General features: G+C 42.4%; 49 protein-coding genes and 1 pseudogene (1 of these 50 only partly in view). 34 read left to right on the forward strand and 16 right to left on the reverse strand.

Annotation, left to right across the window (positions count from 1 at the left end; translation table 11 throughout):
* Positions 1 to 407 precede the first annotated feature (407 nt).
* The 3 genes from mnmG to RM347_RS12205 are packed head-to-tail and all read left to right on the forward strand — an operon-like array spanning position 408 to position 3,921.
* Entirely contained in the window at positions 408 to 2,330 is a 1,923-nt protein-coding gene (mnmG, locus tag RM347_RS12195) for a tRNA uridine-5-carboxymethylaminomethyl(34) synthesis enzyme MnmG (protein ID WP_322716526.1), read from the forward strand.
* A 47-nt stretch (positions 2,331 to 2,377) separates the two neighbouring features.
* Entirely contained in the window at positions 2,378 to 2,509 is a 132-nt protein-coding gene (locus RM347_RS12200; protein ID WP_322716527.1) for a hypothetical protein, read from the forward strand.
* 53 nt (positions 2,510 to 2,562) lie between these two features.
* Positions 2,563 to 3,921, forward strand: coding sequence for a hypothetical protein (locus RM347_RS12205; RefSeq protein WP_322716528.1), 1,359 nt, complete (start codon positions 2,563 to 2,565; stop codon positions 3,919 to 3,921).
* Between the two features lie 73 nt (positions 3,922 to 3,994).
* Here the strand turns inward: RM347_RS12205 and RM347_RS12210 are convergent, their stop codons facing one another.
* A complete protein-coding gene (locus RM347_RS12210) occupies positions 3,995 to 4,399 on the reverse strand; it encodes a hypothetical protein (RefSeq protein WP_322716529.1) in 405 nt (134 codons plus the stop codon).
* Between the two features lie 537 nt (positions 4,400 to 4,936).
* Between RM347_RS12210 and ldpA the strand changes: the two genes are divergently transcribed.
* From ldpA to RM347_RS12230, 4 genes are all read left to right on the forward strand, one after another.
* Positions 4,937 to 6,097, forward strand: coding sequence for a circadian clock protein LdpA (gene ldpA / locus RM347_RS12215; RefSeq protein WP_322716530.1), 1,161 nt, complete (start codon positions 4,937 to 4,939; stop codon positions 6,095 to 6,097).
* 83 nt (positions 6,098 to 6,180) lie between these two features.
* Positions 6,181 to 7,914 carry a R3H domain-containing nucleic acid-binding protein gene (locus RM347_RS12220; protein WP_322716601.1) on the forward strand — a complete coding sequence of 578 codons (1,734 nt, stop codon included), beginning with the start codon at positions 6,181 to 6,183 and terminating at the stop codon, positions 7,912 to 7,914.
* A gap of 56 nt (positions 7,915 to 7,970) precedes the next feature.
* Positions 7,971 to 8,579, forward strand: coding sequence for a hypothetical protein (locus RM347_RS12225; RefSeq protein WP_322716531.1), 609 nt, complete (start codon positions 7,971 to 7,973; stop codon positions 8,577 to 8,579).
* A 299-nt stretch (positions 8,580 to 8,878) separates the two neighbouring features.
* Entirely contained in the window at positions 8,879 to 9,067 is a 189-nt protein-coding gene (locus RM347_RS12230) for a hypothetical protein (protein ID WP_322716532.1), read from the forward strand.
* 183 nt (positions 9,068 to 9,250) lie between these two features.
* On the opposite strand, the gene RM347_RS12235 is transcribed toward RM347_RS12230, so the two are convergent.
* Together RM347_RS12235 and RM347_RS12240 are read right to left on the reverse strand one after the other, a co-directional pair.
* Positions 9,251 to 10,444, reverse strand: coding sequence for a Coenzyme F420 hydrogenase/dehydrogenase, beta subunit C-terminal domain (locus RM347_RS12235; RefSeq protein ID WP_322716533.1), 1,194 nt, complete (start codon positions 10,442 to 10,444; stop codon positions 9,251 to 9,253).
* A gap of 266 nt (positions 10,445 to 10,710) precedes the next feature.
* Positions 10,711 to 11,685 (reverse strand): DNA polymerase III subunit delta', encoded by a 975-nt coding sequence (locus RM347_RS12240; RefSeq protein WP_322716534.1) that lies wholly within the window; start codon positions 11,683 to 11,685, stop codon positions 10,711 to 10,713.
* Between the two features lie 670 nt (positions 11,686 to 12,355).
* Between RM347_RS12240 and RM347_RS12245 the strand changes: the two genes are divergently transcribed.
* Complete coding sequence (locus RM347_RS12245; RefSeq protein ID WP_322716535.1) at positions 12,356 to 13,906, forward strand: phytoene desaturase family protein; 1,551 nt, start codon at positions 12,356 to 12,358, stop codon at positions 13,904 to 13,906.
* Between the two features lie 244 nt (positions 13,907 to 14,150).
* Here RM347_RS12245 and RM347_RS12250 read toward each other — a convergent pair whose 3' ends face one another.
* Complete coding sequence (locus RM347_RS12250) at positions 14,151 to 14,564, reverse strand: hypothetical protein (RefSeq protein ID WP_322716536.1); 414 nt, start codon at positions 14,562 to 14,564, stop codon at positions 14,151 to 14,153.
* Between the two features lie 456 nt (positions 14,565 to 15,020).
* On the opposite strand from RM347_RS12250, the gene RM347_RS12255 reads away from it, so the two are divergent.
* The gene (locus RM347_RS12255; protein ID WP_322716537.1) at positions 15,021 to 15,599 is read left to right on the forward strand and encodes a PadR family transcriptional regulator; all 579 of its coding nucleotides are present in this window, start codon (positions 15,021 to 15,023) and stop codon (positions 15,597 to 15,599) included.
* Between the two features lie 168 nt (positions 15,600 to 15,767).
* Positions 15,768 to 16,139 carry a hypothetical protein gene (locus RM347_RS12260; protein WP_322716538.1) on the forward strand — a complete coding sequence of 124 codons (372 nt, stop codon included), beginning with the start codon at positions 15,768 to 15,770 and terminating at the stop codon, positions 16,137 to 16,139.
* A 332-nt stretch (positions 16,140 to 16,471) separates the two neighbouring features.
* Here RM347_RS12260 and RM347_RS12265 read toward each other — a convergent pair.
* Positions 16,472 to 17,855 (reverse strand): annotated as a pseudogene (locus tag RM347_RS12265) (HAD-IC family P-type ATPase).
* 238 nt (positions 17,856 to 18,093) lie between these two features.
* On the opposite strand from RM347_RS12265, the gene RM347_RS12270 reads away from it, so the two are divergent.
* From RM347_RS12270 to RM347_RS12295, 6 genes are all read left to right on the forward strand, one after another.
* The gene (locus tag RM347_RS12270) at positions 18,094 to 18,606 is read left to right on the forward strand and encodes a hypothetical protein (protein WP_322716540.1); all 513 of its coding nucleotides are present in this window, start codon (positions 18,094 to 18,096) and stop codon (positions 18,604 to 18,606) included.
* 3 nt (positions 18,607 to 18,609) lie between these two features.
* Positions 18,610 to 19,716, forward strand: coding sequence for a precorrin-8X methylmutase (locus RM347_RS12275; protein ID WP_322716541.1), 1,107 nt, complete (start codon positions 18,610 to 18,612; stop codon positions 19,714 to 19,716).
* A gap of 385 nt (positions 19,717 to 20,101) precedes the next feature.
* Positions 20,102 to 23,725: a DUF4912 domain-containing protein gene (locus RM347_RS12280; RefSeq protein WP_322716542.1), complete on the forward strand. Its 3,624-nt coding sequence runs from the start codon at positions 20,102 to 20,104 to the stop codon at positions 23,723 to 23,725.
* 442 nt (positions 23,726 to 24,167) lie between these two features.
* Positions 24,168 to 26,222 (forward strand): FAD-dependent oxidoreductase, encoded by a 2,055-nt coding sequence (locus tag RM347_RS12285; RefSeq protein ID WP_322716543.1) that lies wholly within the window; start codon positions 24,168 to 24,170, stop codon positions 26,220 to 26,222.
* A gap of 143 nt (positions 26,223 to 26,365) precedes the next feature.
* Positions 26,366 to 26,692: an ATP-dependent Clp protease adapter ClpS gene (gene clpS / locus RM347_RS12290; RefSeq protein WP_322716544.1), complete on the forward strand. Its 327-nt coding sequence runs from the start codon at positions 26,366 to 26,368 to the stop codon at positions 26,690 to 26,692.
* A 5-nt stretch (positions 26,693 to 26,697) separates the two neighbouring features.
* Positions 26,698 to 27,027: a DUF2103 domain-containing protein gene (locus RM347_RS12295; RefSeq protein WP_322716545.1), complete on the forward strand. Its 330-nt coding sequence runs from the start codon at positions 26,698 to 26,700 to the stop codon at positions 27,025 to 27,027.
* A gap of 243 nt (positions 27,028 to 27,270) precedes the next feature.
* Here the strand turns inward: RM347_RS12295 and RM347_RS12300 are convergent, their stop codons facing one another.
* Positions 27,271 to 27,591 (reverse strand): hypothetical protein, encoded by a 321-nt coding sequence (locus RM347_RS12300; protein WP_322716546.1) that lies wholly within the window; start codon positions 27,589 to 27,591, stop codon positions 27,271 to 27,273.
* A gap of 910 nt (positions 27,592 to 28,501) precedes the next feature.
* Between RM347_RS12300 and RM347_RS12305 the strand changes: the two genes are divergently transcribed.
* Positions 28,502 to 28,897, forward strand: coding sequence for a hypothetical protein (locus tag RM347_RS12305; RefSeq protein ID WP_322716547.1), 396 nt, complete (start codon positions 28,502 to 28,504; stop codon positions 28,895 to 28,897).
* Between the two features lie 506 nt (positions 28,898 to 29,403).
* On the opposite strand, the gene RM347_RS12310 is transcribed toward RM347_RS12305, so the two are convergent.
* The 3 genes from RM347_RS12310 to RM347_RS12320 all read right to left on the reverse strand — a co-directional run bounded on the left by RM347_RS12310 (position 29,404) and on the right by RM347_RS12320 (position 31,424).
* A complete protein-coding gene (locus RM347_RS12310; protein WP_322716548.1) occupies positions 29,404 to 29,784 on the reverse strand; it encodes a hypothetical protein in 381 nt (126 codons plus the stop codon).
* Positions 29,785 to 30,149: 365 nt separating this feature from the next.
* Positions 30,150 to 30,566 carry a hypothetical protein gene (locus RM347_RS12315; RefSeq protein ID WP_322716549.1) on the reverse strand — a complete coding sequence of 139 codons (417 nt, stop codon included), beginning with the start codon at positions 30,564 to 30,566 and terminating at the stop codon, positions 30,150 to 30,152.
* A gap of 3 nt (positions 30,567 to 30,569) precedes the next feature.
* A complete protein-coding gene (locus RM347_RS12320) occupies positions 30,570 to 31,424 on the reverse strand; it encodes an FAD-binding domain-containing protein (protein WP_322716550.1) in 855 nt (284 codons plus the stop codon).
* 103 nt (positions 31,425 to 31,527) lie between these two features.
* Between RM347_RS12320 and bcp the strand changes: the two genes are divergently transcribed.
* From bcp to RM347_RS12345, 5 genes are all read left to right on the forward strand, one after another.
* Positions 31,528 to 32,007 carry a thioredoxin-dependent thiol peroxidase gene (gene bcp / locus RM347_RS12325; protein ID WP_322716603.1) on the forward strand — a complete coding sequence of 160 codons (480 nt, stop codon included), beginning with the start codon at positions 31,528 to 31,530 and terminating at the stop codon, positions 32,005 to 32,007.
* A 67-nt stretch (positions 32,008 to 32,074) separates the two neighbouring features.
* Positions 32,075 to 32,464 carry a hypothetical protein gene (locus RM347_RS12330; protein ID WP_322716551.1) on the forward strand — a complete coding sequence of 130 codons (390 nt, stop codon included), beginning with the start codon at positions 32,075 to 32,077 and terminating at the stop codon, positions 32,462 to 32,464.
* 3 nt (positions 32,465 to 32,467) lie between these two features.
* Positions 32,468 to 32,893, forward strand: coding sequence for a hypothetical protein (locus RM347_RS12335; protein WP_322716552.1), 426 nt, complete (start codon positions 32,468 to 32,470; stop codon positions 32,891 to 32,893).
* Between the two features lie 79 nt (positions 32,894 to 32,972).
* The gene (locus RM347_RS12340; protein ID WP_322716553.1) at positions 32,973 to 33,599 is read left to right on the forward strand and encodes a type I restriction endonuclease; all 627 of its coding nucleotides are present in this window, start codon (positions 32,973 to 32,975) and stop codon (positions 33,597 to 33,599) included.
* Between the two features lie 5 nt (positions 33,600 to 33,604).
* Entirely contained in the window at positions 33,605 to 34,762 is a 1,158-nt protein-coding gene (locus tag RM347_RS12345) for a cysteine desulfurase family protein (protein WP_322716554.1), read from the forward strand.
* Between the two features lie 42 nt (positions 34,763 to 34,804).
* Here RM347_RS12345 and RM347_RS12350 read toward each other — a convergent pair whose 3' ends face one another.
* Positions 34,805 to 36,592 carry a GmrSD restriction endonuclease domain-containing protein gene (locus RM347_RS12350; protein WP_322716555.1) on the reverse strand — a complete coding sequence of 596 codons (1,788 nt, stop codon included), beginning with the start codon at positions 36,590 to 36,592 and terminating at the stop codon, positions 34,805 to 34,807.
* A 108-nt stretch (positions 36,593 to 36,700) separates the two neighbouring features.
* Positions 36,701 to 37,660 (reverse strand): 1-aminocyclopropane-1-carboxylate deaminase/D-cysteine desulfhydrase, encoded by a 960-nt coding sequence (locus RM347_RS12355; protein ID WP_322716556.1) that lies wholly within the window; start codon positions 37,658 to 37,660, stop codon positions 36,701 to 36,703.
* A gap of 220 nt (positions 37,661 to 37,880) precedes the next feature.
* Here RM347_RS12355 and RM347_RS12360 point away from each other — a divergent pair, with 220 nt between their 5' ends.
* The 9 genes from RM347_RS12360 to purU all read left to right on the forward strand — a co-directional run bounded on the left by RM347_RS12360 (position 37,881) and on the right by purU (position 50,142).
* Positions 37,881 to 39,611 carry a diflavin flavoprotein gene (locus tag RM347_RS12360; RefSeq protein ID WP_322716557.1) on the forward strand — a complete coding sequence of 577 codons (1,731 nt, stop codon included), beginning with the start codon at positions 37,881 to 37,883 and terminating at the stop codon, positions 39,609 to 39,611.
* A gap of 117 nt (positions 39,612 to 39,728) precedes the next feature.
* Complete coding sequence (locus RM347_RS12365; protein ID WP_322704865.1) at positions 39,729 to 40,241, forward strand: phosphate-starvation-inducible PsiE family protein; 513 nt, start codon at positions 39,729 to 39,731, stop codon at positions 40,239 to 40,241.
* A gap of 147 nt (positions 40,242 to 40,388) precedes the next feature.
* The gene (locus RM347_RS12370; protein ID WP_322716558.1) at positions 40,389 to 42,125 is read left to right on the forward strand and encodes a diflavin flavoprotein; all 1,737 of its coding nucleotides are present in this window, start codon (positions 40,389 to 40,391) and stop codon (positions 42,123 to 42,125) included.
* Between the two features lie 648 nt (positions 42,126 to 42,773).
* A complete protein-coding gene (locus tag RM347_RS12375) occupies positions 42,774 to 44,576 on the forward strand; it encodes an iron uptake porin (RefSeq protein ID WP_416211869.1) in 1,803 nt (600 codons plus the stop codon).
* A gap of 358 nt (positions 44,577 to 44,934) precedes the next feature.
* Positions 44,935 to 45,939 (forward strand): ABC transporter ATP-binding protein, encoded by a 1,005-nt coding sequence (locus RM347_RS12380; protein WP_322716559.1) that lies wholly within the window; start codon positions 44,935 to 44,937, stop codon positions 45,937 to 45,939.
* Positions 45,940 to 46,752 (forward strand): ABC transporter permease, encoded by an 813-nt coding sequence (locus RM347_RS12385; RefSeq protein WP_322716560.1) that lies wholly within the window; start codon positions 45,940 to 45,942, stop codon positions 46,750 to 46,752. It abuts the gene before it with no gap.
* An 86-nt stretch (positions 46,753 to 46,838) separates the two neighbouring features.
* Entirely contained in the window at positions 46,839 to 48,563 is a 1,725-nt protein-coding gene (locus RM347_RS12390; RefSeq protein WP_322716561.1) for a GldG family protein, read from the forward strand.
* 77 nt (positions 48,564 to 48,640) lie between these two features.
* On the forward strand, positions 48,641 to 49,264 hold the full coding sequence (locus RM347_RS12395; RefSeq protein ID WP_322716562.1) for a DUF4340 domain-containing protein: 624 nt from the start codon (positions 48,641 to 48,643) through the stop codon (positions 49,262 to 49,264).
* 23 nt (positions 49,265 to 49,287) lie between these two features.
* Entirely contained in the window at positions 49,288 to 50,142 is an 855-nt protein-coding gene (purU, locus tag RM347_RS12400) for a formyltetrahydrofolate deformylase (protein WP_322716563.1), read from the forward strand.
* A gap of 42 nt (positions 50,143 to 50,184) precedes the next feature.
* Here the strand turns inward: purU and RM347_RS12405 are convergent, their stop codons facing one another.
* The gene (locus RM347_RS12405; RefSeq protein WP_322716564.1) at positions 50,185 to 51,240 is read right to left on the reverse strand and encodes a DMT family transporter; all 1,056 of its coding nucleotides are present in this window, start codon (positions 51,238 to 51,240) and stop codon (positions 50,185 to 50,187) included.
* A gap of 256 nt (positions 51,241 to 51,496) precedes the next feature.
* Here RM347_RS12405 and RM347_RS12410 point away from each other — a divergent pair, with 256 nt between their 5' ends.
* Positions 51,497 to 51,859, forward strand: coding sequence for a hypothetical protein (locus RM347_RS12410; protein WP_322716565.1), 363 nt, complete (start codon positions 51,497 to 51,499; stop codon positions 51,857 to 51,859).
* Positions 51,860 to 52,114: 255 nt separating this feature from the next.
* Here RM347_RS12410 and RM347_RS12415 read toward each other — a convergent pair whose 3' ends face one another.
* Genes RM347_RS12415 through RM347_RS12430 form a run of 4 tightly spaced genes read right to left on the reverse strand, consistent with a single transcriptional unit; the run spans position 52,115 to position 54,512 of the window.
* Positions 52,115 to 52,453, reverse strand: a complete 339-nt coding sequence (locus RM347_RS12415) for a hypothetical protein (RefSeq protein ID WP_322716566.1) — start codon at positions 52,451 to 52,453, stop codon at positions 52,115 to 52,117.
* On the reverse strand, positions 52,453 to 52,833 hold the full coding sequence (locus tag RM347_RS12420; protein ID WP_322716567.1) for a hypothetical protein: 381 nt from the start codon (positions 52,831 to 52,833) through the stop codon (positions 52,453 to 52,455). The genes RM347_RS12415 and RM347_RS12420 overlap by 1 nt, the downstream gene beginning before the upstream one ends.
* A 3-nt stretch (positions 52,834 to 52,836) precedes the next feature.
* Complete coding sequence (locus RM347_RS12425) at positions 52,837 to 54,051, reverse strand: NRAMP family divalent metal transporter (RefSeq protein ID WP_322716568.1); 1,215 nt, start codon at positions 54,049 to 54,051, stop codon at positions 52,837 to 52,839.
* Complete coding sequence (locus RM347_RS12430; RefSeq protein ID WP_322716569.1) at positions 54,048 to 54,512, reverse strand: hypothetical protein; 465 nt, start codon at positions 54,510 to 54,512, stop codon at positions 54,048 to 54,050. The genes RM347_RS12425 and RM347_RS12430 overlap by 4 nt, the downstream gene beginning before the upstream one ends.
* A gap of 475 nt (positions 54,513 to 54,987) precedes the next feature.
* Here RM347_RS12430 and RM347_RS12435 point away from each other — a divergent pair, with 475 nt between their 5' ends.
* Positions 54,988 to 56,517: an FAD-dependent oxidoreductase gene (locus RM347_RS12435; RefSeq protein ID WP_322716570.1), complete on the forward strand. Its 1,530-nt coding sequence runs from the start codon at positions 54,988 to 54,990 to the stop codon at positions 56,515 to 56,517.
* A gap of 634 nt (positions 56,518 to 57,151) precedes the next feature.
* Positions 57,152 to 57,671, forward strand: partial view of a phytoene/squalene synthase family protein gene (locus RM347_RS12440; RefSeq protein WP_322716571.1) — the 5' portion only. 311 nt of this gene lie beyond the right edge of the window; only the first 520 of its 831 coding nucleotides appear in the window; the start codon lies at positions 57,152 to 57,154; its stop codon lies beyond the right edge, outside the window.

Consider the following 57,671-nt stretch of genomic DNA (forward strand, 5'->3'; position numbering starts at 1 on the left):
TAAATAATTGCTTAGTTGATTCAAAATAAAATTAAGAGGCTTACTTGTTACAAATATCTCTTACTGATTAGTTAAAAAGATAAATAATAGAAATTAAAATAGATAATTAATTGGTATTTGCTTGCAATTTTATAAAAGTTATACAAAATATCTCAGCCATACCAGTAATCAATTATTTTGTTTTGATTGCTACCCATGTGAACAATAGCTTTGAGCGACAACCCGGAAGATTGCCATAAAATTTAAAAAATATAATCTTTTTTACTTAATACTCAAGTTTAAAAATAGAAAATTGTCTTTGTTGAGTACTAGTAAATTAGATAACTTTTTTATCAGAAAGATACATCCATGAAACCACTGGAACAGTTAAAATTGAAAAGAACTCTAAGCTTGCCGATCCTGTAAGTATGACCATGCACAATTCCGTTGAATTCCAAGACGCTTTTGATGTCATAGTCGTCGGTGCAGGTCACTCCGGTTGCGAAGCAGCTCTTGCCTCTGCACGCCTCGGTTGTCGTACCCTGCTATTGACGCTCAACTTGGATAAAATCGCTTGGCAACCTTGTAACCCAGCGGTGGGTGGACCGGCTAAATCCCAGTTGACTCATGAGGTAGATGCACTCGGCGGAGAAATTGGTAAAGTAGCAGACCGCACCTACCTACAAAAACGTATCCTCAACTCTTCACGAGGGCCTGCTGTTTGGGCATTACGCGCCCAGACGGACAAGCGCGAATATGCAGCGGTGATGAAAAATATTGTTGAGAACCAAGAAAACTTGACAATCCGCGAAAGTATGGCAACAGACTTGGTACTGGGCGCTAACGGTGAAGTCATCGGCGTTGAAACTTATTTTGGTGTGGGGTTCCAGTGTAAAGCAGTCATCTTGACAACTGGCACCTTCCTGGGAGGCAAAATTTGGGTTGGTAATAAATCAATGCCGGCGGGACGGGCTGGGGAGTTTGCGGCTGAGGGATTGACACAAACTCTGAATCGCCTGGGATTTGAAACTGGAAGACTTAAAACTGGAACTCCAGCACGGGTAGACAAGCGATCGGTAGATTATAGTAAAATGCTCATCCAGCCAGGTGATGACGATGTGCGCTGGTTTAGCTTTGACCCAGATGCGTGGGTAGAACGGGAACAGATGCCTTGCTACATCACCCGCACAACTACCGAAACCCATCGCCTAATTCAGGATAATTTGCACCTGTCGCCAGTTTATGGCGGTTGGGTAGAAGCGAAAGGGCCGCGTTATTGTCCCAGTATTGAAGACAAAATTGTGCGCTTTGCTGATAAAGAAAGCCACCAAATCTTTATTGAACCGGAAGGAAGAGATATACCCGAACTGTATATCCAAGGGTTTTCTACAGGGTTACCAGAAAATTTGCAGTTGCAAATGTTGCGGACTCTTCCCGGTTTGGAAAAATGTGTGATGCTGCGTCCCGCCTATGCTGTGGAATATGACTATTTACCTGCAACTCAGTGTTACCCCACATTAATGACCAAGAAGATTGCCGGACTGTTTTGTGCTGGGCAGATTAACGGTACTACAGGTTATGAAGAAGCCGCAGCTCAAGGACTTGTGGCGGGAATTAACGCATCTCGATTTGTTCGCTCTCAAGAAATGATTGTCTTTGCCCGCGAGCAAAGTTATATTGGGACGCTAGTTGATGACCTGTGTACAAAAGACCTGCGGGAACCTTACCGGATGCTTACCAGTAGGTCAGAGTACCGATTGATATTGCGTTCTGACAATGCCGACCAACGCCTAACACCCTTGGGACGGGAAATTGGTTTAATTGACGATCGCCGCTGGGATCTATTTACCCAAAAACAAGCGAATATTACTACAGAAAAACAGAGATTGCAAGCTACACGAGTCAAAGAACATGATGAAATGGGAATAGCGATCGCATCTAATACCCAACAAGCAATTAAAGGTTCAATTACCCTTAATGACTTGCTGCGGCGTCCGGGTTTCCATTACGTTGACCTCGACAGGTTCGGACTGGGCAACCTCAACCTCAACCGCGCCGAGAAAGAAGGCGCAGAAATTGACATCAAGTATTCTGGCTATCTCGCTAGGCAACAAAATCAGATTGACCAAATTGCCCGCCAAGCGCACCGCCAGTTACCTGGGGATTTGGATTATACAACAATTGATACTCTTTCTAAAGAGGCACGGGAAAAGCTGACTCACGTAAAACCACTCACTCTTGGTCAAGCTGCACGTATAGGTGGTGTGAACCCAGCCGATATTAATGCCTTATTATTATATCTAGAATTGCGTAGAAGCAAGAGCCAGTCAGAGTTTCCAGCGTTAGCTTAACACAAGCGCGAGAAAGACTGAGTATAGTAGTAGGGAAGGAGATTGGTATGATAGATGACATAAAGATTAGTAGTGGCATCATCAACAATCCCCAGATGAAAGTTGAGTTTAATACCAACACTCAATCAACTCCTCTCAATAGGGCGGGGATTGGGTGTTTGATTAATAATCCTAATTAAGAGGTAGTAGGGGCGGCGTTTCTCCGTCCTAGCAGCAACAACCGAGAACGTCTATGTTAAAAGAAGCCAGCACCCGTCTCATAATACCAGAACCATCAGAAGACTTAATCGCCAACGAGCCTTGGTCGATAGAAAACTATGCTGATGGCCTAATGGATGAACTCTTTGCCGATATCGACTGCATTCTGGATTTTAGTGGTAATCTGCCTTCTCAAACCGTTAGGCACAGTAATCAGAAAAAATCGAGCCAGTCTGTTGCTGGGGTTTCCCCTCAACCTCAACGCCAGTCGCCTCCAGAAAACGTGCTGCAAACAGTTACGATGCCGCAGATTATTTTACCAAACACACTGAACCAGCCAGTACAGTCGGTTGCTCAAAATAAACATAAGCAATTGAGTACCGTTGTGTTTGACAGTGCCACCGTTACGCCAGTTAGTAGAAAGCGTCAGAAAAGTAGCCGTACGTTGGGTAAACTGCTAATTGTAGGAACAACTTTAGGCGTGGCGATCGCTGGTATTATCTACCTGGTACAGTCTGGAGTCGTATATCTTTTAAATACCAACTTGACCCAGCCAGCTCTTCTAGTACCACAACCGCAGTCACAGTTGCCCGTAAAAACAGAAATTGAGGCAGAGTTAGTTGACTATATGCTGGGAGCACTGGCAGTTATAGATAAGCAAGAAACAACGCCCAATCAAAAATCTGTCAGCCCAGGATTCTCCAGTCAGGCAAATACTAACCAAATAGCTCTTGCTCGTGAGCGAGTAACTGGTAATCTACCACCACTTCCACTTTTAGCTAACAATACACCACCAGCTCCTAACCGTTCTGGAAGTGTTGTTGAGCGCATCTATGTTCCCGTTTATCAAGCGCCGTCGCCAATGCGCTATGCCCTGCCGGCTATTCCTGGGACTCCCACACTTTTACCACAAGTTGCCAGTGCATTACGGGGTTCTCAACCTAATGTTGTGAAAACTGCGCTGAATACAGTGCGACAAGCTGCCAAGCCTGTAACCGTCAACATGTTAGCTGCTGCTGTCCGAGCCGAACTCAAACCTGTGGCGGCGAAAACTGCACCCATTAGCGTGCGACAAACACCCAAGCCTCTGCCTGCATTACCAGTAGTTCCATTGCGTGCTGCACTCGCACCAGAGTCAGAACCAACTATTACCCAGGAACAAGTATATCCGCCAACTGCGATCGCAGAGGCTCCTAGCAATACCTTGGAGGGATTGCTAGAGTTGGGCAACAAATCTGCCGCTTTATTTAAAATCGATGGCGTGACTCGCCGCATCAATATGGGTGAAAGTATTGGCTCAAGCGGTTGGACACTAGTAGATGTCAGTAATGGCGAAGCAGTCATCCGGCGTAACGGCGAAGTGCGATCGATTTACGCAGGGCAGAAATTGTAAAAGTTTTTCTGTCAGCAACTCTTCCAATCAACAAAATATTGCAATAATAAACTCTAAGCTCGACTTTATCCAATTAAGCCGCATAAACAGCTATATCCCTCAAACGTTCAAATAAGGCGCGAGGGACTTTTACCGTATCAGTGGTTTCAGCTGACATTGAAAAAGTGCTAGCCCATAAAAATCGACGCACCAAAGCGAGTGCATCCGAAAAAGTTGGTAAAGATTTTGAGTACCAAATAGTTTGCCGAACTTGCCAAGAAAAATGCGTTTGTAAGTGATGAGCTAATATAGTTACTAAAGAAAATAACCCCAACAATGCAGGTGTTGTGCGAGCAATTGCCAAGTCTGACCAAAGACAAAGTTGGGTTTCCATACCTAAGTGTGCTCTAACTTCTTCAAAGGTAACTTCCATTTGCCAACGGCGCACAAACCACTCCAAGATTGCGAGATTTATCGTTTCTACAAGCTGCGCTTTCACTCTCGTATTTATCTTCCGTGATGCTAAACAGTTTACTGGACTGAGTGAAAGTCAAGCCCGTGATGTCAAAAAGCTTGACTTTCATTTTAATGCCAGTTTTGCTGCCCTCAATATTGCCAAGCTCGATGCTAATCGGCAGCAGTTGGGTCAAAAACCCTTTGTCTTTTCGATGGCGAGTATCAAACGACGCGCACTTAATGACCATTTGCTCGACACTTTTATTTCAAAGTTAAGACTCTCGCCAACTGTAATTAAATCCCATCCTAACTATCAAAACTTACGAGCTTACGGCGTTATTGCTGCTTAATTTTGTCCGAAGTATTGTGTTAATTAACCCTTGATTAAATAATCTTGCGCCCCACCCTTAATAGATTGGGGCATAAGTCATACAAAGGGAGAAATAATTAATGCCCCAATCCCCATTGCCCCTTATCCCTAGAGGGGGTACCGAGTTCCCCAATCCATAAAATCAGGAAATCCGGACTTTTTCTTGATCGCAGACTACTATTTTTAGTCGTATAAACGCATAATAGAATAGTGACTGATCTGTTCGCCCCTTTACAATCTCTCAAACAAGGTGACTGGTTCAAGCTGATCTGCGGAGCCAGCTTCCAGCATTTGCCGGCAGTCAGAAGTTTAACGTTAGCCTATACTTTGGCGGGCGCTGACTGCATAGATGTTGCAGCTGATCCAGCGGTGATTGCAGCGGCGCAAGCAGGGCTACAAGTCGCCAAATCTCTGGCTAAGGATGCCCAAAAGCGAGGCTTTGACTACAAAGGCAACTCACCATTTTTGATGGTCAGCCTGAACGATGGAGAAGACCCCCATTTTCGGAAAGCAGAATTTAATCCTACTGAGTGTCCTACAGACTGTCCTAGACCCTGTGAACGGATTTGTCCGGCACAAGCAATTGTGTTTAACAATATAAAAGAAGACTTCTCAGGAGTAGTATCCGAAAAGTGCTATGGCTGTGGTCGTTGCATACCAGTTTGCCCATACGATATAATTTATACATCGTCAACTGTAACAACGCCGGGAGCGATCGCGCCATTGGTAATGTCAACGGGAGTAGATGCCGTAGAAATCCATACACAAGTCGGGCGTTTGGCAGAATTTGAGCAATTATGGCAAGCAATTTTACCGTGGGTCGATCAATTAAAGTTACTAGCCATCAGTTGTCCCGATGGCGAGGGGATGACTGACTACCTGAGAGCGCTGTATGACCTGATTGCTCCACTCAAGGGTGCTTTAATTTGGCAAACCGACGGTCGTCCCATGAGTGGTGATATTGGCGATGGCACCACAATAGCCGCGGTGAAATTAGGGCAGAAAGTTTTGGCAGCTAAGTTGCCGGGATATGTGCAGTTAGCAGGCGGCACAAATAGGTATACCGTTGCTAAGTTAAAAGCAATGGGACTGCTCAAAGAGGCAGGGGAGCACTTAGCTGGGAGCAAGGGAGAAAACTTTTCTCCTCTGCCCCCAGCTAAGTGCCCCTCTGCCTCCATCGCCGGGGTCGCCTATGGTAGCTACGCCCGTGTACTGCTGTCACCAATTCTCGAACAGTTAGAGAATAAGGAGGTAAGTAACACCAATGTGAAGGCGACTGTTCGCCTAGAAGAAGATGACATATTACTTTGGCAAGCTGTAGAACTTGCCCATTCTCTCGTTTCCCAGATCAAGTCACAGCAGGAGCGTTAATTGCTCGTTCGGAAAAATACCCAGGGCGGTTTCTCCTGCACGCAAATGTCCTCGCTATCTCTAAAAACGTCACCATAGAAAGCATGACGATTACAGACGATCTCCAAAAGTTATTAGACATTTTGCCCCAAGACCTGCGACAAGTACTAGAGAGTCATCCCAAACGAGATAGTTTAGTAGAAGTGGTCTTGGATTTGGGTCGTCGCCCAGAGGCTCGCTTTCCTAATCAAGCTGAGTATCTGAGCGAAGTACCCGTTACTCAAGAACAGATAGATGATTGCATTCAACGAGTCGGAATCTTTGGCGGAGATAATCGGGCAGGAATTGAGCAAACTTTGCATCGGATTAGCGCCATCCGCAACCGCACGGGTAAGATTATTGGCTTGACCTGTCGCGTTGGTCGAGCGGTATTCGGAACCATTGGCATGATCCGCGATTTGGTAGAAACTGGTAAATCGATTCTCATGCTGGGGCGTCCAGGCGTGGGCAAAACTACTGCCTTACGGGAGATTGCCCGTGTTTTAGCGGATGATTTGCATAAGCGAGTAGTGATTATTGACACCTCCAACGAAATTGCTGGGGATGGTGATGTTGCCCATCCCGCCATTGGTCGCGCTCGGCGGATGCAAGTGGCTCATCCAAATCAACAGCATCAGGTGATGATTGAGGCAGTGGAGAACCACATGCCAGAGGTCATTGTCATTGATGAAATTGGCACGGAACTGGAAGCTTTAGCGGCTCGTACCATTGCGGAACGGGGTGTACAGTTGGTAGGTACTGCCCACGGAAATCAGATCGAAAACCTGATTAAAAACCCCACCCTGGCTGATTTAGTTGGGGGTATCCAAGCTGTGACACTGGGAGACGATGAAGCCAGACGGCGAGGCTCTCAAAAGACTGTTTTGGAGCGGAAAGCCCCGCCTACCTTCGAGATTGCTGTGGAAATGTTGGAACGCCAACGCTGGACAGTACACGAAAGTGTTGCTGACACCGTAGATAATCTGTTGCGGGGTCGTCAACCTACTCCACAAACGAGAACCGTTGATGACCACGGCAAAATTGCGGTTACAAGGCAGTTAGCTGTTGTCAACGGTCGTGGTGGACAGCTAGGAACAGTGGAGGATTCTTTCCCACCAGCGCGACAGTCTAATGGCTGGCGTTCATCTGGACAAATGGTAGCATTGCCACAATTGCCTGTAGAGCGGGTGACTGGACGCAGTGAGTTTGATCGTTTGCTGGATGAATCTTTCAATTATTCTGAGAGCATTGATTTGGATGCTGCTACAAGAGTGCCAGGGCCCAATGGTGAAGATTTGCCATTGCACGTTTACCCTTATGGCGTTAGCCGCCACCAACTGGAACAGGTGATTAGCGTGCTAACTTTGCCCGTGGTATTGACAAAAGATATAGATAGTGCAGATGCAATTTTAGCACTGCGATCGCACGTCAAAAACCACGCCAAATTACGCCAAATGGCTAAAGCCCGTCATGTACCCATCCACATGATTAAGTCCAGCACCATTCCCCAAATTACCCGTGGTTTGCGGCGGTTGCTGAACATCGACGACCCAGAAATGGCCGATGACCGAGAACTGCAACTGTTTTTGCACAATGGTAGCGATGATGAGATGGATGCCTTGGAAGAAGCGAGACTTGCTGTTGAGCAAATTGTGATTCCTAAAGGACAGCCAGTCGAGTTATTGCCGCGTTCTCCCCAAGTCCGCAAAATGCAGCATGAGTTGGTGGAACATTATCGCCTCAAGTCGCATAGTTTTGGTGAAGAACCAAATCGCCGCTTACGGATTTATCCGGCATAACCTCACCCCAACCCCTCTTCGCAGTGCGGAGAGGGGATGTCATTAGGAGACACTTGATGTCCTATAGAGAATTTTCTTTAAGAAAAGTAAAACAAGACTTTAATCTCACCTTAGTAGAAGGTGGGCGATTTTTGCCTCCTATAGAATCAATTTCACCTAGTCCCCTACTGGCTGAATTTTTAGCAGAAAGTATCCAGTTAGCAATTGCAATGGGTTCTGAAAAAGCTAGATCAGAATTGATTATCAGCCCAATATTATTTGAAGTCCGAAAAATTCTTAACAGACAAATTAGTTTCTTTTCTGGAGAAGAATTTAATGTTGAACCAGAAGTTGGACTGGCTGGATTTTGCGACTTTCTGATTAGCATTTCCCCTGAACAATTATTTATTGAAGCCCCAGCAGTGGTGATTGTGGAAGCCAAAAAGGAAAATCTTAAAGGTGGTTTGGGGCAGTGTATCGCAGAAATGATCGCCGCCCAAAGGTTTAATGCCAAATACGAAAAAGCTATTGCTACTATCTACGGTAGTGTTACTAGTGGCAACCTGTGGACTTTCCTCAAGTTGGAGGATAGCACTGTAACTATTGATTTAACTGAATATTTAATTCCGCCAGTAGAACAAATCTTAGGTATTTTGGTGTGGATGGTTCGGTCACAATCAAATTAAGGTTGGGTTTCGCTTTTGATGGCTGTTAATTTACCCATGCCAAAAAACCCGGTCACGAAGACCAGGTTTTTGTGGGGCCATATTCCCCCAAGGCTAGTTATAGAAGTTATTCATAAATTAGTGTTCTGGTAATAACTACCAAACTTAAGTTAGCAATTTCGGAAAATTGTTGCCCAATTATCAAAATTTTCTCTTACTCACCTGTGTGATGCCTGCGACTGTCTCCAGCCGAACTCCTCATACTTGACGAGCCAACAGCGAACCTTGACCCGAAAACAGAACATGAGATTTATAACATTTTGCGTACCCTAGCCAAGGGAAGAATAGCCGTTGTAGTCAGCCATCACCTCGCCTTGGCAAAACTAGTAGACCGAGTAGTAGTACTAGAACACGGTCAAATTATCGAGGTAGGCACTCATGACGAACTCATTGCATTAGGCAGACAGTATCACTTGATGTTTACTCGTCAAGCTAGTAGTTACAACTGAGAGGGGAGTGGGTAAGAAACAAGGGAGCAGGAAGAGGCAAGGGAGTAGGGAGCAGGGTGCAGGGTGCAATGGGAAAGTGAAAGGCTTGATAACAGGTTCTTTTTCCCCTTTTCTCCCTGCCCCCTGCTCCTTGTCCTCTTTCCCCCTGCCCCTCTACCTCTTCTCAATGCCCCAGATTCTCTTTTATTCTGGTAATTTATATTGCCCAACAATACGCTTGGCAAACTCTGGAACATGCGCCTCTAATTTCTCTGGATGATTTCGCTTCACATACAAATAATTTCGAGTAAAGTGAGAATCAATCGAAAACCGCGCATATTCTAAACCCTTGGGGCCGATTTTTTCGATGACCACACCCATCAGTTTTGCTGCCCACATCGGGAGGGTAACGCCTTTATCGTAAGCGGGAATACTTTGCTGTACAGCTTCCTTGCGGTTGCCTTTAGACATCACTGGTTGAGTATCTAACTGGTCTTTCACCAAATCCAGCATTTCCTTACCTGTGTCATTTCTGACTACAATCCACTGCCAGCCGAAGGGTGCGCCCATATAGCCAACGACTAAATCTGCTAGGGAGTTGACGTAATCAAAGCAACTCATACAAGACGGTGCAAAGACATCTTGAAGTTTGTTAGTCTTCAAACCAAAGAAAGGCACAGTTTCAGATGAGCCATCCTCATGTTTGAAGTGAACCCGGAAGTCTTGCATGAATTCGTAATGCACAACTGTCTCAGGCGATCGGCTGGTGGTTTCTAAGAATTTTTGCAGTCCAGCGCGGTTAACATTATCTACGCAGGGCGTACCCAAAACATACAGTTTTTCTAAACCCAGTTGTTTTTCTACGGCTCGTAATGCCTGGATTTGACAACCAACACCAATTACTAATAGCCGCTTCATCCCCGATTTTTCTATCTGTTCCAATACAGAAAGATTTGGGGAAAGTGTTGGTTTGTTTACTCGTGCCGCTAGAATTTCTTCTGGGGTTCGGGCGATGACGGGCATGGGTTGAAAGCGGTCTTCTTTAGTATTTTGCACGCAGACGACACCTTCAACTAAGCTGCGATTGAGCATTTCAATGGCAATGCTGCTAACAATACCCGTCCATTGTGCGCCTTCAATGGGCTGCTGTTTCCGCGCCGCCATCATGTCTTGGTGAACACCAAAGTAGAGTTCATCAGGGTTTTCGAGATGGCGCGATCGCGTGTGCGTTTCTTCTTCAAGTTCGCCTATTTGCTGATTAATAAAAGCACAGGCTTCCTTGACATAGTGAATATAGTATGTATCGCATAGTCCGCACTCGCTACAGAGTTCTTTAGCAGGGCGGCGGCTGGTAGATTTTAAGGCTTTGGCTTTTTTGTGAGGAGAAACTGAGGTCATATAAATTTTTTGTTTTATCCAGGAATCGCTCTTATTACAATACATTCACTGGCTATGAACTTGACGATAGAGATTGAAGAAGAAGATGGACGGTATCTGGCTGAAGTGATTGGTTTTTCTGGTGTACTCGTTTAAGGTGAATTCTACGGATACTATATTAAGCCGTCGAACTTACGTTAATTTAATTACCTGATTCCTCTAGAAAGTATTGTCGCAGATGAGAAACTATAGAAATGCGTAGGCGTAGCCCAACCTAGGCATCGCACTCAGTTCCGATTAGGAGAAATAGAATCTGATTTTTGATACACAGATAAAAGCAGACATTCCCAAACTAGGCGTGGTTGAGCGTAAGCAAGTAAGTATTTACGAGATTGTTCTAGCTGGTTGATGATACTAGGTTGATGCCACTGCTGCCAGTAGAACTGCTGAAGATAATCAACTAACCACAGTTGTGCTTCTGTATCTAAATCCTTATCAATTTTTTTGGCTAACTCCAAGGCGTTACGGTAAGATTTAGGCGCTTTTTTCAAGTCTTCGAGTAACTCACGAGGAATAGCTTGTAATTGCTCATAAGATGCGATCGCACTTCCGGCACTACCAGCTGCTATGCTCAATACTGCCTGATTTTGCAAAATTTCCTGATGACCTGTTTGTGTGAGTACAAAAGCTAAAGACTGTGCATCTAAGCGATAAAAAGGAATGCGTTGACAGCGTGAAACCAAAGTTGGCAACACAGACTCAGGTGTAGGTGCAATTAAAATTAATGTCGCCTGTCCCGGTTCTTCCAAGGTTTTAAGTAAGGCATTCGCTGCGGCTTCTGCCATTGTTTGAGCTTCTTCCAGCACTACCAAATTCCTCGGCGCTTCCAAGGGTGGACGACTTAAAAACTCGGTAATTTCCCGAATTTGCTCTAGCCGAATTACAGGTGGCGCTTTACGCTTCAGTCCTTTCTCAGCTGCTTCTGCTGCTGTTAATCGTTGTCCCTGGTATTGGTATGTTGGTTTCACCCACAACAAAGCTGGGTGATTCCCCTGACGCAAACGGTTTTGTAAAGATGCAGTGACTCCCATCTCACTAGAAAATAGCAATTCCACAAAGCACCTGGCTGCTAAACTCCTTCCGACACCATCTGGCCCCACAAATAGGTAGGCTGGAGGAACCCGGTTTTGTCTGACAGCCTGAGTGAGTAATTCTATGGCTTGCTGTTGTCCTACAAGTGGTGTAAATAGGTCATTAGTCATTAGTCATTAGTCATTGGTCACTTGTACTGAGCGGCTCGTGCCGAGCAAAGCCGAGGTAAGCCGTAAAGCCTGCGGCATAGCTACGCTTAGGGCGCAGCCTCTCCAAGAGTTGTATTGGTCATTGGGCATTGGGAATTGGTTATTAATTCTTCTTCCCCTTCTCCCCCTGCTCCCCCTGCTCCCCTGTATAGTTTTAGCTCATTCATAATTTAGTCAGTTTTTATAAAGAAAAGCAAACATTATTAAACAAGAATTTATAGTTTCGATAATCTAAATACATAAAGGATAAAGAAAAAGGTTTAGATTCTTAAATTATCGCCTGCTAATTATCTGCAAGTTTTCATAGAGATTTGCGGCTAAATTTTGCGGTTTCTTGAAATCAGTGAATAGTTAAACATCCTTCAGGGCATCTAAATATTAGCTAGTTTTTTGGCTAACAATTACCGCAGCCAAATATTAAAACACTTGGTACTAGTGGAATTATCACTCTCACCGCTCAAAATCCTTACACCTTCTACGAATGGTTCTTCTAGCTTATTTTCATTTAATGAAAACAGCAAAGCTAGGTGAAGATCCATTGAGTATTTTGGCATTTCTACAAGTAAAAAACGGCGATAAAAAACCATAACACCGAAATCAAGAGAAATCAAGATTGCCAAAGGAGGCTGATATGGAAATCTTCGATTATGTGATTCTGGGAGCCGGACTGGGTGGACTTTCGGCCGCAGCCTGTTTAACTCGACAAGGCTATCGGGTAGCAGTTTTAGAGCAACATTATTTACCTGGCGGATGTTGTCATACCTTTGATTACGGGCAATACCGTTTTTGTGCTGATGTGCATTACATATCTCAATGTGGTTCTGGGCAGACGATAGCCCAATTTCTCGACTATATTCACCAAGATGTACCTTTTAATAGCCTCGATCCTAACTGCATTGATCGAGTCATTACACCAGAGGCGGATTTCAAAATTCCTTTAGGATGGGAAAATTTGCGATCGCATTTACTCTCTACATTTCCAGAAGAAGCTAGTGCCATTAACCGTTACTGTAATGAAATTCAGCAACTCCACCAAGAAATTCGCAACCTAGTGCAGGAGGTACGCTGGTTTGATCGGGATCTGTCTGACTGGTTGAAATTACCAAAATATTTGAATCTATTTTGGAAGCGCAATTGGACTTTACAAGATTTGTATAACCATGTCGGGTTATCGCCTAAACTGCAAGCAGTGCTGGCGGGGCAAAGTGGTGACTATGCACTACCACCCCAAGAAATTGCCCTACTCACGCACACTTCCTTAGTTTGGGACTACTCACAAGGCGCTTATTATCCCAAACATCACTTCAAACACCTTGTTGATACCATTGCAAACGTAATTACCGCAGGTGGAGGTGTGGTCAAATACTCAACTCCAGTAAACCATATTCAAGTTAGCAACCACACTGTCCATAGCATTCTTGCCGGTGGTACGATCTATCGCGCCAGGAAAGCTTATATCAGCGACCTTGATCCCAAATTAACAGTAGAGTTAATGCATGATTCTGAAGCCTTGAGTCAAAAAGAGCATCAACGCCTAACAAGTTACGAATACTCAGCCAGTGCTTTCAATATCTACCTGGGTTTAGATAGCCGCTTCGATCCCGAACGCTACGGCATCGGTAACTGGAATATTTGGTATTATCCCACAGGCGATCTGAACAGAGAATATCAACAACAATTAGAAGGTAACTTCAGCCAACCGTGGATTTTCCTCTCTTGTCCGACGATGAAATCTAGCGAACCAGGATTGGGGCCAGAGGGACATCATGTTTTAGAGATTGCTACTGTGTGTTCATATAAACCATTTGAACATCTGCACAAAACTAACCCAAAAGCCTATAAAGCCAAAAAGCGGGAAGTTTATCAGCAGATTATGACAAGTGTGCGAGATTTGATTCCAGATGTGGACAATTTCGCTCGGATGAAAGTTTACGGCACACCTACCACCAGCGAATTTTATCTGGGACAACCGCAGGGTAATATTTACGGTGCAAAATTAGTACCTAAACAGGTTGGTTTAAATCGTCTGGGATATAGGACGGAGTTACCTAACCTCTTTTTAGTAGGGGCAAGTGCCGGGTATCCGAGTGTACCAGGTGTGATTGGGAATGGGATGGATGTTATAGAACTGCTGACAGGGCAATCGGTATGGCACAAAGCTGAGATCGGTAAGTCGGCGTAAAAAGGCAGGGGGCAGGGAGAAGGGGGAAAAGTAGTTTTAGTCCTGTTTGGTTTTATTGTGCCGACTTACTTACCTCAGGTTTTAGTGGCAGTTGGTTCATGAGTATTGAGTGCTGAGTATAATTCTTACCTTTTTACTCAGCACTCGCTATTGGGCACGGGCTAAACCTTAGCTATCCGCTAACAGCACTGTTTGGGTAAATAATGGTAGCTTTGATGAGCGATCGCAGGCAAATCCTTTACCCTTAAACCTTAGACGTGAGAAATCTGGATATCTCCGCATGTGCTAAAACAGCAGCAGGTTCGCGCTGGAGAGCGTTGTAATACTTTCTCTCGAAGGTATTTCCCGTTTCTAACGGTACAATCAGGGTGCGGACATCATCAATCAACTTTTGAAAATTGTCCAGCAATATTGGTTCATCTGCTTCGAGCATTTCATCAACTTGCACAACCACCTCAGAAATGCGATGTAGCCAAGCAAATTGTTCATGAGCGATGACGAGCTGAAGAAGCTCTCCGCTTGATACTCGTCCACTAACCTGTTCGTAGGCAATGCGTTCTGTTTCTAGCAACATCTTGTGAAGGTGGAGTAATTTATTTCGTAAATCACGCAGATATTGATGTTGACGTATTCTTTGTGAAAGTGTGTTAGAAGTCAATGTTACCCATCCTCTCGTTATAATAGTCTTTAATGGCTTAAATAATTTCTGCGTCGGTATTCATCACGAATGAGACTATACCGAACAACTGGTTCCTTGAGTGATACGCTAGCGATGAGTCGCATATCCAATGGTGGCGTAGACACTCGTTAGAAGGCTTGCAACTCCGATCGGAACTTTTCCTTGCTTTCTCTTCTCTATGAGAGGCTGAACCAACAAGAGCGGCACTCAAGAGACATCGCTACTTTCTCTCCGTCTTGTACAAACAGCACCATTAGCCATCTGCCCAACCTCAGTTTATGTATTTAGTTTCCTTGCTAAGAAACATTACGATCAACATATCTTTTTATATCCGTTATATCTTATATCTGATTAATCATATATTAGCATAAACTTATAAGAAGTACATAGTGTAGAACCTATCGAGAAAATATCAATTATGGGAAAACCGTCTTAATGTCGCTAGCATACGTAATTTTAGGTCTTCTTCAGCAGCAAGAAATGACAGGCTACGACCTCAAAACGAGCTGCTTTGATCAATGCATTGCCCATTTGTGGCCAGCAGACCAGGCACAAATTTATAGAACTCTCGATAAGCTAGTTGAGCAAGGCTGGATTACCTGTACGATTGAGATCCAGCGCGATCGCCCCAACCGCAAAGTCTACAGTGTGACGGAGACAGGGAAAGCCGAATTCGCCCGATGGCTTGGGATTCATCAGCCCTTACCGACTGTACGAGAACCTTTGCTCGTCCAGTTGCATTTTGCAGATCAGTTGTCGAATGAAACCATCATTCACCTACTGGAGCAACAATTGGCGGCTCGAAGCAAAAAACTTGCCGAATGTGAAACCATTGATTTGCCATTACTCGGTGATGAGTCTGCCAACCGTGAGCAGGTGATGCAAAGGCTTGTGCTGGAGTTGGTGATCCGAAGAGAGCAAACTTATGTTGATTGGTTGAAGATAGCGATCGATGTTATCAGTCACCAAAAACCATTACCCCGCTCTACTACTAATCTGTCAAGTTTAAATTGATGGGAAGCTAGTTCTATTTTAGTTGAGTAAAGCTGCTAGATTGAAACAAAAAACACCAGCTTTTTACACTGATGGTTTGATTTTTAGAAATATATTACTTTTTTCTATTGGTTGTAATTACACTTTTCCAACTGTTATGATTCAAGCTAATTCTGAGGTAAAAGCAAGATGAATCTCGGCGTTTTCATCCAAGAGTTGACTGCAACTATCAAAAGCGGAACTGAAGAAGACATATTAGAACTAATGTATTTCTCTGACAAGACATTTGAAGAGGTTAATAATGCAGGTGCAGGCAATCTATTCAAGAAAATGCTCTTACTTCCATTTATTGGCTTTAAGGATAAAGACTTTCAAGTAACAATAAGTGAAGTTGAAGCCGATCTGTCAGAGTCAGATAGAGAGAGATTTTTAAAGACGCTTGCTGACAAAGTACAGCTTGAGTGTATTGCTAATCTAACCTATCAAGACGAATATAAAAATATTTCAGCTTCTGCTCCTATTGGTAAAATTGGTGATACATATAAACTAGTGTTCTTTTAAGGCATCTACGAATAATATAGTAATCCGATTTTATTCCTGAATCACTTTTAGAGAAAGGGAACTATTAACTGGAAATAGGGAATAGGTAATTATTGCCGCTCTCTAGGGGAGCATCCCAAATGTGCAAAAATATGAATTGTCATTGCGAGCGTAACATAGTGAAGCGAAGCAATCGCAACATCTGTGCTTTGCGATTGCTTCATTCCGCTTTGCTCCATTCGCAATGACAACTTATCATCTTGGTAAATTTGCTTGCATTGGGATGCTCCCCTCTCTAGCAAAAACCTCATTTCAACTAATATTAGCTTGACAAAGTACTACTTTTGTAATTTTTATTTAAGCAATCTTAGTCCACTGAGGGTAACTAACACTGTAGAACCTTCATGGCCAATGACGCCGATGGGTAGGTTAATATTTCCCAGAAAGTTGCCCACCAAAAGCAACATAATGAAACCCAACGCTACGACTATATTTTGTTTCACTATGGCTTGCGATCGCCTACCTAAATGCATCGCTACAGCAATTTTTTCTAACCTGTCTGCCATCAGTACTATATCTGCGGTTTCCAATGCCACATCGCTACCAGATACTCCCATCGCTATACCTACAGATGCTTGCGCTAAAGCTGGTGCATCATTGATTCCATCGCCTACCATTGCCACAGTTTGATATTGTTGCTGTAGAAGACGGATAACATGTTGTTAGAGTACCAGTTTTATCAAATGCGATCGCTCGGACTTTGCCAATCTTCTCCAACTGCGCTCCATTCTTAAACAAAATCCCCTGTCTTGCACCATTAGCGATTCCCGAAAGCAGGGTGGGCATAATTGCAGCCATCAGCGCACAAGGAGAAGCTACCACCAGGAAAGTAAGGGCGCGATAAATCGTCGTTTCCCAATCCCAACCCCAGAGAAATGGCGGTAAAATTGCCAGTAATATTCCGGCTACTACAATGACTTTGGCATATCCCTTTTCAAAGCGATCGATAAACTCTTGCGAAGGAGGTGCTTCTGTCTGCGCCTGTTCTACCAAACGAATCACCCGCTGAATTAAACTGCTTTGGGCTGCTTTGTGTACTTTAATCTGCAATGCACCATAGCCGTTGAGTGTACCAGCAAATACTTCTTCACCGACTGTTTTCTCTACAGGTAAAGACTCGCCTGTAATCGCAGCTTGATTGAGGGTGCTGTAACCAGATAAAATTATTCCATCAGTAGGAATTAGCTCTCCGGGTTTGACAACAATCTCATCACCCACTTTTAGCTGACTGATCGGAATTTCCTCTTCCCTTCCCTGATGCAAAACTCTTGCTGTATCTGGTGTCAAACTCATCAAACTGCGGATACTCCGCTCAGTTCGCTGCATTGCATAGCCTTCTAATGCACCACTGATGGCAAAGATGAGAATCAAAATTGCCCCATCAATAATTAGATGATATTCTCCTCGCCATAAGCCGAGACTAGCAGCACCAATCGCTGCCACAATCATCAGCAAATCTACATCTAGTTCCTTTTCTTTGAAGAGAGTAGTCAATCCTTCCCGCGCACTTTCGTAACCACCAATTACATAAGCAGCGGGTAGCAGCAGGAACGCCAATCCCAAAGCGCCAAGATGTAAGGCGAACCATCCGAGAAATAGTAGTAAGCCACACAAAAGGGCTGCTACGGTATCTGCGTGTTCTCTGGTGAATTGGCCCAAACGTTGGGGGTAGAGCATGAGAGGTGAATGAACAGGGACTCTCTCACGCTAAACCTTGACATTAATGTTAATGTCAAGGCTTATAATGATTTTGAAACGCAGAGGGGCGCTGAGTGAAGCGCAAAGGTACGCAAAGTTTAATCTTTATCTGTGTTCTTGAAGCGTTTTTCAAAAGTGAGATGTGGGTAAATGGGACGATTTAACTGTTAGCTTTAAAATTGCACTAAGAGGAAAAAATCTATGCTAAAGCGAATTTATGGATAAGCAACAAGAAGTTTTTGCTAGGCATTTTCTGAAAAAGCGAGGTTTTATTTTAGATAGAAATCTCAGAATTGAAATCTGCCCAAAAGGCTCGGGAGAACAGTTTGTCAGAAAGCGTTATCCCGCAGAAGTAAAAGCATATCGTAGCAAAAACTATCTTTCAGGAATGCTTGTAGTTCTGATTGATGCGGATAAAAAAACGATTGAGGAAAGGCTGAATCAATTAGATGAAGCACTGATTGCAAATTCTCAACTAGTTCGTCAGCCTAAAGAAGAGATCGCAATATTTATCCCTAAAAGAAATATTGAAACTTGGATACATTATTTACAAAATGAAACTGTTGATGAAGAAACAGAATATTCAAAATTTCTTAACAATGAGTCAGCTTGCAAACCATCTATAGAAAACTTGGTAAATCAGTGTTACCAAGGTTTGGATGAAAATGCACCGCCATCTCTTCAGGCGGCTTGTGGAGAATTACAAAGAATTTTGCCGTTGTTGGAGTAAATCATGAACGCTGGTTGCTTAACTATTAAAGAACTCACTGATGCAGTAGGAGGTGGTTTAACTCCACGGATGGTGCGACATTATCATCAATTGGGACTGCTACCGCAACCAGTGCGATCGCCTAGCAATTACCGTCTCTACACCAAAAAAGATGTCCTCCGGTTGCAACGGATTGTAGCGCTTAAGCAGCAAGGGTTTCAGCTAAACCATATCCGTCACATTTTGGAAGTGGAACCAGAAGCCGACACAACTGTTAATCTCATGGGACAACTTCAGCAGCAATATCGGGCGGTGATGCAACAAATTTCTCAACTGCGGCAAACTGCATCAGCACTAGAAGGATTATTGGGGCGCGATCGCCATTGTCAAATTATCCAGGCGGAAGTTTTGGCACAACTGAAGTTACTAGATGTCGAAACTCAAGCTGGATTAGGGGGTTTGGAAAACCTGTGGAGTGGCTTGGATGCCGAAATTCATACCCACTCAGAAGCTTTTACCGAATCGCTACAACGCTTACTACCTGATTTGTCTCACCGTTCGGAAATTGAACAGCACTTAATTTCTCAGTTGGTTTTGGCTTGTGGCGATGTGAGTTTAGTGTCCTTTATCAAATTGAGTCGAGGTGCGATCGCAGCTAGTCGAGAAGCGCTATCTTCAAGCTGTCAGATTGTTGTCGATACCCAAACAGTGGCTGCTGCTTTGGATCAAACTCGATTACTTCACTTGGGATGCCGCACTGAAACCTTGATTGATAATCCCCATATTACCACCGCCACAGAGGCGGAACTCGCATTTTGGCAACATCGAGAATGGCGAGAAAAATTGCAGCAAGTAAGTCAGGGCTGTATCCTGGTAGTTGGTTATGCTCCCTCTGTACTTGTAGAAGTTTGTAAGGCGGTTGCCAACCAGAAAATTCAGCCTGCATTAGTAATTGGAATGCCCATTGGCTTTAGCCATGCTCCCGCAGCCAAGCGACAACTGATGCAACAAGGGATACCTTTTATTACAGTTGAAGGGACTTTGGGAGGTGGCGCTTTAGCTGCTACTGCCCTAAATGCCTTGGTGGAGTCACTGATTGATAAGCCAGATTGTCATTGTTATCTCAAATAAGTGCTGAACAAAGAGTATTCAGTTAAGACATCAGGATACTCAGAACTCAGTACTACTGAAAATAATATTGTTAAATAATATTGAATTTGCTACACTTTACCAGTTTTAGTAATTCAATAATTCATAATTGTGGCCACAAGCTACCAACTTGGTATAAGTTGCAATATAACTTAGAAAAATTTATAGTAAACAGACTTTAGCAATTAGAGTATAAATTGTCATGCTATACAAGCTACGGCGAAGTATAAATAAATGCAAGTGCGGTGAAGTAATTAGAAGTAAAGATAACTCAGATGTATAATTAGCGCGTCTCCTTCATCAACCCTAAAAAGATAGCGATTTAGGACTGGCAGGCTTTCTATTTTTTACTTTAATTAATGGGCTTATGTGGAAACAAGAAAAAAAAGATACTTCGATAGTCAGGCTGATATTATGGGTTGCTTTAGCTACGACCCCTATGGCAGCAACTCTGATGGTATCAGAACCCATACTGGCACAATCTACACCTGAAACTCCCTCTTTTGCACTGCCGCAAACAGTGCAGAATGGATCAGTAGTGCGGATTGACGGTTCTGGTAGCTTGGGTGCAATCAACCAAAGCCTGAAAGAAAATTTTGAAAAACAGTTTTCCGGCACAAAGGTTGAAGTTGCTGCTAACGGCACTGATAAGGCACTGAAAGATTTGCTAGATGGCAAAGTCGACATAGTAGCAATGGGGCGTGGGTTAACGCCAGCAGAAAAAGCCCAAGGGCTAGAGCAAGTTCGCTTGCGCCGTGAGAAGATTGCGATCGTGGTTGGTGCAGATAATCCTTTCAAGCAAAGCTTGACTAGTAGACAATTCGCCCGGATTTTCCGGGGACAAATTACAAACTGGTCACAATTGGGAGCGCCTTCAGGGAAGATTCGGTTAATCGATCGCCCGAACACGAGTGAAACTCGCGATACTTTTCGTACTTATCCAGCCTTCAAAACTGCTGAATTTGCTACAGGGGCAAATGCTACCCAAGTAACTGAGGATAATACCGCAGAAATCATTAAACAACTGGGCAAAGACGGCATCAGCTATGTGTTAGCTAATCAGGTGTCGAAATTGAAAGGTGTGCGAGTTCTGCAATTACACCAAGCTTTGCCAGATGATGATAGATATCCCTTCTCACAACCTTTAGTTTACGTTTACAAAAAAAATCCCAGCTTAACCACAGTCGATTTTCTCGGCTTTACCCTGGCACCCCCAGGACAGAAGGCTATAGAACAAGCTAGAACTGCTGAAGCAGAGGCGATCGCAACCAGCGTATCACAACCAGCTGTCACGGCTTCCCCCAATGCTCAAACGACACCAGCTGCTACGCCTTCTCCTAATGCCACTACTTCTGTATTTGGTGAACAGCCCTTTGTGGCTGCTGCTCCATCACAAAGCAGTCCCATTGTCAACAGGGAAACACCAATTTGGTTGCTGCTACCTGTCTTTTTTCTGAGTGTAGCTGGAGGGGTACTATGGTGGGTTATGGGAAGACGCTCATTGCCCGCTGAGAAAACAGACAACTTACCAGAATCAAATCCTCATCCACCCAGCCCAGAAGATGGAGAAACGGCGGTGCTCGATGCCAGCACAGATCCCTCCATTAACGGAGCGATGCTTGAGGAGCAGCCAGTACCGCATTTTCAAGAGCAAGAAACCCCTGACCGCACTCCTTTCAACATCTATGCTCAAACACAATCTGACCTGGCCGAGAATGCTGCTCACGGGACATCAAATTTAGTCCAAGAGGCAACTAATGGTACCTCTAACCTCTATGAAGGCACATCGGGCGTAGCTAATGGATCGCAAAATAACAACTTAGGAGCCGCAGCTTTAACCGGCGGTGCGGCTCTAGCAACTGGAATTGGGGCGGCTACCTGGTCTGCCTTTACCAACAAAGAAACAGAAACAGACGCGATTGATGAGACGGTTGAGCCAAATAATTATCCGGACATAGATCCTCCTGAGTCTGACCAAGTTGAATGGGACATAGAAGCTCCAGCAGCTGTAGTAAATACTTCATATCCTCACCTGGCCAATATTCCAGAAGAGATATCTGATGTGACAGTCCCACCCACAAAATTAACTGATGTGACTTCTGGCACATCTGATTTTGGATATTGGGACACAGCAATTAGTGAAGATGAGGGAGATGATGAACTTCAGGCAGAATTGAACTGGCTAGAGAGTATCACCTCAACTGAAGATACAGCCTCAGTAGATGAATTCCCCTTAACCGAGTCTGGCGAAGTGGCAGCCAATGTGGAACCGTCAGCGACACAAACATCTTCACTGATCGATTTTCCAGAATTGCCAGAAGATATATTAAATGTGATCGCAGACGCAGCCGAACCCACTATCGATTTGCCAAAACAAGAATCTCCAGCAGAGCCGACTGTTGGGGAAGGTGCTGCTGAAGACTCCACAGATTTGACTGCCGCGGCTTTAGCAGCAGGTGCAGGGATGGGAGCCTGGGCTACCACTTTGGCATCAGATGCCCAAGGACAAACTGATACTACAGTTGATAATGAACCAATCGCAGCCGAAACAGCTACTGGTTTGGTAGATGCGGATGAAGAGAGCAATATTGTCCTCACGCCAGATACTTATACATCGGCTCATGTCTCTTGGGAGATTTCCGAAGCCAAGAAAGCAGCGCTGCGGCAACAAGGCGGCTATAAATTGCTAGTGCGGCTCTACGATGTGACTGGCATAGACCTGAGTTATCAAAGTCCCCACCTTGTAAAGCAGTATGAATCTGAGGAGACAGCAGACGATGGACTGGTGGATATTCCCCTCACGGATCGCGACTACATAGCTGAAATTGGCTATATCGCTGATGGCGATGCCTACGGCGGTGAACTACGCTGGTTATTCATCGCCCGTTCCGCGATTGTTCGTGTTTTCAGTCCTGTCCATCCAGATCCCATCGTTGATGAAGTGGAAATCGCGGATGAAACAGATGTTGATTTTGTAGATGCCGAAGAAGAGATCGGTGAAGAAGAGAGCAGTCTTGTGCTCACACCCCGCACTTCTCAATGGGCTGAAGTTTCTTGGGAGATTTCCGAAACCAAGAAGTTAGCGCTGCGGCAACAAGGCGGCTATCAATTGGTAGTGCGGCTCTATGATGTAACTGGGATAGACATGAGTTATCAAAGTCCTCAGTTTGTCCAGCAATATGAATGTGAAGAGACAGCACACGATCGCTTTGTGGAAATTCCCATCAGCGATCGCGACTACATAGCTGAAATTGGCTATGTCGCTGATGGCAATCGCTGGTTATTCATCGCCGAATCAGCGATAGTTCGTGTCTTCAGTTCTGCTCATACAGATGCCACCGTTGAAAATGTAGCCTTAACAAGTGAAACTGAAAATGTAGCGTTAACAAGTGAAACAGCTATTGACTTGGTAGATGTAGAAGAGAGTAGTGAAGAAGAGAGCAGTATTGAACTCACACCCCGCACTCCCAAGTGGGCTTATGTCTCTTGGTACATTTCCAAGGCTCAGAACGAAGCGCTGCATCAACAAGGCGGCTCCCAATTGGTAGTGCGGCTCTATGATGTGACTGGGATTGACTTGAGTTATCAAAGTCCCCAGCTTGTACAGCAGTATGAATGTGAAGAGGTAGCACGCGATCGCTTTGTGGCGATTCCCGTGAGCGATCGCGATTACATGGTTGAAATTGGCTATATTGCTGATGGCGATCTTTGGTTACTCATAGCCCGTTCAGCTAATGTTCGGGTTTTCAGTCGTTCCCACGAAGATTTTTGGTTTGTGGCCGATGCTGAGTTGATTATTCACGGAGCAACCCAACCAAATACAACCGTAAACATTGGTGGCCATTCCATCAAAATCAAACCCGATGGTACTTTCCACTTACGTCTCCCCTTTTCAGATGGTTTAATGGACTATCTCATAACGGTAGCTGCTGATGGGGAATCCACTAGAACTATCCATAAGAAGTTCTCTCAGCAAACTTCCGAAAGCTAACAATTACCCTGAGTTATCCCCTCTCACCCATTCTCCTTTTTTAGGGGGTGTAGGAAGGGGGGATTTTATTATGCCAACTTTCCCGCTAACTTTCGTTTTCATCCCCGTTAGGGGAATTGATTATGTAACAATACAGTTCAGATAAGCCCAAAACACTTGTAGAGACGCGATTTATCGCGTCTTGAAAGACCAATCATGTACACCTGGATAATGCATTGACGCATCTCAACCAAGTTATGCAGTTTTCAAGGTTCCGGCGAGATGCGTCGATAAGCTTCAACACACACTCTGAAAGTAAAATATATTACTTAAAAATTGTCAAGCTGCTAACAAAAAACTTGGCATTGCATATCTGTTGTTTTGGAAGAATTGCTTGAATTAAGCATTTCCTTGATGGTACCGTCTACAAAATGGAACAGAAGTTGAAGGGGTTTCTTTAAGTATGAAGCGTAGACACAAAGTAGGGTATGGCTTGACATCGCTGATTAGTCTTAATTTAATATCTAGCTTAGTTGCATTTGCTCAAACGATAGCTGCGCCAACGTCTCCGGCGAGTGCCACACCACCGAGAACCCCAGATAAAAGTGTTAACTGCGAGATATTAGTTGTAGGCGGTGGACTTTCTGGTGTAGCCACAGCTTACGAAGGGTTGCTAGCAGGGCGAACAGTTTGTCTCACGGAAATTACTGACTGGCTGGGAGGGCAAATTTCTGCCCAAGGAACATCTGCATTAGATGAACGCCCAACTCAGAGAGCTTTGAAATTCTATTCTCGCGGCTATCTGGAATTGCGAAACCGCATTGGGCGCAAATACGGTAAGCTTAACCCTGGTGATTGCTGGGTAAGTGAATCTTGTTTTCTTCCCCGCGATGCTCACGCTATTTTGACCCAGATGCTTAAAGATGCCGAAAAGCAGGGCAAAGGGAAGTTGCAATGGTTTCCCAACACGGTAATTAAGGACTTGGAAATCGCGGCTGATGGCAAAATAATTAATAGTGCGATCGCAATCCAACATCAACCACCAAAAGGCGCACCACCTCTCAATACTTTTACTTTATCTCAAAGTATTGAAGATGCTTATCGCTACGAAAACTCATCTCGGTTTACTAAAACTATTCTCCGTTTCATCCCCAAGGTAGCGAAAGGGGATGCTCCTAAATGGTACGTCGTAGACGCCAGCGAAACCGGGGAAATTATCGCCCTTGCTGATGTTCCCTACCGATTAGGCATTGATGCCCGTTCCTACTTAGAACCTTCTGCTTCCAGCACCAACAACGACCCATATTGCCCTCAAGGCTTTACTTACACCTTTGGAATGGAGGCAACCAAGGAACCGCAACCGCAGACAATGCCTCCATTTTATTTACAATATGCGCCATATTTCAGCTACGAATTAACGCGACTAGCTAACTTTGATTTAGTTTTTACCTACCGTCGGATTTGGAGTCCCAATAAAGGGAAACCAGCAAAATTCGGCGGTGTAACTTTTAATGCAGCGACACCAGGGGATATCTCCATGCAAAATTGGACTTGGGGTAACGACTATCGCCCTGGAACCGCCAAGGATAACCTAATTTTCACTCGCCAACAATTACAAGGTACTGGGCAGTTAAAACCAGGCGGGTGGATGGGAGGACTGCGGACAGAAACCCTCCGCAACGCTGAAGAAAATGCCCTATCTTTCTATTACTGGTTAGTAGCTGGAACTACAGATTCCCAACTAGGGGATGGTGTGAAGCAGCCGCAAACCAATAATCGCTTTGTTTCCGGGCTAAAATCGCCGATGGGGACAGTGCATGGCTTATCGAAATATCCCTATATGCGAGAAGGACGCCGCATCATTGGCCGCCCCAGTTGGGGACAACCCGGAGGCTTTACTATCTGGGAAATTGATATTTCTCGCCGAAATTATAATGATGAATATTACTCCAAAACTCTGCCAGCAGATATGTATCGCCAGTTAAAAGCTGCACTAGCAGGATTGGAAGCTACGTCTGTAATTGCGGGTCAAGTTTCACCAGAAAAAGCAATGCGACGAACTCGTTCCACCATCTTTCCCGATGCTGTGGGTATTGGTCACTACGCGATAGATTTCCATCCTTGCATGGTAAATAGTCCCCCAGAAGCCCGTGGTAATACAGAACGTCCAGGCGAAAGACGTGGTGCTGGTCAAGCTTATCCCTTCCAAATTGCTCTGAGGGCGATGATTCCCCAAAAAATCGACAATTTGCTAGTAGGAGGCAAAAGTATTGGTACTAGTCATATTGCCGCTGCTGCCTATCGGGTACATTCCTTTGAATGGTCAGCTGGCGCAGCTGCGGGAACTGTTGCTAGTTTTGCGATTAAAAATGCGATCGCACCTTACCAACTAGTCGATGATTTACCCAAACAAGAACCACAACTAGAAGCACTCAAACGGCTTTTGCAAAAAAATGGCAACCCTACCGCCTTCCCAGATACATCTATTTTTAACGAAAACTGGGATAATTGGCGGTAGATAGTCATTTGTCATTTGTCATTTGTCATTGGTCATTGGTTAAGGACAACGGACAACTGACAAATGACAACGGACAACTAAACAATGAACTAAACTAGTTACTTATAGTGTAGTTTTGTAAAATCCTCTTGACCAATTGTTGTATGGTTATGACACTTTCAGCAGATGTTTACGGGATGGCCACAGCACCAACTGTAGCTCCTGAACGGTCTAATCAAGTTACCCGTAAGACTTATCCGAATTACAAAGTGATTGTATTAAACGATGATTTTAATACATTTCAACATGTGTCTGAATGTTTGATGAAATATATTCCGGGGATGAGTGGCGATCGCGCGTGGGATCTGACTAATCAGGTACACTATGAAGGTCAAGCGATCGTCTGGGTCGGGCCCCAAGAACCTGCGGAACTCTATCATCAGCAGCTGCGCCGAGCAGGTTTGACAATGGCACCTCTAGAAGCAGCTTAATTATCATGGGCAAACCCACCGCAGATCCTCTCGGAACGGCTTCGCAAAAAGCAAAAGCTGCCAGACTGGTTTGGAATCACTCAACACACCTTTCTGGTCTTATCCCTATTTTAGAACGTCTTTGTCAGCAGGATGGTATCCAAACCGTGACACCGGGAGTGATTGGGCGGGCAAAAGGTCACTGTCCAAAAATGCAACTGCGCGTCTCAGTACCGATTCGGGGAGGCTATAAAGTCATCGCACGGCAGGGTAAGACGGTACAAGAAGTGTTTATTTTGACGACTTTGCCCCAGGATCAACTAGAAACGGCATTAGCGATCGCCATGAGATGTTAACCATGCCCCATACAACTCTTGGAGAGGCTGCGCCCTAAGCGTAGCTATGCCGCAGACTTTACGGCTTTGCGGTTCCTGAGCGTAGTCGTTGGCGCAGCCTCTCGTAGAGAAGGGCAGTACAAGTGCCCCATGCCCAGGGACTTCCAACTAAAAAAATATCCTATCGCTGTGGAGGCAGGGAAAGAAAGAAAAATCTTATCTAAGTAAATTTGGATAATTTATTTTCTGGAAGTCCCCCAATAACTATTCCTCAACCCGATGTACTGCAAATTTGTGTAGCGGCAGACTAAGGATGCAAGAAAAAGTTAAGAAATATGACAGAGCCGTTGTTATTTTCAAAGTCATCAGCACAGATTCCCAGTCGGGTAAAACCATTTTCTCTATGCCAAAAGCTACACAGTAAACTAGCCAGTAACTAAAGCTCATTCTAAACAGAATCCGCTCTGTTTCTTCCACATCATTTGTTTTTTGCTTAGTATCCCACAGTAACACCAGTCCAATAATGCAAGCTACAGAGGAAACAGCAACTACAAATTCGTGACAAAATATATTTAACGAATGCATTTGTGTTTATTCCCACATTTTTCAGTTGAGATATCAGTCTAAAGGAATATTCCTTGCAGAAATACAAATTATTTACAAACCTCAATAGATTAAAAAGTGCTGAGGGAAAAATTTCACCTGCAACTCAGCACTCGTAACTCAATTAACCTTCAAGACTAGTTGCCAAAATTGAAGCGTTTGCAACAATTGCTCATTCATGTATAAGAAAGGTTTAAGTATTTCCAGGAAATGTATAAGCAGTTGCTGCAAATGCTTCATACTTTGCAACAATTGCTCCTTCATATATAAGAAAGGTTTAAGTATTTCCAGGAAATGTATAAACAGTTGCTGCAAATACTTAATACTTTGCAACAATTACTCCTTCATGTATAAGAAACGTTTAAATCATTGCAGCAATCATTGCAATTAACTTATGAGTTAGTAGACCTCTTGCACAAATGCAAAATTTGCTCACCCTACGGGAAGCAAGCTAGGGTGTTGACTTTGTAGGGAAATCACCGAAAAAACTTCATGCAATAGACTTCTTGCAGAAGTGGGGAAAGGGGAAAGGGATGGAATTTTCCCTTTCCCCTTTCCCTACAAGAGTGCAAAAGGAACTTTTGCACTCTTGTCTAATTTCTGTGTCGTCATTTGAAGTCAAAAATACAGTTTTTCTTTTTGAGAGCATGGACTGACGAAAAACTTGAGATGACCAGGACTGAAGGTCAAGATAGCGAACATTCTCTAATGCCTCCTTAACCACAGAAGCTGCCAGATTCATCGTTAAAGAAATTTCAAATTAAATATAGCTTAAATGTCTTAACTGTCTTAACTGTCCTTGTGTCCTTTTTCTCATTCGTGCTAATTTACTTAAGAATTTTGTAATCTACACATAGAGAAGTCATACTTCTACGATTAAGGAAAAACTAAGATGAAAAAGTTTCTATCCACAGCATTTTCATTAGTCTTGACAATAGCATTCTTCTTAGGTGTAACTTTATCTACACCCATACCAGCTTACGCTCAAGATACACCAATACTCATAAGCCAATTTATAGACATTGATATATCTGAGATAAGTTTGGATAGTGTGCTACCGACAAAGACGTTAACTCCAGAAGAAGAAGAAAAACTACTAAAAGAAGATGCAAAACAATATGTAGATTTATGGGTGGAGCAAAAGGCAGATTTGAAGGCAGAATTGTCAGAAGTTGAAGCGGATATAACAGATATCAAGAAGGACAATGCAGATTATGAGAATGATGATTATTATAAGTTTTACCAAGCAATTAAGGAGGAGCTTACTAAAAGATTAAATGTAGCATAAAGATAAATATCACAAAGCAAAAGTTATCCCAATACTTCTCGGTTAAGGGGGAAGGGGAAAAAACCTTTACCCCTTACCCTTTTCCCAAAACCAGATTCCGAATTAAAAATGCTTAACCGAGAAGTATTGAAAGTTATCCAAGAGTTTTTGTAAGGGACTTTACCCGAAATCTGCTAACATCAATCTGAAAATTTCACCTCAAGTAATGCTCGGCATTATCGAGGTTGCAAAAACTCATAATTTAACGTCATTGTGTTTGAGAATTTATCAGGTAAAAAGCAATACGCTTGGGTTAAGAAAAATTGTAGGTTGGGTTAAGCAAAGCGCAATCCAACAAAGCTGCGGAAATGTTGGGTTTCGTTCCTCAACCCAACCTACACAGTTTAAGGTTTTTGGTGCTAACTGAACCGTATTGAGGTAAATAAAAAGGGTTCTTTACACGGGAACAAAAGACCGAGTATATACCCGGTCTTTTGTTCCCGTGTAAATCACCGCATGAGTCTTCCTTAGTTGTAGAAATCTTCAATTTTCACATCAGTGGCTTCAGTTCCTGCAATCTTCCTAATGCCAATTTTAGATTCTTTGGGCGTTTTGTATATATATCGGATACCATCTAGCTTTCCTTCTTTGCGAAGCCTATCCCAGTCAGCGTAGTTAACTTTAAGAGTCGCAGTTTGACCGCAGGCATTGTAGTACATATCATTAGTAATCACACCTCCCGACCAGCCGTAGAAAGCAGCCTGATCTTCGTAAAAAACTGGGATGGTAGTAGCTGAACCAGTATTTAGCGTTTTCAAGCAGTCATTAGTTGCAGCAACAGCTGGTCCTTGACCTAGTGATAGGCTTAAGCCGAGCATGATGAACAAGGCAATTATGATTTTCTTCATTGTACAAGTCTTCTTTACTTAGGTTTGAGTTTTCAGGAAAGCAAATGCATATCTTAGTATTTAATGCTACGCTTGTATTTACACCAAGGCAGCAAGAATACTGTTAATACACATAAATATATTCTTACTTTCCTAATGGAAATGCAAGGACAGTTAAGACAGTTAAGACATTTAAGCTATATTTAATAAAATTTTTATATTCTTACATCAAACAAAGCGCTGATTGCAATTTCTAGGCAAGTCAACCAGAGCGTAAACCTTGACCCACATTGCTGGTAGACTTTCGGTAATTCGTTTCAATTGCCTCAACACCAGCGCCTTCTTTCTAACGCAGTCAGAGATAGAGTCTCTAACTCAATGTCTAACTATTCAAAAACATAATTTTGAGCCACTTTCCAATAACGCGAGAACCGTTTCAGGTCAATATAGCCGTCATAGTCAAAGAATGGTTCTACTTCTAGCACTTCCACTGCTATAGAAGGCTCTATTTGATTACAGATATCATCAAACCGGGGACTGGGACTATTGGCTGTGACAACTAAATTGGCATCATGTTCTTGAGCAAAAGCTAAAATTTCTTGTGCCACATCGCCACGACGGATAACAACGGGTAACTCTAACAAGCATTCGTAAATAAAAGCGATGCGTTTGAGACTCAATTGCCATTCTTCTATCAAAGCCTCATCCCAAACCCAAATAGCTGGCGCATCGGGGTATTTTTGCAGCACAGGGTTGTATGGACTGAGGCAATCTCCATGTACCCAAACAATTGGTTTATTCATTTTTCACTTTTTACCTTTCTTTCCACGCTGCCAACTTTGGCTATTGGCTTGTTTACTAAATTCCCCTTTAGGAAAAAGTCGCTGTTCTAATTCTTCATAGCTACCTTCAAAATCACAATGACCGTAAAGGGGACATTTCTGGCAATAAATGCCTTTGGTATAGCGTTCTAAGTTCTCACGATTGAAAAAATACGGTTTCTGACTAAAAGTGCTGGCAACCCACTGCCATGACATATTATTACTAGCAGGATCTCCATCTAAAAGGTGTTCGAGAAACCACTTGGCTCCTGCTTGCCAACGAATACGCCGCCAATGAACAATATAAGCCGCTAGCCACATTCGGGCGTGGTTATGTAGATACCCAGTTTCTTTCAAATCACGGCTAAAGCTGTCGATGCAAACTCTGCCTGTAGTTCCTTCTCTGATATCTTGCGGCAATTCGGGTGCATATTCACTCACAGAATAACCAGTTTTGTATTCTTCTTGATCTTTCCAGATTCCATCCCCTAACTTGACATACAACCGTTGCCAATAGTCGCGCCAGCCTAACTCATTAATTAGTTTAGTAGCTTCATCTTGGTGCTGTACCCGTTCAAGGACATAATCTCGAATTTCTCGCAAACTCAAAACACCATAGCGGATGTAAGGCGAAAGTCGCGTGACTGCACCTGTGAAAAAGTTACGTGTTTGGGCGTAGCTTACTGCATCGATTTTTTGCAGCGCTGTTTGTGCCGCTTTGCGTCCCCCCACAGTTTCGCTGATGTGGTTATCGCGTTCGGCTGCACCTGGGAATTGTTCGCGCAGGTAGGCTACCAACTCATCGCGGTTGGTAAATTCGCGTTGCATATCTTTAGGCATTATCAGCAAATATGAATGGTTACGTGCGTAGGCATAGCCCACCACAGGCATCGCTCAATATATGTACAATTCTAAAGCGATCGCAATCTCTCACACCTCCATCATGAGCAACATTCCCCAAGTCGGACATCCAGCACCAGATTTCTCCACACCTGACCAAAATGGCAATGCAGTCACTCTGGACGACCTCAGCAGTCAGTGGGTTGTCCTCTACTTCTACCCCAAAGATGACACACCAGGCTGTACCACCGAAGCGAAAGATTTCACCGAGTTGTATCAAGACTTCAGCGCACTGGGAGCGAAAATCTTAGGCGTAAGTCCAGATTCGGGTAAATCCCATTGTAAATTTATCAGCAAACATAACTTGTCAATCACCCTTTTAAGTGACCCAGAACATATTTTGACAGAAGCTTACGGCGCTTGGCGCTTAAAAAAATTTATGGGCAAAGAATATATGGGTGTTGTTCGCTCAACCTTCCTAATTTCACCTGATAAAATTATTGTCTATGCTTGGCCTAATGTGAAAACCAAAGGTCATGCTCAGGCAGTTTTAACTAAATTGCAGGAATTAGCAGCCACGTGACGCAACTAGATGCAGGTATAGTTACAGCAATGCTACGTGAATCATATTGATAGTAAAAAAGCAGGATGTGAGCAGCCTATTTGAGCAAGCAATTATCAATGCGTTGAACTCAGCCAATCCTGAAAAAGTTCTGGAAGGTAAAGTAGGTAATGCTATTATCCGCGCAGGGTTTGATTTAGTCAGTTTCAACAAAGCAGTAGGTCTAAATGGTGAAATTGGTGAAATTGATGTGAAAACCAGCAACGCTATTATTGAAGTAACAACCCAAACTGCTCGGAAGTTAAAGCAAATTCAAAAATTGATATCAAACCCTGACTTGAATCCCTTGAACAAGCCAGTTATTCTCTACGCACCCAATTACAAAATAACTCCGGCTCAAGATATCATCGCTAGTGGAAGTTATATAGTTCGCACTCAAGATGAATTATTAGAGTTACTATTGATACTAGGAGCATAAGCGATGCCAGAACCTATTTCTCTAATTTCTAGTGCTGAGATTCAACCATCAGAATTTTTGAGCTTTTTGCAATATTTAGGAATATTATTACATCCAGATAATGTATATGATGGGCGTATTTCTAGAGATAATACTCATGTTTGGATTGTTTTAGATAATACGGAGTTAGAAAATTTTAATGCTGATGAAATGAAACTAATAACCCAAAAGCTTACAGCGAAACCTCAGACTCACATTCTACTTGATGTCAGCAAAACTCCAGGAAGTGAGCAACTAGCGCTGGAGTTTGCCTGTAAGTTTGCCAAACAATGGTCTTGTATTGTTTACGACTCAAATTCTCAAATATACTCAGCACAAGAATTATTGGATTTATGCCCAGCAGAAGCAAGCTTTATTTGGGCATTAGATACAAAACCTAATCCGATATAGACTCGATTAGGATATCTTAAAAGTCTAGTCAAATTGCTTTAAAAACTGCCAGCACAATGATTCGCAATTTGAAATAAATATGATTCAAGTCATCCAAGCTCATAATATCAGCCTAACTTATTTAGAAGCAAGATTTGGTCTAAAAGAAACTGAAACTGAAGATTTTTTTACAGAGTGGTTTGACACTCTACCAGAAATCACAGATATAGAAAAACAATATCTAGACAGAGTTAAAACTAATTTTATGAGATTGGTAAAACACCCACCAATCTTAGAAAATGCAGTCAAAATGGTAGTTTTATCTCCTTTATTAGACTTGGCGGGATTCTATCGGGAGCCATTTTTTATCGCTACTGAAGAATCTATAGAAATTGCTTTGGAAGATGAAGGAGAAATTATCAAAGGGAAAATTGATGTTCTAGTTATTCAAGAAAAATTGTGGTTGTTAGTAATTGAATCTAAAAGAGCTAGTTTTTCTCTTTTAGCAGCCATACCTCAAGCACTGGCTTATATGTTGGGTAATCCTAATCCAGATAAACCTGTGTTTGGATTAGTGACTAATGGTAGTCACTGTATTTTCTTGAAATTGAGTAAGCAAGATACATTAAAGTATGCTCTTTCTGATGAATTCACCCTTTTAAAGCGAGAAAATGAATTCTATCAAGTTCTGAAAATTTTAAGAAAACTAAGTCAAGTTTTGAGTTAATAATTATGTCTATTCGTCCTATATACCTTGATTGTCACGCTACTACAGCCGTAGATGAACGGGTACTAGCAGCAATGCTCCCCTACTTCACAGAAAAATTCGGTAACCCATCAAGTATTAGTCATGTTTATGGTTGGGAAGCAGAAGCTGCTGTGAAGCAAACGCGAGAAATTTTAGCAGCAGCAATCAACGCCACACCAGAAGAAATTGTGTTTACGAGTGGGGCAACAGAAGCAAATAATTTAGCTATTAAAGGTGTTGCCGAAGCTTATTTTAAAAAAGGTCAGCATATTATTACTGTTGCAACTGAACATAGTGCAGTTATTGATCCTTGTAATTATTTAAAAAGTCTCGGTTTTGAAATTACTATTCTCCCTGTCCAAAAAGATGGATTGATTGATTTAACTGAGTTAAAAAAAGCTTTCCGTCCTGAGACGATTGTGGTATCGGTGATGGCTGCAAATAACGAAATTGGCGTGTTACAGCCTTTAGCAGAAATTGGGGAAATGTGCCACGATCGCAATATCATTTTCCACACCGATGCCGCCCAAGCTATTGGTAAAATTCCCTTAGATGTGCAAGCGATGAAAATTGACTTGATGTCGCTAACAGCACATAAAGTATATGGTCCCAAAGGCATTGGAGCACTGTACGTCCGCAGGCGCAACCCCAGAGTGCAACTGGCTCCCCAGCAGCACGGCGGCGGACATGAACGGGGGATGCGTTCTGGTACATTGTATACACCGCAAATTGTCGGCTTTGGGAAAGCTGTAGAAATCGCTTTGGCTGAACAAGAGACAGAAACCCAACGCCTCACCCAATTAAGGCAAAGCTTGTGGGAACAGCTTTCCCAAGTTGAAGGAATTCATCTCAACGGACATCCTCAACAGCGATTGGCGGGAAACTTGAATATCAGTGTTGAGGGAGTGGATGGAGCGGCACTTTTGCTAGGGTTGCAGCCAGTAATGGCAGTTTCTTCTGGTTCAGCTTGCTCGTCAGCAACTACTGCACCTTCCCATGTTCTTACAGCACTTGGACATTCAGAAAAGCTAGCTTATGCCTCGGTACGGTTTGGTATTGGACGGTTTAACACGCAAGAGGAGATTGATATTGTGGCGAAACATGCGATCGCTACCATTCAAAGTTTACAAAATAAACGGTAAGCATAAAAGCCAATAATGCCTCTTTTGTGGGCAATCGCTTATTTAGGAATAGATATTATCTATGCGATTGCCCATATCAAAAACATTAAATTCAATCCCGTCTAACTTCAGCCTCAAAGCCTCTAATAAGAGGTTTACCCTTTCTTCAATAAAAATGCTTAGGGCGTGTTCAGGAAGTGCATCGGCTCTTGACCATTCAAGAAGGATCGTAGGTATAAGATGAGAACGTAGCACTGTCTCTAAACCAGGCTCGTCATATTCTTTGAGATAATCTAACGGATTTTTATCGCTAATTTTCAAATTAGTTATTTGAGACAGATAAGAAATATTCATCAAGCTGTCAGATTCTATTTGACTAGCAATGCCACTCTGCTTAACAAAGTTAACTGGAAATATATGGTGCAAGTTAGGTTTATCTGTTAGCAGATAATAAACATCAGACAAAACATCTTTATGGGGTTTTGCCCAATCCTTTGGCTCATGGTTTGCATAAAGTGATAGTATCGCTCTGGATAAGCGACCTCTATAACTGTAAAAAGATTTTTTTATCGCATTCTTATCAATATCAAATTGATTGAATGAGTAAGCGCCATTAGCCTTTTGTTGATTAACAAACTCTATATGTTGCCAAAGGTGAGTAGTGTTTGTTAGTAAGTCTGCGTTATGAAAACTATAATACCAAAAATATTTGTTTAAAAAAGTATAATCTGGTTTATGATTACGATAAAAATATGCTGTGATAGTCAGATATAAATATCGGTAAGGAATTAATCTTCCACCCTTAATATGCAAACAATTATCAAAAAAATCAAAAGTTTTAGCAACCGCTATTTTAAAATCAGACCATACAGCTTCAATATGCTCTGTTTTTAGCTCATTAAGATACTTGTCAGTAATATTTTGTATGCCTGCATCAGGAAATGTAAGTTTTACTACTACAGCTAGCATCTGTAGCAATGTCCAATCATCAATAGTCGCATATTGACTGCTAGCAATCGACTCTCTAAAATTATTAATTAATTCACGAAGGTAAAACCCAGAAATATTATTCTTTTTGTCCTCAACCCGAAAAGTTTTAGCTACCACGATATCAAAGATATCCAAGGGTTTACCAGCTTGATTAATTCGCTCAAATATTTGGCAGACTTCTGCAACTTCAATACCGCGTAATTCAATAAAGGACATTCTATAATTGTCCAAAACTTCTTTACACTTTGCTAGCTGTTCTCTATAGGGATGATCAAAGTCACCGTAGCCACCTTTATAAAGATTTTTTTCAACATTCTTATAATCATTTTTAATATGTTCTAACTTGACAATCAGGTTTTCCTCATAACGTTTTTTTCTACTTTTATTTAATTTATTTTGCCCATTGTTATCATCTATCTCATCCCAAAAGAGAAATCTTTTGATGTAACTTATATCATCTGTTGCATCAGTAAATTCAATAGTCAAATCTACATATAGCGTTGGATTAAACTTATTTTTGCAATCAATCTTATTTTTATCTCCATATATTGAGGTTAGAAGGGCAGTAGTCCTTTGTTGTCCATCTAAAATATATTGGTATTCGTTAGAAGAAAAATTGTCCGCGAGCTTAATACCTCCTATTTCTCTATGACTTTCAAGCTTGGTACTAGTTTTCCAAATTAAAATACTTCCTAAAGGGTAAAATTTATAAATACTATCCCAGAGCTTTTTAACATTCTCTTTCTCCCAGACAATATCTCGTTGAAAAGTGGGAATTTGATACTTTCTAGCTAAAAGATTATCTAAATAGGTAGCAATGGCAGAATTAGTTGGCTGAATGCGATCAGTGTATGTAGACATTGAATTAACCTTACCTAACTTTGAGTAAATATCAAGATTGATGTGTGAATTTAACTTGTTTTAGTAAAATTCCATACAAAGGTAACTGATATTTAATTAAGTGGCAACTCAGATTTTCACAAACCTTTGAAAACGCTTCTCTATACCAGCATTGCCCTGTAAGCCTCCTGTATGTACTAGCAACAAGCGATCGCCTTTACTAAAAAATCCCTGCTTTAGTAAATCCATCACTCCGTAAAACATTTTGGCGGTATATACGTAATCAAGGGGTACGCCATGTTCCTGTGTGAACTGTTGGCTAAACAGTAGTAACTCGTCGTTCACCTTTGCATAGCCGCCGAAATGATAATCACATACCAATTCCCAGGAAGCGGGAAAACTATATGGTGCAGGTAAGTCAGAGGCGAGGTAATTTGTCAACAAACTTTCGATTTCTTGTGCGAGAAATGCCCCATTTTTCAAAACGGGAAAAGCGATCGCTCTTTGTCCTTCATGTAACGAAAGCGCAATCCCCGCCAGTGTGGTAGCTGTACCACAGGCTACGCATATATGATTAAATGCGTAGGCGTAGCCAGCCGTAGGCATCGCATTACCAATTATCTCTGTGCAGCCGCGCACACCATTTAAATTACTCCCGCCTTCGGGAATAATAAACACCTCGCCGAAACGTTGTCGCAGATATTCCTCTAACGCTGGTGTGTTGCGCTGTCGGTACATCTCGCGGTTCAGGTACACAAGCTGCATACCCTGCTGTACAGCAAAACTCAGGGTAGGGTTTAATGGTAGTCTCTCCTCCCCACGAATTACACCAATGGTGCGAAAACCAAAAAGATTACCAGCTGCCGCAGTTGCATAGATGTGATTGGAATAAGCGCCACCAAAGGTTAGCAACGTTGTGAAATTTTTCTCTTTGGCCTCCAAAAGATTGTATTTCAGCTTGAACCATTTATTGCCGTTAACCCACGGGTGCATGAGATCCAGGCGTAGCACATACAGATCAACACCAGCGTGAAGGGCGATTTTGCTGTTGATTTGTTGTATAGGAGGAGGAAAAAATATTAACGACATGCGTAAACATTCTAACTTAGTATTTACATTTTCTCACATTCATTATTGAAGATAAAAGTAATGATAAACATTGAGCAATTCAATGGTAAATCAATCTAAATGATGAATAAATCTTTCTGATGATTAGCTTTAGAAATTGGCATTTTACTAATTGAGTATTTCAGGTAAATATAAGAAACATAACGCTCTCTTCAGACAAAAATCTTTTTGGAGAAAACAAATGGTTGCCCTCACAGAGCTTACTCAAGTTACTCCCAACTCAGGACGGTTGACGATTCAAACTGTTGAAATTGCTCCTCAAACAACTGCTATTCGTTGTCTCGACTGGGATAGAGAACGTTTTGATGTCGAGTTTGGTTTACGTAATGGTACAACCTATAATTCTTTCTTAATTCAGGGAGAAAAGGTTGCCTTAGTTGACACATCTCACCGCAAGTTTGAGCAATTATATCTTGAGGTAGTGGTGGGATTAATTGATCCGACTAAAATAGACTATTTGATTATTAGCCACACGGAACCAGACCATAGTGGGTTAGTGAAAGATATTTTACAATTAGCTCCCTCAATTACTGTTGTCGGTGCTAAGGTAGCTATTCAATTTCTAGAAAATATGGTTCACCAGCCGTTTAAATCAATGCAGGTGAAAAGTGGAGAGCGATTAGATTTAGGCAACGGACACGAATTAGAATTTATTTCTGCACCTAACTTACACTGGCCTGACACAATTTTGACTTATGACCACAAAACTTGCACTCTCTACACTTGCGATGTGTTTGGGATGCACTACTGTGATGACCACACTTATGATGAAAATATTACCTTGATAGAGGAGGATTTTCAATATTATTATGATTGTCTCATGGGACCTAATGCTCGGTCTGTTTTGACAGCTTTAAAACGGATTGAAAAGTTAGAAATAGGAACAGTCGCCACGGGACATGGCCCGTTATTACAACACTATATCTCCGAATGGCTCGAACGCTATCAAATCTGGAGTTTAGAACAAGCAAAAACAGAGACATTAGTAGCTCTATTTTATGTTGAAGATTACGGGCATAGTGAGCATTTAGTCCGTACAATAGCGCATGGATGTGCGAAAACAGGAGCAGCAGTAGAATTAGTAGACCTCAATAGTGCCGAGCCTCAAGAAGTTCGAGAATTAGTTGCACAATCTTCTGGTTTAGTAATTGCAATGCCACCCCAATCTTCGGTGATGGCTCAAGCTTCTTTAAGCACTATTTTAGCTGCTGTTAACAAAAAGCAGGCAATTGGTTTATTAGAGTCGGGAGGTGGAGAAGATGAACCAATTTATCCTTTACGTAATAAGTTTCAAGAACTGGGATTAACTGAAGCTTTTCCTCCTATCTTAGTTAAAGAAATTCCTACCCAAGCAACGGAACAGCTTTGTGATGAAGCTGGGACAGATTTGGGTCAATGGTTGAACCGCGATCGCACCATTAAACAGATTAAATCTATCAATACCGAGTTAGAGAAAGCTTTAGGGCGGATTAGCACAGGACTATACATCATCACCGCCAAAAAAGGAGAAATTCAGAGTGCGATGCTGGCTTCTTGGGTGGCACAAGCGAGTCTTGAGCCTTTAGGAGTAGCGATCGCAGTATCCAAAGATCGGGCAATTGAATCCTTGATGCACGTTGGCGATCGCTTTGTTTTAAACGTTTTAGAAGAAGGCAAATATCAAGGATTAATGAAACATTTCCTCAAGCGTTTTGCTCCTGGTGCAGATAGATTTGCTGGAGTGAAAACATATCCGGCTAAAAATGAATCGCCCGTTTTAGCTGAAGCTCTAGCTTACATGGAATGTGAAATCACTAGCCGTATGGATTGTGGAGATCATTGGGTAATTTATAGCACAGTCCAAACTGGAAGAGTTGCCAACCTACATGCACTTACCGCCGCGCATCACCGCAAAATTGGCAATCATTACTAATTTGTCATTTGTCATTGGTCATTGGTCATTGGTCATTTGTCATTAGGCTCTTCTGCTCCCCTACCCCCTGCTCCCCACAGACGCGATGAATCGCGTCTCTACAACTCCCAAAAAACTATGTATAAATCTGTTGAAAATACCCCGATTACCATGTACGAAATCAATCGTGGGCGCGTTGTCCGAAGCTTGGAATTTATCCAAGATGTAATTGTAATTTCTTTGTGTATCGGTTTATTTAGCTTCATGGTGCTTCAGGTGAGAGATATGTTTCTCTCCTTACTTCCACCTCTAGATTTTCATGCTGTTACTGCCGATATTCTCTTTTTGCTTATCTTAGTTGAGTTATTCCGACTGCTGATTATTTACCTACAGGAACATCGAGTATCTATTGGGGTAGCTGTTGAAGTTTCCATCGTTTCTGCCTTGCGAGAAGTCATTGTTAAAGGTGTTCTAGAAACAAGTTGGAGTCAAGTTTTAGCGACTTGCGCCTTTTTATTAGTGCTGGGAATACTACTGTTTCTCCGAGTTTGGCTACCCCCTACCTTTGAAGGTATCGATCCCGAACAAGAAGTATCTAAACGCTATAGAAGCCGAGCCAAGTCTGAATTAACACAAACCAATGGTCATTAAAAATAGGGAGTAGGCTTGCCGTGAGCGTAGTCGAACGGGAGTGGGTAGAGACGCGATTAATCGCGTCTAATGTTCTGCCATGTCCAATGCCCAATTCCCCATTCCCCATTCCCCATTCCCAATTCCCTATTATTAACAGAGGTTATTATGTCTGCAAATACTTTAACTACCAGCCATCCTAGAGATGTACAAGTTGCTGAAATTGGTAAAAATACTCTGATTCTACGATCGCGGACTTGGGACAGACTAAAATTTGAGGTGGAGTATTCCCGCCAACGGGGAACTACAGCAAATTCTTATCTGATTCAAGCTGATAAAAAGGCTTTAATTGACCCTCCCGGCGAATCTTTTACCGAAATTTACCTTGAGCAACTAGCACAACATCTAGATTTCATCTCCCTCGATTACATTGTTCTCAGTCATGTCAATCCGAACCGCAGAGCAACCTTGCAAGCATTGCTCTCTCTGGTTCCTCAAGCCACTCTCATTTGTTCTCGCCCCGCCGCCAATGCTCTCAAAACCGCTTTTCCCGAATTTGAATCACCTATTCAAGCGATGCGATCGCAAGATACTCTAGATTTAGGACAAGGACACCTTCTATCATTTATCACCGTACCGACTCCCCGGTGGGCGGATGGACTTTGTACCTACGATCCCGCCACGAAAATTCTCTACACAGATAAACTTTTTGGCGCTCATATTTGCGAAGATACCTTGTTTGATGAAGATTGGAAGGGATTAGATGCGGAACGTCGTTATTATTTTGAATGTCTCCATGCGCCCCAAGCTAAACAAGTTGAAGTAGCCTTAGATAAACTGTCAGTTTTGGGAGCCAGATGTTACGCCCCAGCACACGGCCCGGTTGTTCGTTACAGCCTCAGTCGTTTTACTTATGATTACCGTCAATGGTGTCAAGGACAAAAATCTCAAGAATTGAGTGTCGCTTTGCTTTATGCTTCTGCTTATGGAAATACAGCAATTTTGGCAAATGCGATCGCTCAAGGTTTGATTCAAAATGGAGTTAATGTAGAATCAATCAACTGTGAATTAGCCGATTCTGCCGAGATTAACCGTATTGTAGAAACTTGCGATGGCTTGATTATCGGCTCACCCACATTAGGCGGCCATGCACCGACTCAAATTCAAACTGCTTTAGGAATAGTTCTCTCGGTGGCGGCTAAAACTAAGTTAGCAGGGGTGTTTGGTTCTTACGGTTGGAGTGGAGAGGCAATAGATTTAATCGAAAGCAAGCTCAAAGATGCAAATTATCAACTAGGGTTTGAAACAATTCGGGTGCGTTTCAGTCCTACTCCTGAGATTCTTCAGCAGTGTCAAGAAGCAGGTGCTTCTTTTGCCCACAACTTGAAGAAAACCAAAAAACTGCGGACTTCTCGTCAGATTGTCACAGAAACCCATGTAGATCGTACTGAACAAGCGGTGGGGCGGATCGTTGGTTCTCTGTGTGTTGTGACAACTCGTGATGAAGAAACTCACAAAGGGGTTTTAACTTCTTGGGTATCGCAGGCAACTTTTAACCCACCAGGAATTATGATTGCGATCGCTAACGAGCAAAATGCAGATTTAATGCATCATCCTGGCGATAAATTTGTGCTGAATATCCTCAAAGAAGGAAGAAATGTCCGCCGCTATTTTTCTCGTCATAGCACTTTAGGGGATAATCCCTTTGCAAATCTTGCCACAAAAACTGCTCTGAATGGTTGTTTGATTCTGAATGAGGCATTAGCCTATTTAGAATGTACAGTGCAAAATCAGCTAGAATGTGGCGATCGATGGTTAATTTATGCCGTCATCGATCATGGTGAAGTTTTGGAAAACGATGGTGTCACTGCTTTAGAGTATCGGAAATCTGGCAGCTATTATTAGCCTAACTTTTGACTCTTGTCTAGAAAAACTCCCTTTGTGTAAAGCTACGGTGTACACACAAGTCTTTTAGAGTTTTAATGCGATTGTTTAGTCTGACAATGCGATTGTTTCGCTTGACAATCCCATTGTTTTGGCTGACAATCCTATTGTTTCGGTTGCACTAATGATCAGGTTATATATTTTAAGATTATCAAAAAGTTATTTTTTGATAATCTTAAAATATATAATTTAATCTTATTTGCATAAATGTAAAAACTTTAAAAATGTTTATTTTTGTAAAAAACACATATAAACTCCTACTTATCAAAACTATAGTATATCTATAAAGTTTAAGTAGATTGAAAAGTTCAAAAATTATTTTTTAAGCAATGAAGTATTTACTCATGGCTAAGTAATTGTTAAAATTGCAATTTTGATCTTAATAAAAGCTGCAAATACTCTCAGTCGATGCATCGACTGAGATATAACTGTGTGAATTCTGTACAAAGTAATTTTGTACAGTATAGATTCGCATATTTAATCGGCAAACTCTCAACAAAAAGAGTATTTCATTCTTGAAAGCTTGCTTTGGTAGGCTGGCTTCAGCTTGTGAATAATACAGTATTCACAACAAACAGTGGTGTTTTATTTTGTGTGTGAGGAACGGGTGTGAATTACTACCAATTAATGTGTAATAGAAGAATCAGTTGGCTGTGCTTACTTACTGCTTTCATCTTGCTAGGTGCATCTCCTGCGACTGCTCAATCAAGCGCTGACAATACTACTATAAACAATTTTGATCTCGCAGATAAAGACAACAGTAGCGTCTTTTCAATTAATTCTAATATTCAAGAACCTAATGCGATCGCTCAAGTAAACTCAGTATCTCAATTATCTGATGTCAAGACAACAGATTGGGCATTTCAAGCACTGCAATCTGTCGTGGAGCGTTACGGTTGCATTGTCGGATATCCTGACAGTACTTACAAAGGTAATCGTGCCTTAAGTCGTTATGAATTTGCTGCTGGCTTGAATGCTTGCTTGGATAGAATCAACGAACTGATTGCTACTAGCACTGCTGATTTAGTTAAGAAAGAAGATTTAGCTACTCTCCAAAAACTCCAAGAAGAATTTACATCTGAACTTGCAACACTGCGTGGTCGAGTAGATGCCTTAGAAACTCGTACAGCTACCTTGGAGAAGCAACAGTTTTCTACTACAACTAAACTTAATGGCGAAGCTATTTTTTCTTTGTCCACAGCTACAGGTGGAGAACCAGGTAGCCAAGATGCTAATTTAGCCTTCAATAATCGTGTCAGACTCAATCTTACCAGCAGCTTTAACGGCAGTGATTTGTTGATTGTTGGACTCCAAGCTTACAACTTCAGATCAACAGGTTCATTTTATGAAAGAGGAACTATTCAAGGCCAATTACTGCCGAATTCAAGTTTTCTTGGCGCAGGTTCAACCAAGTTAAGCTTTGAACCTCAATTTCCTGGCTTTAACCCCCAGACACTACAACCCGATGGCGGAGCAAATTCAGTTAGTCTTTACAAGCTAGCTTATGTCTTACCGTTGTCTCAGAAATTGGTTGTTTTTGGTGGAACAAATGCAGAGATTACAGATGTTTTTCCTGCCATCACTCCTTATGCTAGCGATAGTCAAGGTGCAATCTCTCGATTTGCAGGTTATAACGCTGCCGTCAGAATTACAGGAGGCACTTCGGGTACGGGTTTATTAGCGGGTGCTGGTTTCTTGTGGAATCCTTCAAAACAAGTGGGACTCGGAGTTATCTATGGTAGTGGTTCAGCTCCGATATCAGAAGATCGTGGTCTTTTGAACACACCTTTGGGAGGAGGTTTCTTTAACGGTACGCAAGCAATTGCTGCACAACTGACCCTCAAACCAATCTCAACTATTGATATCGGCATCAACTATGCACACAGCTACCACACAATCAACATTCTAGGTACAGGCTTGGGTAGCGCTGATATTGCTTCTATTCGATTTACTCCCAATGCAGCACAACTGGCGAGGTTTGGTGGTGACGCTACACTAGCAACTCTTGATGAGCCAATCAATGTAAATTCTGTTGGTGCAACGGTAACGTGGCGGTTTGCGCCGAAAACATCCTTGTCATTATCAGGTGCGTTGCTTTTTGCTAATCTCTTAAATGTAGATGCCTCTACAACCTTCAGTAGTTGGTCGGCTGGGTTGCATTTTAAAGATATATTCCATGAAGGGAACACCGCAGCCCTCATTTTTGGACAGCCGCTTTACCGAGAATCTGTAGGGGGAATTGCTTCTCGTCCAGAAGACGCGACTCCCTACCATTTAGAAACGTTTTATAACTATCGGGTCAATGACAATATCTCCATTACCCCTGGTGTATATTTTATCTTCAGCCCTGAAGGTTTTAGTGCTAATGACACAGCAATTGTAGGCGCACTTCGCACTACTTTTGCCTTCTAGAGCGCTGGGGATTGGGGAAGAAGCAAGGGGGCAGGGGAGCAGGGGAGAAAGAAGTTGTAGTAATACCAATTTGAAAAAAGAATGCGACAAATAGACCATTTGTAGAGACGCGATTCATCGCGTCTTTACCCAAGGATGTGTTGCAATCATTAATTGAATTGGTATAAGTTTTTTCCCTCTGCCCCTCTGCCTCTTTTCAATAATGGGGATCTAGGGACTGACTATGAACTATTTTGACACAAAGAGATTTTTCAGGAACTTTACCCCTTTTCAGCTAATCTTTGTGCCAGTCCCCCATACCCAATATCGTGATCTAAGATTGTTGGGTATCTTATAAATTGCGATCGCCACTATACGGATGATTGAAGTTGAACATCTGAGTAAAATATACGGTTCCACCCCAGCGATTACTGATGTCACCTTTAGCGTCGAGCCTGGGGAGATTTTAGGGTTGTTGGGCCCCAATGGCGCTGGTAAAACCACAACCATGCGGATTCTGGCTGGTTATTTACCGGCAACTAATGGAAATGCCCGGATTGCTGGTTATGATGTCCATGAAAATTCCCTGGCTGTGCGCCAACGCATTGGTTATTTACCGGAAACACCACCGTTATATCCAGACATGACGGTGGAGGGATTTTTGCATTTTGTCGCCCGAATTAAGGGAGTATCAGCAGGCGATCGCCCGAACAAGGTAACAGCCGCCATCGAACGCTGCAACTTAGAAGATAAGCGACGGGTGATTATTCGCAAACTCTCTAAAGGATACCGCCAAAGGGTAGGAATTGCTCAAGCGATCGTCCACGATCCACCAGCGATCATTTTGGATGAACCCACTGTTGGACTCGATCCCCGACAAATAATTGAGGTGCGGAATTTAATCAAAAGCCTCGCTGGTAGTCACACAATTATTCTTTCCACACACATTCTGCCAGAAGTGAGCATGACTTGTAGCCGCGTCGCCATCATCAATCGCGGTAAAGTTGTGGCGACTAATACACCAGAAAATCTGATGACTCAGTTGACAGGTGGTTCAGGGTATGAATTGGAAATAGAAGGCGAAGCTGCCTTAGCGAAACAGGTATTACAAAAAGTCGCGGGTGTGAGTCTGATAGAATCAATTCCCACAGCCGGAGGTCATCAGCCGCAGACAAACCGCGCTTACCTGCGGGTAATATCGCAACCGGGAAAAGAACCAGGAAAAGATATTGCCACAACATTAGTGCGTGCAGGATTTGGTTTACATGAACTACGGCGTGTTAACGCCACCTTAGAAGATGTATTCTTGCAACTGACCACAGAAGAAAAAAATTTCGATCCTGAGGTAGACTTAGCAGCAGACAACGAAGGAGAGGCAGCGTAAATGGGTGTAGTACTGAGTAATATTATTGCCATTTATCGCCGAGAGTTACAGAGTTATTTTGTATCACCTTTGGCTTATGCGATCGCAGGTGTATTTTGGTTCCTCGCGGGGTTATTCTTCGTGATGATTTTGCTCGGGCCAGATGGCATTTTAGTAGGGGTCGCGGCAATAGATTTACAAGGGCAACAACTGGGAGTGCCAGTACCGCCGATAGATGTTCCCTACGAATTTATCCGGATATTTTTGGAGCGCATGGAGTGGCTATTATTGTTTATCCTGCCAATTCTCTCAATGGGACTCTATGCCGAAGAACGTAAGCGAGGTACTTTAGAACTGTTAGCCACATCACCAATCACCAATTGGGCGGTGGCTGTAGGTAAATTATTAGGTGTGCTAACATTTTTTACCACGATGGTTGTACCCATGCTAGTGTTTGAAGCGATCGCACTCAGCGGATCAAATCCACCAATGGCGCTCTCAATTCCCTTGCTGGGTCATTTTGGATTAATCTTGCTAGCAGCGGCAATTTTATCTTTAGGAATGTTTATTTCCTCATTAACAGACAGCACAATTTTGTCTGCTGTTCTCACCTTTGCAGTAATTTTATTGTTGTTATTCATTGATTTAATTGCCAAAATTGTCCCTGGACCTGTGGGCGAAGCCTTAGGTTATCTATCGTTGCTGAAACATTACAACACTCTCATCCAAGGTATTTTTGATACTAGCGCCTTAATTTTATTCGCCAGTTACATTTTTTTGGGTATCTTTCTCACAGCTCAATCAATTGATGCACTGCGCTTTCAAAGGCAGTAGTTATATAAGTTATGAGTTAAAAGTTAGGAGTGAGAAGTTAAAACTCATAACTCATAGCTCCTAACTCCTCACTTCAGTCTAATAATATGAAGATAGTTGCAAAAAAGAAACTGTGGAAATATCTGTTTTGGTTGGGCCCGTTCCTAATTGCTATCGGCTTAACAGTTGGATTAGTCTCTGAACAGTGGGGATTAATTCCATTAATATTTCTGATTGCGGGAATTGTCATCAGTGGGTTGGGGATAATATGGCAAAGTTACCAAACTAACTGGTGGAAGCGTCGTTCTACCCAAGCTGGCACTAATGCTTTAGTGGCAACTCTGGCAGTATTGGCAATTTTGGGATTGATCAACTTTTTGGGAACTCGCTACCATTTGCGGGCAGACTTAACAGAGGCTCAATTGTTTACCCTTGCACCCCAGTCACTGGAATTAGTGAGGGCTTTACCACAGCCAGTTAAGGTGTGGGTATTTGATATTAACCAGAATCCTCAAGACCGAGAACTGCTGGAAAATTATAAGCGACAAAGCTCAAAATTTAAATATGAGTACATTGACCCTCAAGCTAGACCAGGACTTGCAGAAAAGTTTGGCGTCAAAGATTATGGAGAAGTTTACTTAGAATCTGGGGATAAACCGCAATTAGTACAAACAGTAAATGAAAATGAACGCCTGTCAGAAGTCAGATTAACTAGTCGTCTGCAACAACTAACAAATTCAACCATAACCAAAGTTTACTTACTTCAAGGTCATGGCGAACGCCAACTTTCGGCTGGGAAAGGTGCAATATCACAAGCAGTTCAGGGATTAGGTGACAAAAATTACACAACATCACCACTGAATCTAGCAGAGACCTCTAAAGTTCCTCAAGATGCCGCTGTCGTAATAGTAGCTGGCCCCAAACGAGGGCTGTTTGAGGGCGAAGTCAAAGCCTTGCAAGAATATCTCAATCGGGGCGGTAACTTACTGCTAATGATTGATCCCAATACCGATCCCAAACTTAACAGCTTGCTACAAGAGTGGGGTGTTCGTCTGGATAATCGTTTAGCAGTAGATATTTCAGGCGAAAGCGTTGTGGGACTTGGCCCTGCTGCGCCCTTAGTAACAGAATACGGACAACATCCAATTACCAAAGATTTCGATAAAGGTAATTCTTTTTATCCAGTTGCACGACCACTGGAAATTACCTCTGTACCTGGTGTCGAAGCTACTCCTCTGCTGCGAACCAAACCCTATCCTAATAGCTGGGCAGAAAGCGACCTCCAAAGCGAAAAATTGGAGTTTAATGCAGATAAAGACCTCAAAGGGCCTCTGACCTTGGGTGTTGCCTTAACAAGAAAACAAGCAACTAAATCTGCTTCCACTCCCCAAGCTTCACCCCTACCATCACCAACCACCCAAAGCAAGACTAGCCCTACTCCTTCCCCTTCCCCCAAGACTCCGCAAGCGTTACCCTTACCATCACCAACCACTCAAAGCAAAACTTCCCCCACTCCCTCTACCTCCCCTGCTCCCTCTGCCACTCCCTCATCTCAAACAGCAACCGAGTCTCGGTTAGTGGTTTTAGGAAATTCTAATTTCGCCACCGATGGCTTGTTTCAACAGCAACTAAATGGAGATGTATTCCTCAATTCAGTTACTTGGCTGAGTCAACAAAATCAGCAACCCCTTTCCATTCGTCCCAAAGAACCGAAAAACCGTCGGATAACCCTGACAACCACCCAAGCCAATCTTTTAATATTGTCGTCTTTGTTGGTTTTACCCTTAATTGGTTTGGCGGCGGCAGTTATTATCTGGTGGAAACGACGCTAAGAAGTGAGTTATGAGTTATAAATATTAGCTTTTTACTGCTGACAATTGACTAATGACAAATGACTAATGACTAAAAAATGAAATTGCCGCGAACGACTTTAATTTTGATACTGCTAGCGTTGGGTTTAGGTGGTTTTGTTTACTTCTATGAAATTCGAGGTGCAACTCAGCGAGAAGAAATCAAGGAGCAAAAGCAGCAAATTTTCTCTTTTAGAGAAGATGATGTGCAATCTTTAACAGTCAAGACAAAAAAACTCACCTTGAATCTGGAACGTAGCCCTGAATCTAGTAACCCGAAATGGTTAATCAAATCTCCGATATCGGGCCCAGCAAATGATGCTATTGTTTCTTATTTAATGGATTTATTGGTCAAAGGTAATAGCGATCGCACTCTCTCAACTCCAGCAAAAGAGCTTGGAGAATTTGCCTTAGATCAACCCCAAGCTACCATCAATATCACCCTGAAAAACCGACAAAGCCATCAGTTGATTTTGGGTAAATCTAACTTTAACGGTCGTTTCTTGTATGCTCAAGCTGACCCTGCTGCTAAACCCGATGGAAATATAAACGTGCTGTTGGTATCTACAGATTTTGCAAATGCCGTGAATCGGGAATTATCAGAGTGGAAACAACCTGTAGATAATAGTCAGAAACTTCCTCCGCTCACGATTCCTAACCCAACTCCGACAAACAGCAAATAATTAAAAAATCTGGCGATATTATTATGACAAATCCGACAGCAACATTGCTGATTTCCTGCCCCGATCAACGGGGATTGGTGGCGAAATTTGCTAATTTCATCTATTCTAACGGTGGTAATATTATCCATGCAGATCAGCATACAGATTTTGCTGCTGGGTTATTCCTTACGCGCATTGAATGGCAATTAGAAGGGTTTAATTTGCCGCGAGAGTTTATTGCCCCTGCATTTAATGCGATCGCACAACCTTTAGACGCTCAGTGGGAAATACGTTTTTCTGATACAGTACCACGCATTGCTATTTGGGTAAGTCGGCAAGACCATTGTCTATTTGACTTGATTTGGCGACAACGCGCTAAAGAATTTGTGGCTGAAATTCCTTTAATTATTAGCAACCATTCTAATTTAAAGGTAGTGGCAGAGCAATTTAATCTCGACTTCCAGCATATTCCCATCAATAAAGATAATAAAGCAGAACAAGAAGCCAAACAACTAGAATTACTACGTAATTACAAAATAGATTTAGTTGTATTGGCAAAATATATGCAGATTGTTAGTGCAGATTTTATTAGTCAATTTCCGCAAATTATTAATATACATCATTCATTTTTACCAGCTTTTATCGGAGCAAACCCTTATCACAGAGCTTTTGAACGTGGTGTAAAAATTATTGGTGCAACTGCTCATTACGCCACTGCTGATTTAGATGCAGGCCCAATTATTGAACAGGATGTGGTGCGAGTTAGTCACCGTGATGAAGTTGATGATTTGGTGAGAAAAGGCAAAGATTTGGAGAGAGTTGTATTAGCAAGAGCAGTGCGATCGCACTTGCAAAATCGTGTATTAGTATATGGTAATAGAACAGTAGTATTTGAGTGATTTTATATCCGATAGAAATATATTTTCTGCCTCCTCCCTCCTTCAAATCCCCTTGAATCCCATACCAGTTTCTACCTGTTGCTGTACTGGAGTAGAATTCACCTTGCCAGATGCAACCCTAGAAGTCTGACGCCAAGTGCCAAACTGGCTCAAGAATATGCCTACTAAAATCAAGCTACCGCCAATATATTGAGGTAAAGTAGGGGCTTCACCCAAAATTAAATAGGCTGCTAGGATGCCTACAATTGGGCTAAATGAGCCAATTAAGGAAGCCGTAGATACAGTGGAAGTTTTCAAGCCTTTAATCCAAAAAGACTGGCCTACCACTACAATCAACCCACCATAGAGAAACATCCACTGCCACAAGAATGGTGAGAAGACATCAGCAAAATGATCGCTGCCATAGAGGACTAAAGCAATGAGGAAAAAGATTACGGTTCCTAATGCAGTACGAAAAATGCTATAGATTCCCAAAGGAATCTGCGAAAGGTGTTTCTTGCCAATAATCATAGAAGCAGCTATAGCCACAGATCCTGCTGCTGCCAAAAGTTCCCCTATGCCTAAACCGAAACCTCCCATGTTCATCATGGTTTCTCCTGGCGGCTGAAGGATAATAGTTAGGATAACGCCAACAAACGCTGCGATCGCTCCGATAAATTCCCAAATATTTACCCGTTCTCTTAATAACCAGACTGATAAAGCCAGACTTAGAGGTGGTTCCAAGCGTCCAACCAAGATAACATTGTTCACTCCTGTGAGTGCGAGTGCCTGGAAAATTAAGCCAGGGGCCAAGGCTCCTGATAAAATAGCTACTGCCGTTAGACTGACCCAATCCTTCCTTGAGAGTTGCTTCAAAGTAGCCTTGTTCCACTGTCGCCCATAGATTAGGATCAAAAGTATCAAGGCGCAAAGGTTTCCCACGAATAAAACATTACACAAAGAAATTGGATTGCGATTACCGATAAAATGTTGAGCACCAATTTCTGTTAGCTTCCGCGTAACGGCACTAGATGCTCCAAAAATTAGCATTGCTAGCCAGAGATATGTGTGTCCGGAAATTCTATGGATTAAGCGATGTGGTCTTTTGGGTCTAGTCACAATAACATCACTGCAACGAAAGCATTGCTGATCATATTAAGTTGCCTTCACGCACTTCAGAATGAGGTTTTGTTGAGAAAATACTTAAATTATCCTGTGACTTTGAGCAACCATGATTACCTGAAAAAATGCTGAGAATTGACTAAATTTTTTCAAGGGATAAATTCATGAAAATAGTGGCTTAGTTTCAATAAGCTCTCACTGCCACCTGAGATGCTTGAGATGTTCAGGATAAAACAAAGAAGAGAAGTAACAAATGAAACTTGCACCCTTACTTACAAGTGTAGCCTTGGTTGGTTTTTTCACCGTTTGGGACGCACCATTAAAGGCGATCAATCCTTCATTAGTGCAGGCATCAGCAGCTGAAGAATTGTCTGTGGCCAAGAAACTAGACTTGCTTACTAAGAGTAAGGGTCAGATTGGTAGTGGCGATCAACTGCGTCGTTTCTTTTTTGGTGACTTAGAGCCAATCGGTATCCAGCTAGGTGGTGCAGGTCACGTAGTTAACCTTTATAACAAAGCCAATGATGTTACATTCTCTTACTGTTCGCACTACGATGTAATTGTTGCCATCAAGAAAGGTAAGGTAACTAAATTTGAACCCAGTGAAGTGAAGTAATACTAAATCCACTTTCTAATTAATATTTTGCTAAAACCACAGGAGCTATTTCATTACATCTAAGTTGCAATGTCTGACAACAAACCTTTCCGCATCTACGACCTAGAAAAAATCTGATTTGCTCCTCCACAAAAAGGCGTTAATTTTATTGCAGAATCAGGTTAAATGGCAAAGGTAAAAAGTAAAATTCATCTTTTTACCTTTACCATTTAACCCTTTTTTAATTCTTTTTTTAAATGTCTTTTTTAAACCAAATTACTCTGTATCCTGTGGCTGCTCGTCTAATGACTTTAATACATCTAGACTGCAACGCAAACGCGGCTTGTCGGGGTCAGTCAAATCTAGCTTATCCCAAGGTACTGTATAACCACCGTGAATTTTGTGCGCCCCCAGTAGATGCAAAATTTCTAACCCAATTGTCCAAGCAGATAACCGTTCTAACACCGCAGCATAACCGATAAGATATTCCTTAACAATCCATTCTTCGCCTTGTTGTTCGGCGCGTACTTCCTCAATGCGTCCGACGGCTTTACCAGTTGAGTCTAATACTGGTTTACCCAGCAGTAATTCTAGATGGATTTCACGAGTTGTCATTATCCCCCTCCTGGAATTCGTGCGATGATGCGATCGCGCAGCCATTTTTCATACCCTAAAGCTGGTGTTGCTTCAGCTTCAACATCGACTTCGACATCTATCCCGACATCTCGCACTTTTGACCACGGAATCCGAAACGGTTCACTTTGTTTAGCGCCCCATTTACTTGCAATTGCTGCTACAAAACGTGCCAATCGGGGATTTAGCCGTCTGGTAAGGGTTGTCACTCCTACTTCAATATAAGCAAGTCGTGGTGGTTCGCGTAGGCTTTGCCCGCCGAAGGCATCGCGCAACTCTATCACTACGCCATCGACTTTACCCATTTTGCGTTGATTGCGGTCAACTAATTGGTTATCAAGAACATCTCTGATAATATTCATTTCCTATCCTCCAATCATTTCCAATGGAATAGCAACGATCGCTAGCACAAATGTCAGCGCAATTGTAAAAATGACAACACTGTTACTAATCCAGCCGTTGCGATACTTGCCAACATAAAATTCATCATTCATCAAAACCAAAAAAGGTATAACTACAGGCGGCAAAATCACTGCTGTAATCGCCATTGAAAACAAAGTCAATTGCAATGGATCGATACCAAATACCATCAGTAACGAGGCGAGAAAGACAAACACGGTGTAGACCAAACTAAAACGTGCGGCATCTTTTGGTTTAAGATTTTCGCCCCAATTCCAACCAAAAGCTTGAGCCACAATATACGCCGTGTCGAGGCTTACCTCCAGTGCTGCACCAAAGCAAGCAATCCCTAAAGATGCCGCAAATAGTACAAAACCCCAGTAACCAAAGGTTTCTGTCAACATCAGCGCCGCCTGTTCATAGCTATCAACCTGGATACCTTTGGGATTAAGTACCAGTCCTGCCACAATCAACACTCCGAGCGATACGATACTACCAAAGCCCATCCCCAAACCAGCAACGGCGCGATTCACACCGATATACCCTTCATCCCACTTATCTTCTACTGCACCAGATGAGTAGAAATAAAATAAGTACGGGCTAATCAATGCACCCAGGATGCCAACAGCAAGGTATAAGTAATGTGCGGTATCTTGTTTTGGCAGAGTTGGCAACAAACCAGAGCCAAGTTGTGTTAATGATGGATGTAGCTTAAAAGTAGCGACGACAAATACTAGTGTAATTAATCCAAAAAAAGAAATACCGTTTTCAATTAATCCAAATGTCCCTTTCCAAAGTAGCAACCAAATTCCAAAAGCTACGGGTAAAGCAAACCACTGGAAACTAATGCCTGTTACTAATTGCAGGGCGATACAAACACCACCAATTTCGGCTGCTAAAACCAGAAAATCAACGACAATTTCTGCAACTAGTGGAATAATATAAAAGTTGAACCCAAATCGTTCTCGCACCGCCGCAGCTAATGTATGTTTGCTAACAGCTGCTAAACGTCCTGACATTTCCACCAGAAAAATTACACAAATTGTCCCTAAGACAATCGCCCAGATTAGTTGGAAGCTGTAGGTAGATCCAGCTTCCGCAGCAGTAGCGATCGCACCTACATCTAGAAATCCACCAATACTGGTAACGATACCAAGCGCGATTTCCAAAATTTTATTCATTGGTTTGCCCTGCTACTTTTCTTTAGCTTGTTTAGCGATCGCTTTTCTGCTGCTAATTCTCCAAGTTTTTGTCGTACCGCTGAACGATTTTTTTGTCGCACAGCCCTGGAAATTTCTTCGGTTTTATTTGCTAACTGTAAAACTTCAGACAGTAGCCCTGATTTATCACGTTTGCTCACATCTTTAGATAACTTTATTTTGTCTATTTTCTCTTTTTCTTTTCGCAGTTCTTCCGTAGCTCTTTTCAATGTTTGTTCAGCATACTTATTTGGTACAGCACCGCGTATCCAAGCATCTCCAACCATATTTGCTGTTGCTGCCCAAGAATATGCACTTTGTGTTTCTTTGTCCATATCTTCTACGGACGTTTTACCACTGCAAGAGGCTAATAATGTCAGTATTAATAAACAATTAATTACAGATCCTAATTTCCCAGGCTCTGACATTTCTAAACTCTTCATAGCCAACATCAATATATCTTCTTGTTATCTTGGCAACAGTGTACATCTATCTAACGAAATATTTTGTAAAATATTATTGCAAATTTAATATTTATTCTTCATAAGAATCCATTGTCCTAACACAAATCAACTTTGTAAATTAAGATAATGATTTAACTTTTAGTATATGAAGGCTCCATCTAATATTTTACAAAATTATTTAATAGAGAAAAATTTGATAATTTCATCCCCTATTAAGCATATTTTTATGTCTATCATGATGCAGATACATTATTTACAATTAATAGTCTAGGCTTATACAATAACAAGCTGGAATACACTTCTTAGCTTGGTTGTGGCAAGGTTGAAAGACACATAAAGGCACAATCTAAAAGGAAAAATATTTTGATATTTTTCCTTCTTACTTTCCGATTAATCTTACCTCCATAACCTTTTTTCCAGCAGAATTAAGTTAGGCTTGAGACTCTAAAAAAATATGCAAAACGACTCTGGTAAAACTATTTCTATTTGGATGACAACGGCAGAAGTCCCAGATCAACCCCAGCTTACCGAAAATACTCATGCAGATGTGTGCGTTGTCGGTGCTGGGATAGCGGGGATGTCAACTGCCTATATGTTAACCCGCGCAGGTAAGTCAGTAGTAGTGCTAGATGATGGCCCCATTGGTGGCGGTCAAACGGCAAGAACAACGGCACACCTATCGAATGTGCTGACTTATCGCTACCACGAACTGGAGCAAATGCACGGTAAAGAGGGCGCAAAACTGGTTGCTCAAAGTCATACAACAGCAATTAATACTATAGAGGCGATCGCTACCCAAGAAAACATTAATTGCGACTTTGAGCGACTTGACGGCTATCTTTTTCCCCCAGACCTAAAATCTATAGATGAGATTCAGCAGGAGTTAGAAGCAGCACACCGAGTTGGACTCACTGATGTAGAAATGGTAAAGAAAGCGCCGCTGACCGACTTTGATACAGGAGTGTGTCTACGCTTTCCTCGACAAGGGCAATTTGACCCACTCAAGTATCTAGCTGGACTTACAGAAGCAATTGAACGCCGTGGTGGTAGAATTTATACAGGGACGCATGTAGAAAAAATCAAAGGTGGTTTACCCGCTCGTGTTGAGACGAGCAGTGGTAAAGTTGTAACGGCTGATGCTGTGGTAGTAGCGACCAACTCACCCATTAGTAACTTAGCTACTATGCACTTCAAGCAGGCTCCATACATTACTTTTGTCATCGGTGCAAAAGTGCCTCGTAATTCTGTTCCCAAAGCCCTGTATTGGGATATCCTCGATCCTTACCACTACGTAAGATTACAAAGCATTGACGAACAATATGATGTATTAATTGTTGGTGGTGAAGACCACAAAACCGGGCAAGCAGACGATGCCTCCTCACGGTATGCTAGACTCCAAACGTGGACACAAGAACGTTTCCCGATGGCACAGGAAGTTTTATTTCGCTGGTCGGGTCAGGTAATGAATTCTGATGATGGTATTGCCTACATTGGCAAAAACCCCTTTGATGAGGAAAACGTCTACATCGTTACCGGTGATACAGGCATAGGAATGACCCACGGCACGATCGCAGGGATACTCTTAACTGATTTGATTTTAGGGCGAAAGAATACCTGGGCGGAGCTTTATGACCCATCACGTGTGAGAATTGGTGGAGTAGGTGACTTTATATCTGAGAACCTCAACGTTGCTGCCCAGTATTTAGAGTGGGTGACACCAGGGGATGTTGATTCCGTTGAAAAAGTCACTCCCGGTACAGGTGCAGTAGTGCGGCGTGGTTTGACAAAAGTCGCAGCTTACCGAGACGAAAACGGCACACTGCACGAACATTCTGCAATCTGTACTCATCTCAATTGTATCGTCGCCTGGAATTCCTCAGAAAAGACCTGGGATTGTCCGTGTCACGGTTCGCGGTTTAATACGCAGGGACAGGTAATCAACGGGCCAGCGATTAATGGGCTGACACCAGTGGAAAACAAGTAAAAATATTCACAAATGTTTTGTTGAGTGGGCTGTTTGCCCACTTTTTTATTGTAAATCTAGTAAATATACGGGAACTTCTGGTTTTGGATTATGGTCAATTGATGTCACTCTCTAATTAGTGTAGGCGTAGCCAGCCGCAGCCCTTTGTGTCCAATTTAACTTACCCTAACTCTTTGGCAAGCCCCTGTACGCATCTAAAGGTGCGTACAGATGCTGTTATGCATTGTCAGCTTTTCCTGAATTGTCTTTATATATACAATAATTACAGTTTCTTAGTCAGATTAACGCAGACTTCAAACACTTTCAAATCCCTAAAATGGATGTTTGCTCATGGAAAATATTTGCGTTATTCAACCAAATATTACCATAATTCTTTATATCTATACTAAAAGTTTATGAAAGCTATATCAAACGACACGCCGCACATTTTTGCATCCAAAAACCTATATACTGGACTAGACTTTAATAAATTTGAGAGTTTTGTTAATTGCAACACCAAAAACTATTAATTTTTAGATTAAATACTAGCGTATCTTATAGTCTATAGTTTTTAAGGTTTAGTCAAAACTATATCCAGTATCATCAAAAAACTGCAAACTTCATGTGGTGTGAAAATCAAGCGGGGAGTGAAAACATGAATTTACGTAGAGATGCATTGCAAATCCTCAAAGAAACTAGCCGAACTTTTTATATCCCAATTAATCTTTTACCGCCAGGATTACAAGAAGCAGTAGCATCAGCATATTTGTGTATGCGTGCTATTGATGAAATTGAAGATCATCCCGAATTAGATAACGCTACTAAAGTGAAGCTGTTAAGAACGATTAGCCTGACATTACAGGCAGGGGTTGATGGCTTCGCAGTAGATGCTTTCTTTGCAGGATTTAGTGGGTATGAGAATTCATTAGAAGAAGTCACTTTGAGGATTAGAGAATGGTCGCTGCTAGCACCAGACACCATTGCACCTCGAATTTGGGATGCCACTGCTGCAATGGCAGACCGGATGGCTTATTGGGCAGAAAGAAACTGGAAAATTCATACAGAATCTGATTTGGATCGTTATACCTTTGGGGTTGCAGGTGCAGTGGGATTGCTTCTTTCGGACTTATGGACTTGGTACGATGGTACACAAACTAACCGTACCCAGGCGATTG

The sequence above is a fragment of the Nostoc sp. ChiQUE02 genome (assembly GCF_034531305.2).
GTDB lineage: Bacteria > Cyanobacteriota > Cyanobacteriia > Cyanobacteriales > Nostocaceae > Nostoc.

Coding starts and splice junctions, on each gene's coding strand:
- RM347_RS12360 (WP_322716557.1), top strand. CDS start 37,881: ATGGTTGCCCTCACAGAGCTTACTCAAGTTACTCCCAACTCAGGACGG.
- RM347_RS12310 (WP_322716548.1), bottom strand. CDS start 29,784: ATGAAGAAAATCATAATTGCCTTGTTCATCATGCTCGGCTTAAGCCTA.
- RM347_RS12300 (WP_322716546.1), bottom strand. CDS start 27,591: ATGCATTCGTTAAATATATTTTGTCACGAATTTGTAGTTGCTGTTTCC.
- RM347_RS12370 (WP_322716558.1), top strand. CDS start 40,389: ATGTCTGCAAATACTTTAACTACCAGCCATCCTAGAGATGTACAAGTT.
- RM347_RS12385 (WP_322716560.1), top strand. CDS start 45,940: ATGGGTGTAGTACTGAGTAATATTATTGCCATTTATCGCCGAGAGTTA.
- bcp (WP_322716603.1), top strand. CDS start 31,528: ATGAGCAACATTCCCCAAGTCGGACATCCAGCACCAGATTTCTCCACA.
- RM347_RS12425 (WP_322716568.1), bottom strand. CDS start 54,051: ATGAATAAAATTTTGGAAATCGCGCTTGGTATCGTTACCAGTATTGGT.
- RM347_RS12235 (WP_322716533.1), bottom strand. CDS start 10,444: ATGACCTCAGTTTCTCCTCACAAAAAAGCCAAAGCCTTAAAATCTACC.
- RM347_RS12245 (WP_322716535.1), top strand. CDS start 12,356: ATGGAAATCTTCGATTATGTGATTCTGGGAGCCGGACTGGGTGGACTT.
- RM347_RS12205 (WP_322716528.1), top strand. CDS start 2,563: ATGTTAAAAGAAGCCAGCACCCGTCTCATAATACCAGAACCATCAGAA.
- RM347_RS12260 (WP_322716538.1), top strand. CDS start 15,768: ATGAATCTCGGCGTTTTCATCCAAGAGTTGACTGCAACTATCAAAAGC.
- RM347_RS12335 (WP_322716552.1), top strand. CDS start 32,468: ATGCCAGAACCTATTTCTCTAATTTCTAGTGCTGAGATTCAACCATCA.
- clpS (WP_322716544.1), top strand. CDS start 26,366: ATGGTTATGACACTTTCAGCAGATGTTTACGGGATGGCCACAGCACCA.
- RM347_RS12345 (WP_322716554.1), top strand. CDS start 33,605: ATGTCTATTCGTCCTATATACCTTGATTGTCACGCTACTACAGCCGTA.
- RM347_RS12420 (WP_322716567.1), bottom strand. CDS start 52,833: ATGAATATTATCAGAGATGTTCTTGATAACCAATTAGTTGACCGCAAT.
- RM347_RS12285 (WP_322716543.1), top strand. CDS start 24,168: ATGAAGCGTAGACACAAAGTAGGGTATGGCTTGACATCGCTGATTAGT.
- RM347_RS12200 (WP_322716527.1), top strand. CDS start 2,378: ATGATAGATGACATAAAGATTAGTAGTGGCATCATCAACAATCCCCAG.
- RM347_RS12380 (WP_322716559.1), top strand. CDS start 44,935: ATGATTGAAGTTGAACATCTGAGTAAAATATACGGTTCCACCCCAGCG.
- RM347_RS12410 (WP_322716565.1), top strand. CDS start 51,497: ATGAAACTTGCACCCTTACTTACAAGTGTAGCCTTGGTTGGTTTTTTC.
- purU (WP_322716563.1), top strand. CDS start 49,288: ATGACAAATCCGACAGCAACATTGCTGATTTCCTGCCCCGATCAACGG.
- RM347_RS12275 (WP_322716541.1), top strand. CDS start 18,610: ATGAACGCTGGTTGCTTAACTATTAAAGAACTCACTGATGCAGTAGGA.
- RM347_RS12315 (WP_322716549.1), bottom strand. CDS start 30,566: ATGAATAAACCAATTGTTTGGGTACATGGAGATTGCCTCAGTCCATAC.
- RM347_RS12350 (WP_322716555.1), bottom strand. CDS start 36,592: ATGTCTACATACACTGATCGCATTCAGCCAACTAATTCTGCCATTGCT.
- RM347_RS12240 (WP_322716534.1), bottom strand. CDS start 11,685: ATGACTAATGACCTATTTACACCACTTGTAGGACAACAGCAAGCCATA.
- RM347_RS12280 (WP_322716542.1), top strand. CDS start 20,102: ATGTGGAAACAAGAAAAAAAAGATACTTCGATAGTCAGGCTGATATTA.
- RM347_RS12415 (WP_322716566.1), bottom strand. CDS start 52,453: ATGACAACTCGTGAAATCCATCTAGAATTACTGCTGGGTAAACCAGTA.
- RM347_RS12435 (WP_322716570.1), top strand. CDS start 54,988: ATGCAAAACGACTCTGGTAAAACTATTTCTATTTGGATGACAACGGCA.
- RM347_RS12430 (WP_322716569.1), bottom strand. CDS start 54,512: ATGAAGAGTTTAGAAATGTCAGAGCCTGGGAAATTAGGATCTGTAATT.
- RM347_RS12390 (WP_322716561.1), top strand. CDS start 46,839: ATGAAGATAGTTGCAAAAAAGAAACTGTGGAAATATCTGTTTTGGTTG.
- RM347_RS12340 (WP_322716553.1), top strand. CDS start 32,973: ATGATTCAAGTCATCCAAGCTCATAATATCAGCCTAACTTATTTAGAA.
- RM347_RS12365 (WP_322704865.1), top strand. CDS start 39,729: ATGTATAAATCTGTTGAAAATACCCCGATTACCATGTACGAAATCAAT.
- mnmG (WP_322716526.1), top strand. CDS start 408: ATGACCATGCACAATTCCGTTGAATTCCAAGACGCTTTTGATGTCATA.
- RM347_RS12395 (WP_322716562.1), top strand. CDS start 48,641: ATGAAATTGCCGCGAACGACTTTAATTTTGATACTGCTAGCGTTGGGT.
- RM347_RS12295 (WP_322716545.1), top strand. CDS start 26,698: ATGGGCAAACCCACCGCAGATCCTCTCGGAACGGCTTCGCAAAAAGCA.
- RM347_RS12225 (WP_322716531.1), top strand. CDS start 7,971: ATGTCCTATAGAGAATTTTCTTTAAGAAAAGTAAAACAAGACTTTAAT.
- RM347_RS12255 (WP_322716537.1), top strand. CDS start 15,021: ATGTCGCTAGCATACGTAATTTTAGGTCTTCTTCAGCAGCAAGAAATG.
- RM347_RS12355 (WP_322716556.1), bottom strand. CDS start 37,660: ATGTCGTTAATATTTTTTCCTCCTCCTATACAACAAATCAACAGCAAA.
- RM347_RS12220 (WP_322716601.1), top strand. CDS start 6,181: ATGACGATTACAGACGATCTCCAAAAGTTATTAGACATTTTGCCCCAA.
- RM347_RS12320 (WP_322716550.1), bottom strand. CDS start 31,424: ATGCCTAAAGATATGCAACGCGAATTTACCAACCGCGATGAGTTGGTA.
- RM347_RS12305 (WP_322716547.1), top strand. CDS start 28,502: ATGAAAAAGTTTCTATCCACAGCATTTTCATTAGTCTTGACAATAGCA.
- RM347_RS12270 (WP_322716540.1), top strand. CDS start 18,094: ATGGATAAGCAACAAGAAGTTTTTGCTAGGCATTTTCTGAAAAAGCGA.